Origin of the sequence: Acinetobacter sp. C15, assembly GCF_013420645.1 — a bacterium.
In the GTDB taxonomy this organism is placed as follows: domain Bacteria; phylum Pseudomonadota; class Gammaproteobacteria; order Pseudomonadales; family Moraxellaceae; genus Acinetobacter; species Acinetobacter indicus.
Genome location: NZ_VOXR01000009.1, coordinates 57,672 through 102,572, shown reverse-complemented (window position 1 = coordinate 102,572; position 44,901 = coordinate 57,672). Strand labels below are relative to the sequence as shown.

Below are 44,901 nucleotides of genomic sequence, written 5' to 3'. Positions count from 1 at the left end.
GAACTCAACCATTTTAGCTAAATCCTTGTTTATCAACAAGTTTTTATCAACATCACCGCCGATGGATGTGCATTATAGAGCAAATAAAACCTGACGCAACCCCTATTTTTAATTATTTTGGGAAATACGACACAACTGTTTATTTATTCAACAAAAATACACTTATTTTTCTTTTTTCACTAAAAATGGGACCGGATTGGCCAAATGATCACCTAATTTTTCTGCCTGATTTTTTTCCTGCCATTTTAAGGCGCGACAATCAATATATTCACAATAGCCGCCTTCGCCCTGTTCTTCGACATCATTTATTTTGACCTGATAATGAAAACTGCCGACATAACCTGCAGCCAAGCCAAATTTAAAATCCCCACGGCTTTGTGCCTGAATATGGATACGCGTGCCATCTGCACCGCTGTAACACCATTCAAATTCACGCGGCAGATACATGCTTTGCCGGTTTGGAGTCATCACCGCCGGATAAACCCGGTGCACTTTAAAATATACGCCTTCATCAAACAGCTGGCTTTGGCCACCGCTCAGGTCACGCAAATACATCCGCGACTGCAAAATCCGGTTAAAGCGGTCCCGCACTTGGGCCAGTAATAACTGCCGTTGTTGCTGCAGATTAATCACCTGATAGGTAAAAAAGGCTAAAGGTAGATAAGGAAAATTAATGGCTCGCGCATATTCAAAGCTGCCGAGTTGCTGGATCTGATAATGTTGCTGTTTATATTGAAGCTGTCCACTGCATTCACACAGCAAAGACCAGTGATCGGCCAGCCCCATGCGTAGCTTGGCAAAATAGGAAATCACCGGGGTAGTACGAATCTTCAGATCAAAACTGAGTTCAGAATCCAGACGTTGGACCCGAAACTCCGGAAAATGTCCTTCCAGCTGTTCCCGGCCACCAAACTGAAACAGTGCCGGCTTGAAATAACATTCTTTTTCCACTGAATAACTGCTGAGCTGCCCCACCATATGTGGACTGGAACTGACCAGTACCGTAGCAGTATCCAGCGGATGGGTTTGAATCGCGCTGTCATTACGCAGCATCGGGGCATTTGGCTGCCCAATCAGGCTCAGGAAATTAAGATAATGTAAGGGCGCGGGCAAATTGGGAATCATCAGCCCTTGATGAATGATTTTATATTTCTGGTTCGGGGCGTGAAAAGGCAGCTGCTCAAGCTTGAGTTGATGTGGAGCTTGATTCAGTTGTTTGGATCGATCGAGAAAATCTTGAAACATCTGCATAGCAAGCTCCTGGGTGTCATCTTGTTATGATTCGGCGGTTTTTCTCGCCATATAAGTGGTCACAAAACCTGATAATGCATAGATGATAGAAATCACCAGAATACCGACCGGAATATTATAGGTCATGGCCGCCAGTACAAAAACTGCTATCGGCAGCACAATAAACGGCACCCGCTTACGGTCCAATGTCTTAAAGGAATAATATTTAATATTGGAAATCATCAGCAAGCCAACCGCCACAATAATCACGGCGTTGATGATCTGAATACCAAAGTCCTGAATATTATAAATTTCAGGAAAATCGCGGCCGACCCAGACCAGCGACACCAGCATTAAAGCCGCCAATGGACTGGCTACACCAATAAAATAACGCTTATCAACCACGCCAATCTGCACGTTAAAACGCGCCAGACGGAAAGCCGCACAGGCGGTATAGACAAAACAGCAGGCCAAGCCAATCCGGCCCAGATCATTCAGGCTCCAGCTATACATTAAAATTGCCGGGGCCACACCAAAGGCCAGCATATCGGACAAGGAGTCAAACTGCTCACCAAACGGACTTTGCGCACCAATGGCACGCGCAACACGACCATCTAAACCATCAAATAAGGCCGCCAGGAAAATGGCATAAATGGCCTGGCTATATTCGCCATTCATGCTGGCAATAATTGAATAAAAGCCCGACAGTAAAGCCGCGGTGGTAATGAGATTAGGCCACAGGTAGATGCCACGGCGTTTGACCTTTTGCCCCTCGCGGGTACGTTCCTCTTCCACCACTTCAAATGTGATTCCATCGTAATCATGTTCACGCGTCACGGAATCACCCTCGGGCTTCGGTGTGTTTATCATTATTTTATTCCTAACTCTAACCTAATCTCTGTTGTGACTGCTTGGCTTATTCGCCAACCAGCCAGCGTACTGCTGCATGTCCACCATTGTCCTGCATGCGTAAATGCGGGAATAACCATTGTAAGGCTTCATCTGCATCTTCAGAGAATTTCCAAGGTGGATTGATCACCAGTAAACCACAGCCATTCAAGCCAACCGGGGTATCATCTGGCCAGACACAGATTTCGCAAACCAGCTGACGGCGAATGCCCGATTTGTACATTTTCTTTTCAAAACGTTCAATCATGGCGCGGTCTTTAATTGGATACCACACCGCAAACACGCCTGTTGGCCATTTTTTATAGGCCGCGACCAGCAGTTCTACCAGCTGCGGGAAGTCTTTACGTTCCAGCTCATAAGGCGGGTCAATCATGACCAGACCGCGTTTTTCTTTCGGTGGAATCACCCCAAGCAGACCTTCGTAAGCATCACGTTCATGCAAGCCAGCACGACGGTCACGGATATTGCTGCGCAATTGCTGAAAAACATCACGCTGCATTTCAAACACCGTGGCTTTATCCATCTCACGCATGCCTTGTAAGGCAAACCATGGTGAACCCGGATAAGCACCCTTGCCATCCGTCTCGCGCATCTGCTCGACCAGATTCAGATACTGCTTCACGCCTTCCGGTGCATTGCGGATAATCGAGTCATCCAGTTTGACCAGACGGTGAATACCATTTAAGAACTCACCCGACTTCTGTGCAGGTGCTAAAGATAAGTCGTATTTGCCTGCACCGCCATGTGTATCAATATAGCGATAAGGTTTATCTTTGGCATTTAAACGTGTCAGTAACTGAAGCAAAAGCACATGCTTCATGACATCGGCAAAGTTGCCTGCATGGAAATGGTGACGGTAATTCATGTTTCTTTAATTCCTGAAATCAACCGGTATTTTAGCATGAAAAAAAGTTTCATTCAGAGGCTTATCTTGCTCTAAAATAGTTCCCCCGCTTTTTTATCCTTGTTCGAGTTTTGCCTATGCAAACACATTCTCTACCACCATCCTGGAATCTGGCACAGATATTCAATGATCTGGATCAATCCGGTTATGCCCTGATTGATGATGCCTATCCACAGGATTATGTACAAGCTTTGGTAGCAGAATGTACCGCACATTTGAATGAGTTTCGTAACGCAGCCATTCAAAACGGTGTGGTCAGCCAGATTCGCAGTGATCATATCTTATGGCTGGATTCAAGCCTGCCGGTTGCCGAGCAGCATACCCAAACCTTAATGGCGCTGGCCGAGCAATTAAATCGTGCCTTTTTTCTGAGCATTAAGGAAGTCGAAGTCCATTTTGCCTGTTATAACGCCGGCGAATTTTATGCCCTGCACCGCGATAATCCGCAAGGTAAAAATGGCCGGATGATTTCCTGCGTCTTTTATCTGCATGAACAGTGGCAGGCCGATTGGGGCGGTGAATTACGCTTGCAGGACAAACAGGGCGAATGGCAGATCATTGCGCCACAGCCCAACCGGATGGCCTTATTCCAAAGTGATTTGCTGCATGAAGTGCTGCTCTCCAAACAGCAGCGCCTTTCGATTACTGCCTGGCTGCGTAGTGATCCACAGTTGTGGTGATCCTTTAAATCCTGGCAAGTGGCCTCATATAAACCGTATTGTGAACTGAGGATTGTGCCGATGCGTGATACCACCCAACCGATTATTCAGCGTATCGGTGAAACTGACCAGCTCTATTTACAGGGCAACACCCCGGAACTGGCGCTGGAACGTGCTTCATTACGCCTAGAACTGGTGATGCTGAGTCAGGTCCGTCAGGAACAGACCTATTTCCTGCAAGAAGCGATTGTGCTGCTGGAGCAAGGCCGGGTTGAATTTGAGGAAATGCCGCTGTCCTTATATTTAAATCTGTCCTTAACCCTGGCCAAGGCCTATATGCTGTATTTTGAAATCAGCCAGGAAACCCGCTTTGCCTTAATTACCCAGCAGATTCTAAAACCGCTGACCAATTATAATCATGGCGATATTTACCTGTTCCTGGCCTATGCCAGCGCAGCGAAAAAAGAAAATGCACTGACTCAGCATTGGCTGACCAAATACCGTAAAACAGCCGAGTTTGATGCCGATGTACTACGTGAACATACTGCCTTTGAACACTGTCATGGTCAAAGCTGGTTTGTGCAGCTGATTCAGCCGCGTTTACACTAAAGCTCAGCACGAAAAAAATATTTAACAACAAAAATGCCTCATTGATTGAGGCATTTTTTATGGACTACAGAAACGCTTGAATCTTCAGGCAGGATTAAGCGGTTTGGGCTTTATAGGCATCCATATGTAATTGTTGATTCAATTCATCGACCCAGATCGCCCAGTCATCATCCTGGACCAGATGACTGATTAATAAAGCACGCTGGGATTTATTCCAGAACGGCGCATCATGCAAAGAAATATGGGAAGGCAGTTGATGGGTACGTACATAAAGTTCAATGGCCGCCGGACTATTGGCTAAACCAAGTTGAGAAAATAATAGAGCTAAGGATGGTGTGTTGTGATTGAGCATCTCGCCCTCCTTATATATCAGATAAATTGTAGTTATTTATCCATCTAACTTATAAGATAAAGCAAAAAAAACCTAGTCTTTGCGACCAGGTTTGTTGTTTCAATTTGTGATTAAAGTTCGCAAGAGCCAGAAAGCTTATGTTCGGTATGTAATTGCTCGTTTAAGACATCAATCACGATGGCCCATTCATCATCACTTTTCCAGTGACTGATAATGAAATCGTGCTGGGCCTTGCTCCAGAATGCGGCTTTATGTAGGGGAATATCGGAAGTTAATTGATGGCTTTCAATAAATTGATCAATGGCTTCTGAACTGGACTCTAGACCCAGCTGCTCAAATAACAGTTCTAATGTGGGTTGCTGATCAAACATGGCGCCCTCCTCAGCATTTTTTTACTGTATTGTAGCTTTACGTTATAAGAATTCTGCACAAAAGCACAGCCTTGTGACTGCGCTTGTTGTATTTTTTTGTACCAAAGCATGTAAGGCGGATGAGCCTGATTGAACTGGCTCCGGCTTATTGCGCCAGCTTGTCGCTTTCAACGTGTAGTAACTGGTTTAATTTGTCGATAATCACAATCCACTCATCATCCTGATGCCAGTGTTCGCGTAAAAAGGCGCTTTGTCCCTCACTCCAGAATCCAGCATCGGGCAAGGTCACTTCTGCCGGCAATTGATGGGCACGCACAAATTGCTCAATAGATGCTTCGTCTGCGGCTAAACCCAGTTGTTCAAATAATAATTCTAAGGTCGGCTGTTGTTCGAGTACCATGGAATGACTCCGTATTTTTCTAGGCGAAGTCCATAAACTAGCAAATCCGGAACAGCATTAGGGCTACAGGCCGATGTATTCTTGTTATGTTTTGTGAGGTTTGTCATGGCGCTGATCAATACAACAATCCATACAGCTGCATAAAAAAAGCACCCCAAATGGAGTGCTTTTTCTAACTTAGTTCAACACTAAATTATTTCACCATGTCAGCAATTGCTGCACGTTCTTCTTCAAGCTCGTTTAGCGTGAAGTTGATACGCTCACGGCTGAATTCGTCGATTTCAAGACCTTGAACGATCTTGTATTCGCCATTTTCGCAAGTTACAGGGAAACCGAACATTACGCCTTCAGGGATACCGTAAGAACCATCAGAAGGAATACCCATGGTTACCCATTCGCCGTTTGTGCCAAGCGCCCAGTCACGCATATGGTCGATTGCAGCGTTTGCAGCAGAAGCAGCAGAAGACAGACCACGCGCTTCGATGATTGCAGCACCACGTTTACCAACAGTTGGAAGGAATACGTCTTTGTTCCATTCAGCATCGTTGATTTTGTCTTTCAAGCTTTCGCCGTTTACGTTCGCAAAACGGTAGTCAGCATACATTGTTGGAGAGTGGTTACCCCAAACTGTCATGTTTTTGATGTCAGAAACTGCAACACCAGCTTTTTGAGCAAGTTGAGTCAACGCACGGTTGTGGTCAAGACGTAACATTGCTGTGAAGTTCTTCGCTGGAAGATCTGGAGCAGATTTCATTGCGATGTAAGCATTCGTGTTCGCAGGGTTACCTACAACAAGAACTTTAACGTCACGGCTCGCAACTTCGTTCAGCGCTTGACCTTGACCGATGAAGATTTCACCGTTGACTTTAAGAAGGTCAGCACGTTCCATACCTGGACCACGTGGACGTGAACCAACTAAAAGTGCATAGTCAGCATCTTTGAATGCAACTTTAGGATCATCAGTACCGATCATGCCAGCCAATAATGGGAAAGCACAGTCGTCAAGTTCCATCATTACGCCTTTCAGCGCTTGTTGAGCTTTCTCAACAGGAATTTCTAATAATTGAAGAATAACTGGTTGGTCTTTACCCAACATTTCACCGCTAGCGATACGGAATAATAGGCTGTAACCAATTTGACCAGCAGCGCCAGTAACGGCAACGCGAACAGGTTGCTTCATGTAATTATCTCCAGTTGAGAGGATAGTTAATGCGATTAAATAGCTGTTCTATCTAATCTTAATAATCATAAACGGCAAAGATTGTACTCCAATCCTTTGTCAGATGCATGTAAAAGGCTATGGATTTCAACAAAAGTCTGATAGGAAATATAAATAAAATGCCGAAAAACGTCGGGTTTTAGTATGAACCTTTAATAATAAAGGCCGATGGACACTGGGTTTCCACGCTACTGCTGCACTGTTTATAGCGCCCATTCGGGCTATAGCAGATTTTCAATTCAGTTAAATAACTTTTGGCCTGATGCGAAGTGCACTGAAAGTGAATGCTCTTGGAATGCATGCCCGGATTCAGGCGAATAAACAGCCGGTTCAGTTCATTCTGCTGCACCACGGTAGTTTCCTGACCGGTCAGCACCGCCGGGACTTTCAGCCGGTCGGCATAGTTAATGATGGTACGGAAATACTGGCTGGCATTCATCGGTACGCAGCCACCAATACCCTGCCACAATTGCACCCGGGCATGTTCATCGGGCATGACCCGTGCCACCACTTTGGCCTGAATGGGAGACAGTTTGGCTGAAGAGCTGGTTTCGCAGTCACGACGGGAGGTTTCCGGATACAGCCCGGTAATATTCAGCGAGTAGCCTTGCAGGCATTTCCGCTGCTTGGCGCGGTTGCTGTCAAACATGCACACGGCGGGTGTCATTTGTACATCCATGACATAGCCCTGCACCGTGGCAGCACATGCAGCACTACTGAGCAATACCCCCGCCCCACCCGAAATCAGGATGAGGATTCCCGCTGGCTGCCCCCCGGCTGTCAATTTCTTCATTCTCAAACTTAGCACCTTCTCGTGTCGTTTTGAGTCCCATCCTCCAGCATCCATGCAGGAGACACCCCATCTTGTTTACTGCGTATTGCGCATTGGAATCTGCTGCATACGTTTACTGATTGATTGCGCGCCCTGACCCAGCAATAATCCATAGTGCGTGGCATTGGTCATGACGTGTTTAACGTAATCGCGTGTTTCCAGCAACGGAATGGATTCGGTATATTGATCCGCTGCCATGTTTTGAAATTCAGGCTGCCAGCGACGGGCACGGTTTGGCCCGGCATTATAGCCCGCAGTTGCTAAAACCGAGTTATTACTAAGCTGACCCTGGATGGTCGACAGATAAAACGTGCCATAACGAATATTGGTATTCATATCGGTGAGTGCCGCCGGATTATAGGTTTCCCCCATTTGGCGGGCAATTAAACGCGCGGTATCCGGCATAATCTGCATTAAACCACCCGCCCCGACATGCGAACGCGCCGTAGTCACAAAACGGCTTTCCTGACGCATCAGGCCATAGGCCCAGGCCGGATCAATCCCGGCATTCTGGCTGTGGCTGACCACATAATTCTTGTACGGCATGGCATAACGGTACTGATAATTATGCTGCTTGGTGGTGCGGTCTGCCGCATAAATGGCCCGGTCATACCAACCCATATCGGTGGCGCGTTTGGCTGCAGCCAATAACAGACCATCATCATGTTTTAAATAGGCCTGACGCACAGCCCAGTTCCATTCACGGTTAATATAACTGGCCGGTGCATTAATCTGGCGCAAGGCAAAGGCGCGTCTAAAGTGAATATCCTGATTTAAACGCTGCATATCCTGCGAACTTGGCTCACGGCTCACAGGAATCGAAGAATAGCTGTATCCGAGCTGATCTTTGGCCAGCAAATTGTGGTAATCATCCCCCTGAGCCAAACGTTTATAAATCGCGTCAGCACTGCGTTTTGAAGTGGCATCGCCACGCTGCCCAGAGGCACGCGCCAGCCAGTACTGCCAGCGGTCTTCCTGCTTTTGCGACACGCTCATGACATCAATCGCGCGAATTACACTTTCCCAGGCACCAAAACGAATCGCCTGACGGGCATAAATTTCCGCTTCTTCCGGGCTAAATGGCAGTCCATAGCTGGCATCCAGCGCATTCAGTACTTCACGGTTAAAATTGTTCTTCATGACGGTGGTGCCGCCAATATAGCCCACAGCACGATACAAGGCGCGCTGCACCGACTGCGGGGTACCTTCTGCAGCACGTTTCACCGCAGATAGAGCCGAGTTCAGGTCGGTATCGGCCAGGCGGCCCAAGGCATAAATCAGATAAGCCTGATCTTCAGCACTGGCTTTTGGTGCAGACCATAAATAGTTAAGCGGATTGGCCTGAATGCTGTTCAGCTGCGACAGACTCAGGTTTAAACCTAGTCCCTGTGCAGTGGCAAGCGCCTGTCCGGATTGGCCGGCACGCAGCTGCACCCACAAACGCTGCTGTTTATCTTCCTGGGTCATCAGTGGGCTGGATAACATCATCCGGCCCAGACCGGTACAGGATTCCGGCTGCGAATTGGTGGTTAGCCAGACATCTTTAAATTCGGCAAAAACCAGCGGATCACCCGACTGGGCACGCACCTGCGCCACGGCACAGCTTTCGGCACGGTCGGCATTGGTCACATACGGCAGCACTGATACAGCATTGCTAAAATCAGCCTGTTTGACTTTTTCTTCGACATAGTCAGCGGCCAGTTTTTCTGCCATGGCCGACTGTGGATAACGCTGGGCAAACTGCACAATCGAGGCGGGTGACTGAGTGGCCAGATTGGTATTTAAAATCCAGTATTCCGGATAATAGCCGAGCACATCATTTTGCATGGCACTTTGATATTGCTGCAATAAAGAGAGGTTACTGGCATTGGCTGCCCGCAGCGCATCATTAAACTGCTCTTCGGCTGCGTACAAGGTTGGGAAAATGCTCAGTGATGCCAAACCTAACACAAGCTTTTTGCAAAAAATTCTTTTCTTTTCAGTCCATGTGCGCATGTGCCTATTTTCAGTCATTACTTCGCCTCTCCTCTCTTACCGCAATATACTAAAACAGTTTCATTATTCTCAAACACCTCAATTGTTGTGTTATGTAACCTCATGATTAAACAATATTAATTTTCGAACAATTTTAATTGATAAATCAATCTTCTGCTTCCCTCATTTAGGGCTATAAGTTTATACCCAGTTCCTGTTAAAATACGCGTTTTTCTATCACCTCTGCCGTTCAAACATTTCAGAACGGACGATCTCGATTTTATCCTTCAGGAGCCTACATGACGGTTCAAACCTTCATTCCAAATGGTGCCAAAGCTGCCTCAGAAAACACTGTTACCCAGCCACAGCACACCCCAGCCGACGGTTCAGTGAAAAAGCTGTACATCGAAACGCAAGGGTGTCAGATGAATGAGTATGACAGTCATCGTATGGCAGACCTTTTAGGCGATTCTCACGGCTATGTGCTGACCAGCAATCCGGCCGATGCCGATATCCTGCTGATGAACACCTGTTCCATCCGCGAAAAGGCACAGGAAAAAGTGTTCTCGGAACTGGGCCGCTGGCGCAAACTGAAAGAAAAAAATCCGGATCTGGTGATTGGCGTGGGTGGCTGTGTTGCTTCTCAGGAAGGTGACAATATTCAAAAACGTGCGCCGTATGTCGACATGGTGTTTGGCCCACAAACCTTGCACCGTTTGCCACAAATGCTGGATCAGCATAATGATCAGGTTGAAAAACCGAAAAAAGAAAAAATCAAGCTGGTGGATATTTCCTTCCCGGACATTGAAAAATTCGACTTCCTGCCAGAACCGCGCGTCGAAGGTTTTAAAGCCTTTGTGTCGATTATGGAAGGCTGTTCCAAATACTGTTCTTTCTGCGTGGTGCCCTATACCCGTGGTGAAGAAGTTTCACGTCCACTCGATGACGTCCTGGCGGAAATTGCTGGTCTGGCAGAAAAAGGCGTACGTGAGATTTCACTGCTCGGTCAGAACGTGAATGGTTATCGCGGTGAAACTTTTGACGGCAACATCTGTACCTTTGCTGACCTGTTGCGTTTGGTCGCCGAAATTCCGGGGATTGGCCGTTTACGTTATACCACTTCGCATCCACTAGAATTTAATGATGACCTGATTCAGTGCTACCGTGACTTGCCACAAATGGTGTCGCATTTGCACTTGCCAGTACAAAGTGGTTCCAATGATGTATTACAGGCCATGAAACGTAACCACACCATTGATGTTTACATCGAAAAAATTGCCAAGTTACGTAAAGTGCGTCCGGACATGCATTTATCTTCCGACTTTATTATTGGCTTCCCGGGCGAAACTGACGAGAATTTTGAAGAAACCTATCGGTTTATCCAGGATATGGACTTCGATCATTCGTACAGTTTTGTCTATTCAAAACGTCCGGGCACCCCGGCTTCTGAACTGCCGGACAACACTCCGGAAGATGTCAAAAAAGAACGTCTGGCCAAAGTGCAGCAATGGATTAAACAGTCCAGTATTGACAAAACTGATGCCATGCTCGGCACCGTGCAACGTGTGTTAATTGAGAGCGTGTCGAACAAAGATCCGAATGTACTGGTCGGCACGGCGGACAATACACGTTTGGTAACATTTATTGGTGATCCGGCTTGGGTCGGACGCTTTGCGGAGATTGAGATTACCGAGATTAAAACTTTAAATTTAGTTTATGGTGAACTCTTGAATCTTGAACCAGACGTGGCGTAATGTAAGGGAACAATACGACTACTTCTGAATAAGGAATTCTCTTGACTGCAGCAATTCGACGTACAGTAAATTTTCCTGGCATTTCAATGGAACGTCTCAAAAGCATGCTCGGTGCTTATAACGGCCACTTGAAACAGATTGGACAGCGTCTAGATGTGCAAATTTCTCATCGAGGTGATGCCTTTTTTATTGATGGTGAAATAGATGCAGTTGAGAGAGCCGAGCTCTTGCTTCAGCGTTTATATGAAGAATCGGAAAATTCCAGCCAGATTAGTGCCGACACCTTACACATGATGATTCAGGGCAGCCAGACTGACCGTGAATTGCAGATTGATGAAGAGCAGGAACATACCGGTTTAGATGCGGTCTGGTTACAGACCCGCAAAGGCCGGATTAACCCGCGCGGTGCCAACCAGAAACGTTATGTGCAGCGTATTTTACAAAGCGATATTTCGTTCGGGATTGGCCCAGCAGGAACCGGTAAAACCTACCTGGCCGTGGCTGCAGCCGTCGATATGCTGGAGCGCAATGAAATCCAGCGGATTTTACTGGTCCGCCCTGCGGTTGAAGCCGGTGAAAAACTCGGTTTCTTGCCGGGTGATTTAACCCAGAAAATTGACCCGTATTTGCGCCCGCTGTATGACGCGTTATATGAAATGCTCGGCTTTGAAAAAGTCGCCAAGCTGATTGAACGTCAGGTGATTGAAGTCGCGCCGCTGGCCTATATGCGTGGTCGTACCCTGAATCATTCTTTTGTGATTCTGGATGAAGCGCAGAACACCACACCAGAACAGATGAAAATGTTCCTGACCCGTTTGGGCTTTGGCTCACGTGCCGTAATTACCGGTGACGTGACTCAGGTCGATTTACCGCGTGGTCAGCAGTCTGGTCTGGCGCATGCCCTGCGCGTGCTGGAGCACGTCAAGGAAATTCATATTACCCGTTTCCATTCACGTGATGTGGTGCGTCATCAACTGGTGCAAAAAATTGTTGAAGCCTACGAAGGCTGGGACAGTGAGCAACAACGTCTGAGTGCAGAAGCCCATGCCGAACGCAAAGCCCGTCAGGAAGCGCTGATTGCAGAAAACGATGCCAAGGCCGATGCGCAGGACTAAACTGATCTAAGGATATATTTTGAAACTGAGTCTTTCTCTACAACAGGATGTTCAAGCCCCTGAACTGGTCTTGAAACGTAGCTATATCAAAAAAGTTGTAGAAACCACCTTGCGACATATTGGCACCCAAAGTGACTGTGAAATCGGGATCGCCTGTGTCGACAATGAAGAAAGCCATAAACTGAATCTGGAATATCGCCAGAAAGACAAACCGACCAACGTGCTGTCTTTCTCAAGTGAACTGCCCGATGAAATGGCCGAATTTCTTGATGCTTTCCCCATTGGAGATTTAGTGATCTGTATTCCGGTGGTGCTACGCGAAGCGAATGAGCAAGGCAAAGCACCGCTGACCCATTTCACCCATATGCTGGTGCATGGCACCTTGCATTTGATGGGTTATGATCATGAAACTTCAGATGAAGATGCTGAAGAAATGGAAGGCATTGAAATTGAAATTCTGGATAAGCTCGGTTTTGAAAACCCGTATCTAGAACGCGATTAAAGTTAAACAATGAAGAAGCGGGCTTAGGCTCGCTTTTTTTTATAGGGTTTATTTTATAATGAGATGAATAAAAATAGATAAGCCACAATCATGAAATACGTTGTTATTTTTAAAGCGAAAATTAAAACACTTGATCCTCTGTATTTTGCCACAGCACAGCAGTTACGTCAGAAAGCCTTAAGCCAATTCCGCTGCATTCATTTTGAAGCATTAACAGAAGGTTTATCTGAAATCGCCCTATCCTATTGGCATGATCTTTCAGATATACACGCTTGGCATTTAGATGCGGAACACCAAGTCGCACAACAACTCGGACATAACACTTGGTATGAAAATTTCAGTGTTGAAGTTTGTGAAGTATTACGTCACTACAAACGCTAGCGCACCTCAAACTCCGCCTCAGCCGGGTCAAAACGCCAGGTCCGGATAATGCGTAGCTCGGAAATATCTTTCATCTTGGCATCAAAGGCACCAAAAGGAGCAGCTTTACGCACAGAAGCCTTGGCAGCTTCATCCAGCATGGCATGCCCCGAGCTTTCAATTAAACGAATCGCACGAATCCCACCGTTGGCATTTAAAATCACCATTAAACGCACCTCACCGGCCAACTGTTGCTGCTTGGCCGCTTCCGGATAATAACGGTTACCATAAAATTCGACTTTCTGACGGAATTTTTCCAGATAACCGGCTGCGACATCCTGCTTGGCCTGAATTCCATCTACGGTTTTAATTTTCTGCTGACGGCTGAAATTTTGCTGACGCTGTAAATACTGCGCTTCTAGACTGGCCACCATCGCCGCTTTGGCCTGAAACTGGCTGTTCAATTCTTCTAGCGCTTTTTTACGCTGGTTTTCCGCCGCCTGCTTTTGCCAGCTTAAGGTAGTCATTAGCACTTTTTCTTCAAAGCTCAGTTCACGCTGCTGCTGCAAACGCTCCAGACTTTCCAGCTGCTGATCACCGGCACTCTGTTCAATCATTGGTGCGGGCATATCGCTGGACATGCGGTGCGCTTCCCGGAAGGTGCCAGAACCCTGCTGGTCGGCCTGTGCTAAAAAGTCGGCGTCCTTAATTTCGGTGGCACTTGGCCTTAAGCTGACCGCAATTTCCTTGACCGCGGCATCGCTTTGCTGTGGCATGACAAATTGCACCGTTAACACAGCCAGATGCGAAAGTGCCGCCAGCGTCAGTACGGTGCCAAATAGTGGATCTTTCCACCACTGCTGCGTCAAAGGTGCAAAATGAAATTTCTTTAACATCACATTAATCCGACAAAATCGCGGATTCCCCAAATCGTATAAAACGAGATAAAATAAGACTGGTTTTTACTTTTGAAAAAAAGCGAGACACCCGTCAACATGTCGTGTCACGATAAATAAAATCTTGAAAATGGTGCAGTTTATTTTGCTAAACTGCAAGCTTCAATTGGCGTATTTTTAATACAATTCGACAAGATCTCTGCAAAGTTAATAAAGATTAACCCATTGGAATGCCCTGTATGTCCCCTCTTATCTCTCTCATTTCAAAACGTTTACGTCAGATGTATCAGAAGGCTGAAGGATTTATTGAAGATGAGCGCGAATTTCCAATGTCTCAGGTTTTTCTGAATGCGACCTTTCAGCGCTTTGTCACCGACAATGTCAAAATGCTGAAAGACTTACATGCCGATTTACATGACGAGTGGCTGCGTCTGTACGCGACCCTGGACTATAACGGGCTGTATATTACCTTGTCGGTAGATTTGAAACTGGTGCAGATGGAACTGAATAAAAATGTCCAACTGATTGTATTTGAACAGATTAGTGATACCCAGGTGATTGAAGCCAAATATCCAAGTATCCTGCATAAGCTGGGTGTTCGGTTTGCGCTGTTCTTCTATCAGAAAGTGCTGAACAAAGATCCACTGGGCATGATTCTGCAAAAACTGAATGTAATTAAAGTTAAAGATGATCTATTACATTTAGACCTGAACCGCTGGCTGGGTAAGAACCGCTCGATCATTGACACTTTGGGCAAAGTGCATGTCAATCATGCGGTGTTGCGTGAAGCCGAACTGGTGGTCATGGGCAATGTTAACCTGACTGCGCTGTTTCGAAAAATTGCAGAAGATCGCGACCGTGAAGAAGCCGAAGAAGCACAAACGGCCACAGAAGTGACGCCCATCAAACAGAAAAAGAGCTAAAAGCTCAAACAGAGAGATTGCAGATGCCGATCAGGATTGCTACACAAGCGTTACATAAAGTGCATATTTGCAAATTTTCTCTTCATCATTCAAGCGCATAATAGAACAAAGCACAATGTGCGCTTATTTACAGCAATAGGAAACAATTTACTTATGGCTAAACACGTATTGAAAACGATGGGCATGGCAGCGGGAGTTTCGACTGCACTGTTATTTGCAGGGTTCTCAAACCAGACTTTTGCCATGAGTCCATTCCAAGCCAGTTATCAGTTCAGCTATAACGGCAAAAACCTTGGCTCTGCGACCCGAACCTTAAGCAAATCCGGCAATCAGTGGAACTATGTTTTTGCCGCCAAAGCCGGCGGGATTGCTTCGGCCACGGAAACCAGCCGCTTCACCTTTGAAAATGGCAAAATTGGTTCTTCCAGCTTTAGCCGCAGCAGCAAAATCCTGATTCATAACAACACCATGAGTATTCACTTTAATCCGGCTGCGAAAAAGATTAATACCAAAAAAGACAAAGAGTCGCGTTCATTTGCCTGGAAAGCCGGTGTACTCGATGAGCTAAATGCCGAATTGCAGATTCGTGAAGACTTAAAAAATGGTTCGCTCAAATCGACCTATTACCTGGCCGATGCCAAGGAGGTCGAAGCACGTAAATTTGTACGCCAAGGCAGTGAAAGCGTAAAAACCAATTATGGCACCTTTGACACCATTAAAGTGGCGATTAAGCATGACAAGCCGGGCCGTGAAACCATTTTCTGGTTAGCGCCAAAACTGGACTACTTACCGGTGAAAGTGACCCATCTGGACAAGAAGAACTCTTATGGCCTGCTGTTAACCGGCTATAAAGGCCCAACAAGTTAATCATTTTCTCGATTTTTGCTTGCATTTTTTCAGGTGCTTTTTAAAATACGCTTTTGCTTTAAAAAGCACCTGCTGTTGAGGATTCTCCCGTGCACGCACTAGAACAGAAAATCTTAGCTGAAGGTATCGTTCTGTCTGAAGAAGTTCTGAAAGTCGATTCTTTCCTAAACCATCAAATTGATCCGGTCATGATGCAGCAAATTGGTCAAGAATTTGCGCGTTTGTTTAAAGATGCCGGCATCACCAAAATTATTACCATTGAAGCGTCAGGTATTGCACCGGCAGTCATGGCAGGTTTAGAGCTGGGCGTTCCCGTGATTTTTGCACGTAAATATCAGTCTTTAACCCTAAAAGATGACCTGTATCGCTCTAAAGTGTTTTCATTCACTAAACAGGTCGAAAGCACCATTGCGATTTCAAACAAGCACATCAGCTCAAGCGACAAAGTACTGGTGATTGATGACTTCCTGGCCAATGGTCAGGCGGCTTTAGGTCTGGCTGACCTGATTCATCAGGCCCAAGCGGAAGTGGTCGGTATTGGTATTGTGATTGAAAAATCCTTCCAGCCAGGTCGTGACCTGCTCCTGGAAAAAGGCTACCGGGTTGAATCTCTGGCGCGTGTCAAGTCACTGGCCAATGGTACGGTTGAATTTGTTCGCGACTAAGACTTCGCCTGCAATTTATATCTAAAAGAGCACTCAGGTGCTCTTTTTTTATGGCGATGTGATTTACAAAATTCTCTACCACGCTCCAGACCGAATGGCTTAGCATAAGCCTAACGGCAAATTCTGAGCGTTTTGACCAAGGTCAGCTAACGCCTTTTGTCCTAAGCTATTGGCTCTTTGGATTGACCCAGCATTTTTAGAAGGCACTCTACACTCATGACACAAGACAATCCGTTGATGGAACACAGTATCGTCTGTCCGAAATGTGGCTCAAATCAGGTTGAAAAGCGCAACCATGAACAAAACTTACAAAAAATTGGCGGAGTATTGCTCGGGTCGGCCGGAACAGCAGCCGGAACTGTCGGCGGGGCCGCCTCCGGTGCCTCTTTAGGCGCTGCCATAGGCACCGTGGCCGGACCGTTAGGGGTGATTATGGGCGGCACCATTGGTACCTTTGTGGGTGCAATTAGTGTCGGCATTACCGGCGGTTTTCTGGGTCATCGCTTTGGTAAAAAAGCCGGGGTCATTGTGGACCAGAATATCTTCCTGGATTTTCAGTGCCTCAACTGCAAACACCGCTTTAAAGAAAAACTCTAACACCTTTGAGGTGAGGTCGATGGAGGGTGCGAGCTAACCAACGGAGCACCGCATACATTACTTCTGTGTCGGGGCGCCTTGTTCAGTCGCCGCTGGCTCTTTTGAGCTGGCCTGATCTTTGGCTTTGGTTTGTGCTTTTTTCTTCAGGATAATCCGGATGATGCACCACGCTTGCTACTGCAGGACAGCACCAGACTTAGACTCAGCACACTAAATCCCATAACGAACCACATTTTCATCTCGTATTCCTCAGTAGTTTGGATTTTTCTCAGCGTGCATGACGGCAAGGTGCTCTTTTCCTCCACAGGAAAGCACCCAACCGATCATGAATAGGGAGAGAACCGTCACAGCATAGGCTGTGTATAGAAAGACTATTAGATAGACGCCGAATTGGGGTGGTCGAAAATCACCAGAAGCAGTCATTTTCACATGAAATTCATTTAAATTAACAATCAAAAAACCAGCATCAACAGCAGAAAGCCATTAACGGATCTGAGCGCTATTTTGGCCTTGCTGCTGCTATTTTTTTTAAAGCTATTTTTTAAGCGCTGTGCAGTTTTTTCACCACGTCTGCTAAACGTAATCCTTGCGCTTCACAAAGTTTCTTTTCATCCTGACTTAAGCTCTGGTCATGACGCGGGCCGCTGACATGCGATGCACCATACGGTGTACCGCCGGTTTTGGTATTGGATAAAGCCGGATGAGCATTGCTGAGTCCCATAATCATCATGCCATGATGGAATAACGGCGGTAGCATGGTCAGCAAGGTACTTTCCTGGCCACCGTGCTGTGAACCCGATGAAGTAAATACACAGGCCGGTTTATCATGCAGGGCGCCGCTCAGCCACAGACTGGTGGTCTGATCCCAGAAGAATTTCATTTCCGAGGCCATATTGCCAAAACGGGTCGGCGAACCAAGCGCAAGACCAGCACAGTTGGCCAGGTCATCCAGGCTACAGTAAATATCACCTTCGGCCGGAATACTCGGCTCGGCAGTTTTGACCACCGCGGCAATATTCGGTACTGTACGTATTTTTACCGCTACGCCTGCTGCCTCTACCCCGTTGGCAATCAGATGGGCCATTTCACGGGTGCTGCCATATTTGCTGTAATACAGAACTAAAACATAGGGTTGCATAATGTTATCTGTAGAGTAAAAAAGAAAACTATACGGTATTTTGCTGTATTTTTGGTTAAGCTGGCACAGGAAAACACAGAAAGATCACTAAAAAAATCGAGACTTTAGCCGCATGATTGTTGAGTATTTAAAAAAGCTGCCCTTTTATGACCACCAGTGGTTCCAATTCGTGCTGTTTGTATTACGCCGTTTTGAAGCAGACCGCTGTCGTGAACAGGCCGGCTCGCTCACCTATACCACACTGTTTGCGGTGGTGCCAATGCTGACGGTTTTTCTGGTCATCATCTCCTCGATTAAAGCTTTAGAACCGGCGCGTCAGCAGTTACAGCAGCTGATTTACAGCAACTTTCTGCCCAAAACCACCATCGCCTTTGATAAGGCCCTGAATGCCTTTACCGATAAATCCAGCAATCTCACCATTATCGGGATTCTGTTCCTGTTCATTACCACTGTACTGATGCTGACCAGTATCGAAACTGCCTTTAACCGGATTTGGCGGGTAAAAGAAACCCGAGGCGGGATTATGGGCTTTATGCGCTACTGGACCATTATTTCGCTGGGGCCGATTTTACTTGGCAGCGCCTTTGTGCTGTCATCTACCGTTGCCTCGATGAATGTACTGAGCAATAACTTTGCCGGTTATGAGGTCAACGGTGCTTTTATTCTGTGGATCATTTCCTTTTCCCTGACCATTGTCGGCTTTTTTATTCTGTACTGGACCATTCCCAACCGCAATGTGCCGATTAAAGCCGCGCTGATTGCCGGCGTCTTTAGTGCGGTGGTGTTTGAGGCATTAAAAAACCTGTTCGGCTTTATCATGTCGAATTTCACCAGTTATGAAATTGTCTATGGCGCCTTTGCTGCCGTGCCGATTTTCCTGCTGTGGATTTTTCTGTCGTGGAATATTATTTTGCTGGGCGTGGAAATCAGCTTTGCCCTCACCGCTTTTAATTCCGGCAAAGACCAGAAACGCCATCCGATGATTATGCTGCTGGACCTGCTGGAGCTGTTTTATCAAAAACAGAAAAAAGGCGAAAGCGTGACCGAGCAGGAAGCACTGGAAGTACTGGGCCGCGATGAAATTGGCCGTTTACCGAATTATATCTGGATGCTGGAGCAGCAAAACCTGATTAAACGCACCGATAACGATGAACTGGTGCTGGTACGAAATTTATCGCAGGTCAATTTCTGGAGTTTTTATACCCAGCTGCCTTATCCGCTGCCGCAGCGCAAAGATGTCGGCAATATTCATCCGGATGATGAATGGATGCAGAAACTCGGACCGGCGCTGATTGAAGCCGATGACTATCTGGCAGCCAAGCTGTCGATTCCATTGTCGAAAATTTTTGAAGAAAAATAGAGGTAGCACCTGCTGATCTTTAAGGCCGGGAAATAAGCGCCAGCTAAGCGGAAATTTCGCTGGTGCTTTTCCAGCAGATCAGCGCACCCAGACTGACCAGACTACAGCCGAGCCAGAACACCCAGCCAGGCTGTAGCTGCAACAGCCACATCGAGATCAATGAAGACAGCACCGGAATAAAATAGGTGGCCAGAATTAGCAGCTGAATACGGCCAAACTGAATACTCTGGTTCCAGTTATGATAAGCCATTCCGATCAGGGCACCGGCCAACACAATCCATCCCCATAGCGAAAGGCTTGGCCATTGCCATGGTTCATCCAGCCCCACATGCAGCGCCCACAGCAAAGCCGCAGTCACCACAAAAAACAGCGACACTGCATTGCTGCCTTGGGCATAGGCCCGGGTCAGCACACCGTAGCAGGGCCATAACAAGGCCGCTAAAAATGCCAGACTATAAGCCAACGGATTTTCCGTCAGTACGCTCCAGAGCTGGGCCAAGTTCCAGATCTCCGGATTGACCACCAGCATCAAGCCCAGTACGGCCAGCAAAAAGCCTGGAATTACCGCCCAGTGATAACGCAGCTGTTTGGCCAGAATCGCCAGCACAATACTCAGCGGCGGCCACAGATAATTGATCATGGCAATCATCAGCACCTGTTCGCGCTGTGTCGATAAAGCAATCGACAGCAGGAACAGAATTTCATAGCTGACAAATAATGCCCCACTCCCCCAGAGATAGATTTTCGGCATCTGGCTAAGTTTGGGCCAACCTTGGTGCAGCAGAATCACCAGCGCACTGACACTATAAATAAGCGCAAGTGCCAGCACCGGACTGAGCTGCTCACTAATCAGCTTGACCACACCTACTAGGCTGGCCCAGATCAGCAGTGAGCTCAAGCCCAGTGCAGTAAAGCGTTGTGATTGGCTCAGCATCAGGCCACGCGCCGCTTGAACCAGCCCTGTGCGCTGACCATAACCACGCCCAGCATCACCAGGATAGCACCCATAATAAAGCTGTGTTCCAGTTGCTCACCCAGCAGCCACACGCCGAACAGCACCCCAAATAATGGGGTTAAAAAAGAAAATACCCCCAAGCGTGAGGCCAGATAGTTTTTCAGTAACCAGAACCAGATTAAATAACTGGCAAAAGAAATCAGAATGGCATGAAACAACAGGCTGCCAATAGCGACCGGACTCCAGTGCACCACCGCCTGTCCGGACCAGTAGGCCAAAGGGAATAGCACGATAAAACCGCCCAGCAGCTGATAGAACAAGGTTTGGGTGGCTGGTGCTTCGGCCAGCGGGGTTAAGCGCACCGCTATGGTAGTGGCCGCCCATAAAATACCGGCACATAAAGCCAGAAAGTCGCCATAGAGCATGGAACTGGTTGCGGCACTGAGCTGACTGTCACGCCCCAAAAAAGTCACCACAATGCCCAGAAAAGCCAGCAGAATACCGCTCCATTGCAGCAGGGAAAGCCGTTCACTGGGCAGCTTCCAGTGCAGGCCTAAAGCTACAAAAATTGGCGCGGTATACAGCAGCACCACGGTATGGGAGGCCGAGGTAAAGCGGATGGCTTCAGCCAGCATAAAAAATTCGGCGGCAAATAGCAGCCCGACCAGCAAGCCCGGATACAAATACGTCGGTGTCCATAAATGCACACCTTGAGCCAGCCGGATTAACGGCCAGACCAGCAGCGCAGAAATCCCGGAACGCAGCGCCATTTGCATTAGCGGTGAAATATCAGGCGCGGCAATTTTCAGCACCACCTGCTGCAGTCCCCAGAAAATACACAGCACAAACATTATGCTGGCTGCTCTGGCATCCAGTGCCTGTCGTTGTTTCACCAAAATTCCTTGAAAATTCTCGTTTTTCCCTAGCCTACCTTAATTGAATTGGCAGGCATTTAAAATATGTGCTGCACGCTTTTCCTGCAATTTACACATAAACAGCTGCCATAAAAAAACGACCCGTGATGGGTCGTCCTGAGTCTGGCCTGTCACGTTTAGTTATCGCTGACAAAGGCAATATCACTGAGTCCGGCTTCACTCGCACGTGACATTACCTGGGCAACGGTATCATAACGGGCATCTTTGTCGGCACGTAATTGTACTGTTGGCTTACGCTCCTGCTCGCCTGCCGCATTTAAACGGTTTTCCAGCTCATCCAGACTGATGATCTGATCATCCCAAGCCACTTCACCCGAAGCATTAATGCTGACGGTAATCGCCTGTGGCGGTGGATCAATAATTTCTGCCGTGGTTTCTGGCAAGGTTAATGGTATTGATGGGTTGGCAACGGTCGCTGTCACCAGGAAGATGATCATCAAGACCAGCATAATGTCGATGAGCGGAATGAGGTTCATCTCATTCATGCCGCTATCGTTGTCTTCACCCAATTGAAATGCCATTAAGCTTGACCTCCCACTAAACCTTGCTGTGCAGTTTTCACTTCAGCCTGAGCGGTCGCAGAATCCTGCTGTAGCATGGTGTCAATTAACAGGTTGTGTGCATGATCTTGCAGCTCATGTGACAAGGTCCGGTTAAAACGACTACAGATGTTATAGGCAATAACTGCTGGAATCGCGACAGCCAGACCAAAACCGGTCATGATCAGTGCTTCACCGACAGGCGTCGCCACTTGGGCAAGGCCAGCCTGACCGCTTTTACCCACCGCTACCAGCGCGTGGAAAATCCCCCATACGGTACCAAACAGACCGACAAACGGTGCCAGCGATGCAATAGTTCCGAGTACCGATACGCCTTTTTCTGCAGAGGCTTTTTCTGCCGAAATCTGGCGTAACAGCGCCTGCTCTGCCACGGCCTTGCGCTGTTCAAAACTTAAAGGCGCAAATTTGGCTTTCAGGCTGTTCAGCGCTTGAGCGAGTTGAGCATAGGCTTGCTGTTTAAGTTGGCGGGTGCCCATCAGACGCAGCACAAAAATTGTCCAGGTCGCAATCGACATTGCCAGTAACACGAAATACAGTGTTTTGCTGACTGCATCTGCATGTTGCCAATAAACTGAAAAGTTCATACTCGAACTCCTGATTAAAGTTAGCCGTTAGGATTCAATGTCAATTCAAAGGGTTGCTCGGCACGAATTGGATAAGCAACGCCATTTTCCTTGTACGGTTTGAATTTTGCACTACGCACAGCGCGTAAAATCTTTTCATCTAAAGCAGCAATGCCGCTTGAACGGGTAATCCGCGCACTGGTGATTGAGCCTTTTTCATTGGCTTCAATTAAGACCACCACGCTACGGGTTTCACCCTGTAAATCTCGGTTGGTATACGATGGTTTTGGTGAGCGGCTCCACTGCACGCCCGAACCCCCAATGGATACCGATTTGGTTGCTGGCACAGCCGGTGCAGGCGGCGCTACTGGCGCAGGCTGTACCACCGGTTGCGGTGCCGGTTTCACCACTTTGGTTTCAGAAACCGTGGTGGTAACCGTTGGGGTTGGCTGCGGCGTTGGCTCAACCGGTTTGACCACAGGTTTTGGCGCTTCGGCCTTTTTCACCTGCTGGACTTTTTCCACTTTTTTCGGTGGTGGTGGCAATGGTTTTTCAACCACTTTCACTTCTTTGACTTCTGGTGGCTTAGGCTGTGCCGGTTTTGGTTCTGCTTTTGGTTGTGGCGGTAAAGGTTTTGGTGGTTCCTGAATTTTGACAAAGCGGACTTTTAGCGGCTCCTTGTCAATCGGTTTCAGTTCCGGTGATTCCATCTGGCTAACCGCCCACAACACCCCGATATGGCCAATAACCACGGCCACCAGTGCAGACAGCACTTTCTTTTTCATGGGATGAGGAGATTGCATCATGGGAGTAGAAGATGGACTCATTAAACTCAGTTACCTTAAAGAGGTGATAGCCAGTTTCAGATTTGACCTATCAAGCTCATCGGTTAGCACAATTAAAGTACCGCAATGATAAATGAGAAGTGTTTTCATTTGCAACAATTAATTTGGCTATTTTAATGGCTTTTTCAAATAATCAATAAAAAAGGCATACTAAAAGTATGCCTTTAAATCTGGTGATTCACAACAACTTATTGGAATACCACTGTTTTATTGCCATCGACAATAATCCGGTCTTCCAGATGCCATTTCACTGCACGCGCCAGCACGTTACGCTCCACATCCTGACCCAGTTCACGCAGCTGCTCGACAGTAAAATCGTGGCTGACACGCTCCACATCCTGCTCGATAATCGGGCCCTGGTCTAAATCCGCGGTCACATAGTGCGCAGTTGCCCCAATCAGTTTCACGCCTTTGTCATAGGCTTGCTGATACGGGTTGGCGCCAACGAAAGCTGGCAGGAAGGAATGGTGAATATTGATCACTTTCATTTCCCATTTGCTGACAAATTCTTCATCCAGAATCTGCATATAACGTGCCAGCACCAGTACATCATTGCCCTGCATCAATTCATCAATTTTGGCATAGGCTTCGCGTTTATTTTCCTTGTTAACCGGCACCACTTCAAATGGAATACCAAAGTTTTCAACCGCTTCACGTAAAGTTTCGTGATTCGACACCACTTTGGTGATTTCACACGGCAGACCACCACGCGCATGACGCCATAACAGTTCCAGCAAGGCATGATCGACTTTAGACACTAAAATACCGACCTTTTTCACATCGGCCACCAAGGCCAGACGCCATTGCATTTCATAACGCTCGGCCACATTGCTGGCAAAGGTCTGGATCAGGCTTTCACGACGGCTTTGCAGATGATCCAGCTCGAATTCAACGCGCATGAAATAACGCCCGCCCTGAGCTTCAGTCGCGTATTGATCAAGTGCGGTAATATTTGCTCCCTGATGATACAAAAAGCTCGATACAGCCTGCACGATACCTGGCTTATCCTCACAAGTAATCAGTAAACGTGCAGTATTCGCAGTCGTCATATTCATGTTGGTTTATATCACTAATCAGTTAAATTGAAAAAATAAGCCGGCTATTCTAGCGCGTTTCCTTAACAGACTAAATAGGGGAATCAGTTTCTGTATTCTTGCTTGAAGATAAGCTGGCAAACAGTTCCGATGAACCCAGGGTCTGTAACAGGCCTTCATAGGTTTGACGGCTTTCACCACGCAAATACGCCCCTTCCAGGAATACCATCTGACGCAGCGCCTGCCAGACCCACTTCTCTTCCAGCGTATTCGAGTCGGTAATATGCCCCGACATATACAGGAAGTTGGTCCAGTTGGTCAGCACAATCCACAGGTTAATAATTAAGGCTTCAATTTCCGAGTCGGTCATTTCCATTAAACCGGCTTCCACGAAAGCTTTATAAATTTTTTGTCCCTGCTGCATCACCTGTCCGGCAAAACGCGGATACATTTTGCGGAAATCTTCGTTATTTTCCACCAGATGATAGACATCCCGATGCAAAAAGCGGTAGTTCCATAACTGGCTGCTAAGGACCTGAAAGTAATGAATCTTATCATTGGCATCCAGCGGACGGTCATCCGGCAAAGCCAGCATGCTCAGGGTTTCGGCCTGATACTGCTCCATCAGCTCTTTAATAATTTCGTTTTTATTGCGGAAATGATAGTACAAATTACCCGGACTCATACCCAATTCAGCTGCAATATGATTGGTCGTCACGACACGTTCGCCACGTTCATTAAAAAGTTGCAGGCTTAACTGCAAAATACGTTCTTTGGTTTTCACCGTTTTCGAGTGTGACATCCTAAAGTAACCATTCTTTCAAACTGTTAAGAAACTAACAGATAAAGTAACTTGACTATTTAGAGTAAATACTCTAAAAACTAAATTAATTGATTCAATCGAATGGTAACACGCCATGAACAGTCAAACAAAAACAACTTCGATGACCACTCCCGACAGCACGCCCCATAACCTTGATGCACAACGTTTACATGATGTTCTGGCCCTGCAGAAATACGCCTATCAGCGCTATCCGCTGCCAACCGCCAAAGAACGGATTGACCGCCTGGCACGGTTAAAACGGGTGCTGGTGAAATATCAGGATCAGTTTGCCGAAGCAATTAATGAAGACTATGGTAACCGTTCGATGGACGAGACCAAAATTGGCGAATTACTCACCTGCCTTGAACATATCAAATACTACAGCAAAAACCTTAGCGGCTGGATGAAACCGTCCAAGCGACACGTCGGAATTATTCATCAACCGGCCAAAGCCTGGGTGCAATATCAGCCTTTGGGTGTGGTCGGCATTATTGCACCGTGGAATTATCCGCTGTTACTGTCGGTCGGTCCGTTAATCTGCGCTTTAGCAGCCGGCAACCATGCCATGATTAAAATTTCCAGTGCCTCGATGCATTTTGGCCGCGTGCTGGAAAATGCCATTGCCGAAGCCTTCCCACAGGAACTGGTGGCGGTCATTACCGGTGGTGGTGCAATTTCCGATACCTTTAGTCATCTGGCCTTCGATAAAATGATTTTTACCGGTTCGACCAATGTCGGTAAAACCGTGATGGCGGCGGCAGCCGAAAATCTGGTGCCGGTGATTTTAGAGCTGGGCGGTAAATCGCCCGTGCTGGTGCATCCATCAAGTGATATGGCTGATGTTGCCGAGCGGATTGCGGTTGGTAAACTCTGGAATGCCGGACAGACCTGCGTGGCACCGGACTATATGTTCCTGCCTAAAGGCAAAACCGCCGAATTCCTGAATCATTATGAACAATATATTAAGCAGATGTATCCAAGTCTGCGCGACAATCAGGATTACACCTCCATTATTAATGACAAGCAGTACAACCGGCTGCAGGGCTATTTAGACAATGCCCGTGAACAGGGCGCCCAACTGATTGAAATCAATCCGCAAAATGAACTGCTGGACGATGTACGCAAAGTCGCTCCGACCGTACTGACCGGGGTCACCACCGAAATGCGCATCATGAAAGAGGAAATTTTCGGACCACTGCTGCCCATCATGGAATATGAACAAATTGATGATGTAATCGAGTTTATTAATAGCCGTCCGCGTCCACTTGCATTATACTACTTCGACTTTGATCAGGCGCGTGCCGACTATGTCGCACAGCGTACCCATTCAGGGCATTTCGGACAAAACATGGTACTGACCCATGTCGCACAGGATGACTTACCATTTGGTGGTGTCGGTGCGTCAGGGATGGGCAAATATCATGGTCCCGAAGGATTCTTCAGTTTGTCGCATGAACGCTCGGTGATGTCTAATCCGAAGCTGTATAGCTTGAAATACATCCTGCCGCCGTTCAATAAGCCGATTCACAGACTAATTTCAAAGATGCTTCTTCGCTAAATGATCAAGGCATGAGCTATTAGCATGGCTCGTGCTGCGTTTTCCTGAAAATCGCTTGTCTTTTAAGCGCATTTTTGGTATAAAACGCCCCTTGAATGAATTCATCCGTTTATTTTTGACTGGCCATACAGATTTGCTGTTGGCTAAATCAATGGAGTTACACCATGTCTAAGGTTTGCCAAGTTACCGGCAAGCGTCCAGTCGTTGGTAACAACGTCTCACACGCCAACAACAAAACTAAGCGCCGGTTCGAGCCGAACCTGCACCACCACCGTTTCTGGTTAGAAAGCGAAAAACGTTTTGTACGTCTTCGCTTAACCACTAAAGGTATGCGTATTATCGACAAATTGGGCATTGAAAAGGTTGTTGCTGACCTACGTGCTCAAGGTCAAAAGATCTAAGTAAGGAGTCAGGACAATGCGTGATAAGATTCGCTTAGTTTCTACAGCTGGTACAGGTTATTTCTATACCACGACTAAAAACAAACGTACTATGCCGGAAAAAATGGAAATCAAAAAATTTGATCCAAAAATCCGTCAACACGTAATCTTCAAAGAAGCTAAAATCAAATAATTTTGGCTTTTTGAAAAAAACGACCTCTCTGCAGGTCGTTTTTTTTGCACTTTTTTTCTTCCAGTTGTTAAAATTTTCTGATCTTTTCAATCTGGCACTCTCTGTGCTTGTCTTTTTTACACTTAACCTTGGCTTAAGGAGTTGTTAGTGCCGCATGATGTAGAACTTATTATCTTATTGGCTGTCGGCTTTGGACTGGCCTTACTGTTCGGCTATATTGCCGCCCGTTTACGTTTACCGCCCCTGATCGGTTATCTGGTGGCCGGTATCCTGATTAGTCCAAATACGCCCGGCGTGGTCGGTGATATTCACCTGGCCAACCAGCTGGCTGAACTGGGTGTGATGTTCCTGATGTTTGGCGTCGGGATGCATTTCTCGCTCAATGACCTGATGCAAGTCAAACGGATTGCCCTGCCCGGTGCCATCCTGCAGATTACCGTCGCCACCTTGCTGGGGATTGGGGTCTCGATGATGTGGGGCTGGAGTTTCGGCTCTGCACTGGTGTTCGGTCTTAGCCTGTCCTGTGCCAGTACGGTAGTTCTACTCAAAGCACTGGGAGATCGCGGCCTGCTAGACTCGGTCAACGGCAAGATTGCCGTGGGCTGGCTGCTGGTCGAGGACCTAGTAATGGTGCTGGTGCTGGTACTGTTGCCGGCTACCGCAGTCCTGTTGGGTGGACAGGCACTTGCCGGTAGTGCAGCTGATGAAAACATCTGGCTGACACTGGGCATTACCCTGTTAAAAGTCACCGGCTTTATTGCCTTTATGCTGATTGTCGGAAAACGATTGGTACCCTGGATTATGCAGGTGGTGGCGCGTCTGGGTTCCCGTGAACTGTTTACCCTGACTGTCGTCGCGGCGGCCGTGTCAATTGCCTTTGGTGCCTATAAAGTCTTTGGTGTGTCGATGGCACTGGGCGCCTTCTTTGCCGGTATGGTGGTGAAAGAGTCTGACTTTAGCCATCGTGCTGAAGAAGAAACCCTGCCGCTACGGGAGATTTTCTCAATCCTGTTCTTCGTGTCGGTGGGGATGCTGTTTGACCCGCGGATTCTGCTGGAAGAACCGCTGCATGTGCTGGCAGTGGTCGGCATTATCATGATTGGTAAAACCATTGCCGCCATGGCCCTGGTCCTGTTCTTCCGCTACCCGATTAACACTGCATTAACGGTAGGTGCTTCACTGGCGCAGATTGGTGAATTCTCCTTTATTCTGGCCACGCTCGGCGTATCGTTACAGCTGCTGTCTCTAGAAGGTCAAAACCTGATTCTGGCCGGTGCCCTGATTTCCATTACCTTAAACACCTTCCTGTTTTCGGCGATTGAACCGGTACAGCGCTGGATTCGCGAGCGCTCACATCTAGCCCGTTTGCTGGAACGCAGTGGCGACCCGCTGGCGATGTTACCCGATGAAGTTTCACAAGATTATCTGCGGGATCAGGTCGTGATTATTGGCCATGGTGAAGTCGGCCGCCGTATTACCAAAAACCTGATGGCGGAAAATATCAAGGTGGTGATTGCCGAAGAAAACCGTGAGATTGTTGAAAACCTGCGGGAAAAAGGCATTGCTGCGGTATCCGGTGTGGCTACTGAGCCCGGAGTACTGATTCAGGCACATATTCAGCATGCCCGTTTACTGGTGATTTCACCGATGGACATTATTGATATTCATAAAATTGTTGATATTGCGACTACTTTGAATCCGCAAATTCAGGTGCTGATCTGCGCGGAAAGCAAAGAAGAAGCCGAAGTCATTCGCCGTGACAATATCGGTGAGGTGTACTTTGCCAAAGAAGAAATGGCCAAGAACATGAGCAATCATATTTTAAACCAGATTGAAATTGCCCATCATCAACCACCCTCACATTAAGCCTCAGGCACAAAAAAGCGCACCTTCGGGTGCGCTTTTGCATTCCAGAGCATGAGCCGACTAGCTCAGATACTTCGGCTGCTCATCAACCACTTCGGCCTGCCATTCATTGACCTGCTTTTCCAGCAGCCCGAATAATGCGGCCTGAATCATGTGCTGGGCGACAATTGGCGTCTGATCTCCCAGCAGGGCTTTGACTTCATCATTAAACTGGATTTTGACCAGAGGTTCCTGTTCTGAACCAGCATTACGCAATGCCAACTCACCACCTTCAAGCTGAACCAATTCCAAAATCGCGTCCTGATTTCCAAATAAGGCTTTTAACTGTTCTATAGACATAATTCCTCCATGTTCAACATGGTGGCAAAGATGGACTCTTTGCATCGCTTAGATAGTTAATATGATGTCAGGTTTTCAGAATTCAAGGGACTCTGGTCGGGTTTAGAATTCCACCATTTCATTTCTGAAACCATCAATTAACTGCATCAGCTCACGATGCCATTCACGCAGGATTTTGGTATCTGGCAGCCATGCTTGCGGGGTTTGAGTGACTTTAATAATCAGATTCGATGAAGTCTCATCTTCCGGTTCAGGCGCGCTTGGCTCCGGCGTATACTGACAAAGACGATAAGCGCGTTTTAATTCGGCAATAAAGCCTTCTTTGGCCAGTTTTTGCAGAATCACCACTTCAGGCGATACCTGACCTTTGGCCGCCATCGCTTCTTCAATTGATTTTAAAGTCGGCTGCAGCTCATTCAGGCGGTAGTAACGCACCAGTTCCTGCAAAAAGGCCAGTACAGCACCATGCAGATGAAACACCGCTGCTTCGCGATGTGCCTGCGCCTGCTGGATATGTTCGGTTTGTTCGGCTTGCTGACATGAAAGACGGGCAAAATACAGTTTTTGATTGGTACGGTCGGCATGAAAGCGAGCAACACGGGACATGAATAGCGTTCCTAAATTTTGGCTTTTATTTCAACATTAAGCTTAATCGCTCTGCGTCCAAATGCCCAACAAAAAATACATATGAGCGCTATCATCAGCATCGATATTTTCTACGATAAGTTTAAATAGAGAAAAATGCAGCGTTAAAAAAGGAGCCACTAAGGACTCCTTTTGATGTTCAAGCTTTCGGCTTGTCTTCCGCAGCTTTAACGCGAATGCCAGCACCTTTGACTTTCAGGGTATTCAGGCCCTTAATCGCTTTGACGGCTTCACGACCATGCGGCATTTCCACAAAGCCAAACCCTTTGGACTTGCCACTGTCAGCCTCTTTAACAATCACCGCAGATTCGACTGTGCCAAACGGCTGAAACAGCGCCAGCAGTTCAGCATCGGTGATAGAACGCTCTAAATTACGTACAAGAATTTTCATTTACTTTTTCCAAATAGGCCAAATCATCCAAAAGCATGCGCCTACTCTACTCTGGAGATTGTGCATCAAGCTGCACAACACATGGCTCTAGTTTAATCGAGATCAATCCCAAAATCTAAACGAATCTTCTGGCGTTCGATCAGTGCACTTTTAACAGTTTGTTCACGGGTTTTATAATGGGTTTCACTTTGACACAGGTTACGGGTCAAATCGTTCAGAAAATAGCTTTCTACAGTACGTCCCTGTTCATCGACCGTATCTCTGGCCCACCAGCTGATGTTCTGCTTGGTCAGAATCAGCTCGTTTTGCGCCCGGGTTAAAGCCACATACAGCACCCGGCGTTCTTCTTCAACTTCGTCAAAATTCCCTTGCGCCCGTGCATGTGGATACTGCCCGGCAGTGACATTGGCCACATAGCAGACCTTCTGCTCGGTGCCTTTGGCCGAGTGGATGGTAATGAGCGTGACCACATCATCATCTGACTGGCGCTCAATTTCACTAATCGAAATCGGATCGAGTACATATTCTTCCAGAAACTCGCTGAGCTGACCGTGTTTGCTGGCCAGCTGCTTGACCAGATCAAAATCTTTAAGCCGTTTTGACCAGTCTTTTTTGGCGTAATTCTGTTCCAGCTGCTCCACCAGTGCCTCAATCGCCAGACTGACACAGACGTCGACTTCCTGTTTCAGTACCGCCATTTGCTTCATAATCAAAATGGTTTTATCCGGAATCCGGCCAAATTTCTCCAGCTTTTCCGCAATCTGCTCCATTTCCGGATTCAACAATAACTGCTGTGCCAATTTACTGGCACCGACATCTCCAACGCCATTCCACAGGGTCAGAAAACGCATCCAGGCAATATCATCCGCCGGATTGGCAATGACCCGCAGCAGACTGAGCAAATCCTTAACGTGTGCCGATTCCAGTAATTTCATGCCGCCAATAAAACGATACGGAACATTGGCCGCAATAAAGGCCGCTTCAATATGCCGCGCGGCAAAGCTGGAACGCACCAGCACCATATGCTCCTGCCATGCTGCCCCCTGGATAAAGTGACGCTCTTTGATATCAATCGCAATCCATTTGGCTTCATCAAACTCATTCGGGAAAATATGCATGCGCGGTTTTAAGCCACTGCCACGATACGCCTCCAGCCGTTTGTCATAGCCGATCGGACTTTGCTCCAGCAACCAGTTCGACAGATCCAAAATTTCCTGGGTTGAACGATAATTACGCTCCAGCTTATAAATCTGGGCACCCGGAACACGTTCTTTAAAGTGATGAATGTTTTCAAAGTCTGCACCACGGAAACCGTAAATCGACTGCGCATCATCACCAACACAGAACAGCTGCACCCGCTCTTTTAACGGCTCTAGTAAGGCCCATTGCAAAGGATTGGTGTCCTGCATTTCATCGACCAGCATGTGCTGGCACAACGACGCGACATAATCGACCAGCCCCTCTGATTGGGCCAGCGCCGAAGCGACAATTGCCAGAATATCGTCATAATCCAGAAAATGACGCGCCTGCTTGCGCGCTTCATATTCTTTCATGATCTCGGCAATCTGATCTTTATAATCCAGACATTCCGGCAGCTGCTTTTCCAGGGCAATACTCAGTTTTTGCCGGGTATTGCGGGCAAATGAATACAGATCACATAGCTGCTGCGGCTTGGGCAAGGCATTTGGATTTTTCTTGTCATCTTTACCACGCAGTAAACGGAACATCATGATCTGGTCATCACGATCAATAATCGAGAACTGTTCCAGCCCAAAGGCTTTTGGAATCCGGCGCAGCAGATACATACAGAAGGTATGGAAGGTCGAAGCACGCAAGCCCTTGGCCTGCTCGCCCAGCGCCAGTTCGACCCGCGCTACAATTTCGGCAGCGGCACGGCGGGTAAAGGTTAAAATCTGAATCTGGTTGGCCGGAACGCCCTGATCAATCAGATAAGCCGCACGCGCCACAATGGTTTTGGTTTTGCCACAGCCTGCCCCAGCCAAGACCAAACTGTGCTTTGCTTCAGTGGTGGCTGCATTTTTCTGTTGGGGATTTAACTCGTCGATGAGCTGTGCAAGTGACATACCAAATCATTTCTCGAAAATTCAAAGCGAGATCTTATCATAAGCATCCCATCAACATAAAAACTAGCCTATTTGTAAACCCGGATCGTTTTCGAATTGAGTACTTCGTATTGCAGCCCCAGCTGTCGGGTCGTTACGTCCAAAAATTCAAAAAAGTTCGAATTGCGTAAATGAAGGGGAAATTGATGATTCATGTCGACATCTGAATCCACAATCAGCGTGACCTTCTTTTCAATTGCCAGCAGATTTTAAAACACTCAGATGCATCTCATCAAAATTAAAGGACAGCTCTCTCGGCTGTGAGTACTGCTGTACAGGGTTTTTCTTGAGATAATTTTGCATATTTTCGCAGTAGGCCGGTTTTGCAAAACTGTGTACAGTGATGCAGCTTAATGTCAAAACCAAGATGATCTTTTTCATCATTTCCCCATTTAGCATTTTATTTTTAAACCCTATTGGCATCTGGGTTTGTCACGCTTTCTTTAGTGATTGCATGACATTTTCGACGCTGTCGGTTAAATTGTTTTCTGCATTTCGAATCGCATCTTCCACTGAAATATCAGGTGGATTAATACCAATAATCTGTGTAAATCCCGCCTCCAGCAGTGGCTCAATATCTTCACCAATCATTCCTGCAAACGCATAGACCGGTTTATTCAAGCTTTTCGCAACCTGTGCCACGCCAAATGGGGTTTTGCCCATGAAGGTCTGCCGATCAATTTTCCCTTCGCCGGTCAGGACCACATCGGCCTGTGTAATTTTTTCAGTCAACCCGGTTTGCTGAATCAGCAGTTCAACACCTGACTGAATTTTTGCGCGTGCAAAAGCAAGCAAGCCAAAGCCCAGTCCACCCGCTGCACCGGCCCCGGCCTGATGTTGCACATTAACCCCGAGCGTTGTTTCAACCAGATTGGCAAAATAACCCAAGTTCTGATCGAGAATTTTGACCAGCTCCGGTGTGGCACCTTTTTGCGGTCCAAAAATGGCCGAGGCACCATATTCCCCACAGAGCGGATTATTGACATCGCTGGCAATCAGCATCTCGGTGGTTGCCAAACGGGCATTCAAAGCACTAAGGTCAATCTCGCAGATCTGCTTTAAATTGCCGCCACAAGGTTGCACCTCCAGGCCAGCCTGATCTAAAAATTTCACCCCCAACGCTTGCGCCATTCCACTGCCGGCATCATTGGTGACACTGCCGCCCAGTCCAATCACGATTTTAGACACGCCCAGATCCAGCGCCTGGCGGATCATCTCGCCAGTGCCATAAGTAGAAGTAAGCGCCGGATTGCGCTGCGCCAACGGAATAAGATGAATACCATTGGCCTTGGCCATTTCAATGACTGCAGTTTTGCCGTCGTCAATCAGGGCAAAGTAGCTTTCAACCTGTTGCTGCGGCAAAGGGCCGCGTACCCGACACGAAACTTTCTGCCCGGCACATGCATTTAACAGGGCATCGACGGTGCCTTCACCGCCATCGGCCAGCGGTACCAAGCGACAGATTGCATCCGGAAACTGCCGCAAGATTCCGCGCTGCATGGCCTGGGCGGCCTGTACTGCGCTCAGGCTTTCTTTAAAGGAATCTGGTGCAATCACAAAACGAAGTGGCATGTGGTTTATCCCCAGCGTGGGTGTCCATTGTGGATAAGTGTTGACTTATCCGCATATTAGCGTAGCCAGCCAATTTCCGCAGCGGTCAGGTCATTAATGACGGTGTATTGCAGGCTGTCCGGCATTTTGCTGGTGCTGCTACTTAGCGGAATATGCCCGCCCATTAACTCAGCTTTCTGCTGTGGATAGCGTGGCTGTTGCTGCGGGTTGGCATAACCCAGCGGATAAATTGGTAGTCCGGTGGCCAGATCATATTTATCACGGGCGCCAAAAGCATGCAGTAATTCATGCACCAGCACCACATGGTTCTGCTGGGTCTGACGCTCGGCGGCAAACAGGTTAACCGAACCAATCCGGCCTTTTTCCAGCGCGGTAGAATGTTTTAAAGCTTTTTGATGGGCTGGATCATAATAGTTTAAATACAGGGTCACATGCGGTGCGCCATCAACTGACTGATGCTGACGCCAGGCATAAAACCGGAACTTGAGACTCCAGATGATGCTATCGAGTAAAGAAGCCTGTTCCGGTACCTGTGGCGGCAACTGTTTCAGTTCCCGGCCAAGCTGCAGATAAAAATATACCGGTTGCTGGCGATACTGTGCTGCGGCCTGCTGCAAATACTGCTGCACCGTTTGAAAACTGCTGTTAGACAGCTGCTGGATATAAAGCTGCGTGCTGTCCTGTCCATCAGCATTCACCGGATGCAAGAGCACCCGCACCGGTTTAGTCCAGTCCTGATTCTGGTCACGATAGGCATTTACAGCCACAATGAAAAGAATCAGCAACAAGATCAGGATACGAATCTTTTTCCACATCGGCTTAAGCGCTCTGTTTTTTGAGTTTTCTCAGATACATCTGACTCATTTCAATTTTGGTTTCAAACAGATTCAGGGTTTTAATGAGTCCGGAGAGCTTGGCCCGACCATAGTTTCTGGAATCAAAATCCGGTTTTACCGCGCTGATATATTGCCCAACCATACCCAGATTGGCCCAGCCATTTTCATCGGCATTGTCTTTGACTGCTTTATAAATCAGATTCAGTGTGGCGCGATCCATCATCTCTGCAGCCGGGTTTTCTTTCGGCGCAGTGCTGGATTTTAGCTCGGAATTTTTTGCACTTTCTATGTTCTTTTTGTCCTGAACCGGGCTTATTTCATCTTCTTCGGCATTTTTCAGTTCATTTTCAGAGATCAGGTTTTCAATATAAATAAATTTATCACAGGCTTTTTTAAATGCTTCCGGGGTCGATTTTTTGCCAAAACCATAAACACTCAGGCCATTTTCACGAATCCGCGAGGCCAGCGGAGTAAAGTCACTGTCACTGGACACAATACAGAAACCATCCAGCGCTCCGGCATAGAGCAAATCCATGGCATCAATAATCAGGATCATGTCGGTGGCATCTTTGCCTTTGGTATAGGCAAACTGCTGTACCGGGGTAATGGCATGTGGTAACAGCACATCACGCCACTTTTTCAGGGTTTCACTGCTCCAGTCTCCATAGACCCGTTTCACACTGGCAATACCATATTTGGCCACTTCTTCAAGCACCGAAGCAATAGCGTGAATCGAAGAGTTATCGGCATCAATTAACACCGCAAATTTTTTTGTTTGGATATCCACCGGTTCCCCAAGCGCTTATTATTCAAATTTATTGTGGAAGTAATTTTGACATAAAAAATGCCGACTTCCGTCAGCATTTTTTCAGTTTTTCACGATCAGGCTTCGACCCATTTACCATCCTGATATACCAGACTCCATTTGGTCTGTTTGCCTTCAGGGGTTTCAGAGCCAATATATTGCGCCTGATTTTTACGGCTGAATTTCACCAGAGTCGGGTTGCCTTCTGGGTCTACATCGGGTGCCTGCAAAATGAATTGATATTTTGGATCAAGCTGGTCAGCAACCGTACGCAGTTCCGCCACCTTCGGTGCACGGGTTTCACGCACTTTCGGGAACTTGCTGGCCGCCAGGAATAAACCGGCAGCGCCATCACGCAGGACAAAAAAGTCATCATGCTTGGTCGAGCGTAAATGTTCCATCTTGATTGGGTCGACACGCGGCGGCGCAGGCTGACCGTTTTTCAAGACTTTACGGGTATTGTCACAGCTGGTGCAGGCAAAATACGGACCAAAACGGCCAGTTTTCAGCTGCATTTCGCCATCACATTTATCGCATGGAATGGTCGGGCCATCATAGCCTTTAATCTTGAACTCGCCTTCTTCCAGCTCAAAACCGGCACAGTCCGGGTTATTACCGCAAATATGCAATTTACGGCCCCCATCAATCACGTAGCTATCCATGGCAGTTTCACAGATCGGGCAGCGTTTTTTCGACATCAGGTCGGCGGTTTCAGCACTGTCATCATCTGACAGGGCCGCCAGAGATTCAACTGGCGTTAAATTCAAAGTGCCTTTACAGCGTTCTTTTGGCGGCAGGTTATAACCGGAACAGCCCAGGAATACCCCGGTGGTACCGGTACGAATCTGCATTGGACGTTCGCATTCCGGACAATGCACGGCATCCACTTCCACCGGCAGATTACGGCGCATGCCCTGTTCGCCCTGTGCATTGGTCAAACGGGTTTTAAAATCACCATAGAAGCTGTCGAGCAGATCTTTCCAGTTGCGTTCACCATCGGCCACTTTATCCAGCTGACCTTCTAAGTCCGCGGTAAAGTCGTAGTTCATCAGGTTGTTAAAGCTTTCATCCAGACGGTCGGTGACAATTTCACCCATCTTTTCCGCAAACAGGCGGCGGTTTTCCAGCTTGACATAACCACGGTCCTGAATGGTAGAAATAATCGCCGCATAGGTCGATGGGCGGCCAATGCCACGTTTTTCCAGTTCTTTCACCAGCGAGGCTTCGGTAAAACGTGCAGGCGGCTTGGTAAAGTGTTGTGATGGGTCCAGCTTTTGCAGTTTCAGCACTTCGCCGACTTTCACTGCAGGCAGCAATACATCATCATCAGACTTGTTCTGACCACGCACTTTGGTAAAGCCATCAAAGACCAGGGTACGGCCCTTGGCTTTCAGTTCCACACCATTGGCATTGACCAGAATGGTCGATGATAAATACTCGGCCGGAGTCATCTGACAGGCCACAAACTGACGCCAGATTAAATCGTATAAACGCTGGGCATCACGCTCGACACCAGCCAGGCTGTCGCCTTTCAGACCGACATTGGATGGACGAATCGCTTCGTGAGCCTCTTGCGCGCCGGCTTTGTTGCCGTAGCGGTTTGGCTTGGCCGGTAAATATTTTTGGCCATACTCGGATTCAATATGCGTACGCACCATATTCACGGCGTCATCACTCAGGAACGTTGAGTCGGTACGCATATAGGTAATAAAACCGGCTTCATACAGACGCTGTGCCAACATCATGGTTTTCTTGACCGAGAAACCTAGACGGGTACTGGCCGCCTGTTGCAGCGTTGAGGTGATATACGGCGCACTCGGATTCACCTTGGTCGGCTTGTCTTCACGTGCAGCCACCGTATAGTCTGCATCTTTAATCAGGTTCAGCAAGGCATCGGTTTCAGCCTTGTTACGCAGCTTTAGGGTCTTGCCATTTTGCTTGACTGCTTCCAGACGAATATCATCTTGTGCAGATTTGGTATCGGCAAATACCTGCCAGTATTCTTCCGGAATGAAGGCACGAATTTCACGTTCACGCTCTACCACCAGTTTGACGGCTACTGACTGGACACGACCGGCTGACAGACCACGGGCAATTTTTTCCCACAGCAATGGCGAAATCATAAAGCCAACCACACGGTCCAGGAAACGGCGCGCCTGCTGCGCATTGACTTTATTGGTGTCTAGACGTGCCGGATGCTTAAAGGCTTCCTGAATGGCATTTTTGGTAATTTCGTTAAATACCACACGCTGATAACGCGCATCATCACCGCCAATGACTTCTTTTAAATGCCAGGCAATGGCTTCCCCTTCACGGTCCAAATCCGTTGCCAGATAGACTTCATCGACCTGCGATGCCAGTTTTTTCAATTCAGCAACAACATTTTCCTTGCCCGGTAGCACTTCATACTGGGCTTTCCAGCCATGCTCCGGGTCTACCCCCATGCGGTTGACCAAGGCCTGCTGAGCTTTTTCTGCTTTTTGTGCTTCGGTCAGTTTGGCACGTGTGGTGGTTTTCTTTTCTGTACTTTTACTGGCGCCTGTAGGCAAATCACGCACGTGACCGACCGACGACTTTACAATGTAATTCGAACCGAGGTATTTGTTGATTGTTTTCGCTTTTGCAGGCGACTCCACAATCACCAAGGCACGCTTAGCGCCATCGGCAGATTTTGCTGTAGTGCTTTTCGATGTGGAGCGAGGAGCGTTCGCCATAGTTAACCGTAGTTCCTGTGAAAATGTTTTAAATTAAAGTTCAGCCAAAGAATGTAAATATGCCTTGATGTCATCCAGTTGGGTGGCTTTCAGATCAGCTTCTTCATCCCAATAGAGTCCTACACAGTTTGCCTGCATATCAATAGCATAAATGCCCTTTAATGCAACGGGTGTATGATTAAATTTTTCCTCACCATGCACCAGTTCAAGCTGCTGATCGACCACCCGGGCGCGCATTAACGGCAAGCGGGCCTCTGGAATCAGTACGCTATAATAGGCCACCATACTGGCACGGCTTTCTGTGGCCATCGGAATTTTGGTCCAGTCCGGCGCAGCCACCAGACGCGGATGCAGGCCCATCTTGCGGGCTTTTTCACGCATCAGGCCGAGGGCTTTTTCTCTTGGACTGACACGCAAACCAAAAATCGAGCCCAGCACAAAAATGATGATGGCCAGTGCCACCCAAATTCCAGTATTTTCCATAGCTCAACCTTTATGTTCTTTTATTAGAGTTGCATAAGCGCCATATAAAACGCAAGTTTGCACGATAAAATTAATTCAGGAACATTTCGTGGCTATAGACCACTTCATGCCCGTTCCAGTAGATATAGCCTTTTTCCAGCAGTTCCTTGAGCAATAACCGCACGTCGGACTGGGGAAACATCTGTTCTAACAGGTCACGCAAGGCATAAATATCTTTGGGTTTATCGGCTTTCAGTTCGCGCAGTTTACGCGCCACTTCCAGCTGTACCGGATCAATCTGGTCAAAATTTTTAAACAGCGGCTGCTGCGCACTTTGAATCGGCGCGGCGACAGAGTCCTGTTCAATAACAGGAGCAGCTCCGCTTTCTGTCGACTGTAACTGTTTTAAGGCCTGATCCAGACTGCTGGCCACCGGTGTTTTTTCAGCAGAGGCATTTAAATCCAGCTGAATCCACTGTTTCAGCACCTTCTTGCGAAAGGCAATTTGCTCATCATAACGCTTGATAATTTTCAGATTAATTAACAAACCGACCAGACGCTGGGCTTTTTCCGGCACCACCTGCAAAATATTGCTGAGAGAGTTTTTCAGCTTCTCGACCGTATTCGGTTTACCGCTCATTTTTGCCAGAGCATCACAGTATTTTTTGACCAGTTGCAAATACGGTTTTTGCTGGATGGTGGCAATACTCGGCAAGCTGTATTTTGGCGTATGAAGTGGCTGCGCCGCATCTTCTGGCTGAATTAGAATCAGATGGGCACTGATATTCGAGGCCTGTAGCATCTGCACCAGTATATCGCTGCTGTCCTGGGCCGAAATAATTTCGACATGGCTATCCGGCTCAAGTAATGCCATTAACTGCCCGACCACCACGGCATATTCAAACTCTTTATGGGGCGCTTCCGGAGTGTCCAGCACCACCACCTGAGCGCTGTTCATCCAGCTGGCCAGTTCAGTCAGGTCATCCAGCGCGTACTCAAAGCGTCCGGCACAGTTAAACAGGTAGAGCGTTGAATAATGCTGCAGAATATCGCGCAGCAGTTGTGCTGTAGGCATATTCTGTTCAAGATCTAAAAGTACAACTTTTTGGGTCATGACAAAAAATAAAGGATCTGAGAGCCGAAAGTGGGCATTAGAGCCGGAAGTGAGATAAAGGTCAAATTTTTTTATTGCGGCGCTGTGATCGCTGCCTCAAAAGCGACTGGAGCTAAACCGCCCCACTAGCCCCCCGCTTTATATAGATACCTCAACATAAAACCCGCATTCAGGCTGCGGGTGTATTCATAGATTGTGCGGGATGCTCTAGCAATTGACAGATTAATAATGCGGCGGAATATTGGTCAGCGGATCGAAGGGAGCAATGCCTTCTGACAGGTCAGCCGACTCAACCCGTTGATAAAGCAGCTGCATTTGTTTCTTGAGGTCGGCAATTTCCAGATTCTGTTTAGTCACCTGCTCATTCAGCTGTTCAACTAAATCATCTAAAAATGCAATTCGGACTTGCAAATCTTCAATGGGTGCGGAAAATGACGCCTGATCATTTAGATTTTGTTGTTTAGTCATTTTAAATCCTCATTTGAGATTTTTCAGGAAACACTATGGCCTATATTACCCTAAGGGATGTCCAGCTCGCGTTTGGTGGACCCGCCCTGCTCGACGGCGCGAACTTTACTCTTGAACGTGGCGAACGAGTGTGTTTGATCGGCCGTAATGGTGAAGGTAAGTCTACCTTACTTAAACTGATTGAAGGAAGCTTACTGCCCGATGCCGGCGAAGTCTCGATTCAAAATGGCTTAACCGTGTCCATGCTCACCCAGGATGTCCCGATGGATTCGGGCAAGGTTGCCGATATTGTCGCCGATGGTGCCGGTGAAGCAGCAGAAGTCTTGCGTGCCTATCATGCCGCCAATGATGCCTGCGTACTGGGCGATATGGCCGCCTGCGAGCGCATGGGTGAACTGCAACACAAACTGGATCAGCTTGATGGCTGGGCACTGGAAAACAAGGTCAACTCTATTTTAAGCAAAATGGGGCTGGACCCGAATGCCGATCTGGCAGATCTTTCCGGTGGCCGTAAACGCCGCGTGCTGCTGGCCCGTGCCCTGCTGACCCAACCGGACATCCTGTTACTGGATGAGCCGACTAACCATCTCGATGTTGAAAGTATCGAATGGCTGGAAAAATTCCTGCTCGATCAGAACAACCTGACCTTATTGTTTATTTCGCACGACCGGACCTTTGTCGACAGTCTGGCAACCCGTATTGTCGAACTGGATCGCGGGATTCTGCGCAGTTATGAAGGCAACTATTCGCGCTATCTGGATCTCAAAGCCCAGCAGCTGGAAGCAGAAGAAAAACAGAATGCTCTGTTTGAGAAAAAACTGGCCGAAGAAGAAGCCTGGATCCGTCAGGGCATTAAAGCGCGTCGTACCCGCAACGAAGGTCGTGTTCGTGCCCTGAAAGCCTTACGCGAAGAATCCAAAGCGCGTCGCTTCCAGCAAGGCAAAGTCAACATGGGGGTACAGGAAGCTGCGCGTTCAGGTAAACTGGTCTTTGATATTGAGCATCTGGGCGTCAGCTATGATGGCAAGCCGCTAATCAAAGACTTCTCGGCCATTGTCATGCGTGGCGACCGGATTGGTCTGGTTGGAGATAACGGGGTCGGTAAAACCACCCTGATTAAAGCCATTTTGGATGAAGTGGAACACAGCGGTACCGTTAAAATTGGCACCCAACTGGAAATTGCCTATTTTGATCAGCTGCGTAACCAGCTGGATTTGGAAAAATCGGTCAAGGACAACGTTTCTGAAGGTTCTGACTTTGTTGATGTCAATGGACAGCGCCGTCATATCTACAGCTATCTGCAAGACTTCCTGTTTAACCCGGAACGTGCGCGTACCCCGGTCAAAGCCTTGTCCGGCGGTGAACGTAACCGCGTGCTACTGGCCAAACTCTTGCTGAAACCATCCAATTTAATTGTGATGGATGAGCCGACCAACGATCTGGATATGGTCACGCTGGAACTGCTGGAAGAAATGCTGGCTGAATACAAAGGCACCTTGCTGCTAATTTCGCATGACCGTGCCTTTATGGACAACGTGGTTACCTCGACCTGGGTGTTTGATGGCAAAGGCCATATTGAAGAATATGTCGGCGGCTATCAGGACTATTTACAGCAGCGTCCGGATCAAACCGTGGTTGACCAGAAAATGGCGGTGAAAAAAGCCCAGGCCAAGGCAGAAGCAGCAAAAGTAGAAGCTGCTCCGGCGCCTGTGAAAAAGAAACTCAGCTATAAAGATCAGCGTGAGCTGGACCAGCTACCGGCTGAAATTGAAGCGCTGGAAGCAGAACAGGCTGCACTGTCAGAAAAACTGGCTGATGGTTCCTGGTTTGTATCCGATGCCGAAGCTGCAACCCAAGCCTCGCAGCGTCTGGCAGAAATTGAAGAGATTCTGCTGGAAAAACTGGAACGCTGGGATGAGCTGGAAAATATGAGCAAAGGCAGTTAATTCACCCGCTTCACAGCATCTGCCGGACAGCGGCAGATGCTTTTCATCTTCAAAATCGTTCATGCTACACTGCATTTAACCTTCATTTTAAAACGTCACTATGCCGCAACCGCAAGATTATCAACCTGGTGAATTTCAATGGTCCTTTCTGCTACCGAAATACTGGAGCATCTGGATCGGTATTATCTTCCTGATGATTTTGGCAATCTTGCCGTGGGCCATTCAGTACCGTTTAGGCCAGTGGCTGGGCCAGCTGGCGTTTCGCTATCTGCATTCACGCCGTAAAACCACTGTCCGCAATCTGGAGCTGTGCTTTCCAGAATGGTCTGCGCAAGAGGTGCAGGACAACGCGCGCCAGGTTTTTGTTGACCAGATGATTGGCGTATTTGAAACCCTAAATGCCTGGTATAGCCCGAAATGGTTCCAGGGCCGGGTCAGTATTGAAGGTCTGGAATATATTCAGCAGGCGCAAGCGGAAGGCAAAGGCGTCTTGTTGCTGGGCACCCACTCGACCCTGCTTGATGCCGGCGGCTATTTATGTGCCCAGTATTTTGAACCCGATGTGGTCTATCGTCCGCAGAACAATCCGCTGTTAGATATGCTGATTTACCGCTGCCGGGCCACCATTTATGCCCATCAGATTGACCATGATGATATGCGTGGTCTGGTACGTAACCTGAAAAATGGCCATGCCATCTGGTACAGTCCGGATCAGGATTTTGGTCTGAAACAAGGCGTAATGGCGCCATTCTTTGGCGTGCCGGCAGCCACCGTGACTGCGCATCGTCGTTTACTGAAAATGACCAAAGCCGCCGCAATTCCGCTGTATTTCTACCGCCATGGTGATCTTAAAAATCCGAAATATCATGTCTTGATTGAGCCACCGGTTGAGCGTTTACCAAGTGAGGATGAAGTCGATGATGCGACGCGTGTTAATTTGATTATTGAACGTCAGCTGCGCATCGCGCCGACTCAATATATGTGGTTTCATCGCCGTTTTAAGACCCGTCCACAAGGCTATGAGCAGCTGTACTAAGCAATACAGCTGTATTAAGCCAATCTTTCTGCGAGTCAAATACCATATGCTGATCAAAATACCAGGACACGACAGCCCATAAAGTTAAACCCGAGTTCTGCATCCTGCAAAACTCGGGCTTATGAGGTTGTGCTTTCAAAACTTTTTTGTTGTTATCTCTGGCTTTCCATTCCTGCATCATCTCCATGATGACAATCCACCGGCTTCAACTTCCTTAACGGGACTCTCCTTTCCCAACTCCATCTGCCGATATGCTTAGAATACGCAGCTTGCTCGGTTTCAGCTATTGGCCATCGGCCTAAATCTGTGTAAGCCATTTCTTACACTTTTCCTCAAATTTCATGGCGTCTTACTGCCCTGCTTATAATCCTGAGCCAAATCATCGGTCACGATTTTTTCTTCCCGCTCGGCTTTTTCAATGCCTTCCTGAATCGCCTCCTGCGCTTCTTCGTCATCGGCTTCAGTCTGTTCCAGCTCTTCCTGAATGTGCTCAAACACCCGACCGGTCTGTAATACCACATAGACCGGAAAATGATCTGAGCCCATATGTGGCAGCCGCTTCATCTCCACCAGGGCAAAATCGGTACTGTGAAACACATGGTCCAGCGACCAGCGCAATAAGGGATAATCGGCATGGAAAGTATTGACATAATGCCGGCCGACGCGCGGGTCCAGCAGGCCACTGATGCGCTGAAACAGGCGGGTGGTACGTGACCAGGCCACATCATTCAGGTCGCCCATCACAATACAGCTTTCATCCAGATCTTTAATCTGATCGCCGACAATTAATAGCTCGGCATCACGCAGGGTCGAATCTTTGGCTTCAGTCGGACTCGGCGGTTTTGGATGCAGACAGTACAGCTGCACCGGCTGGCCTGAACGCAGGATGACCGTGGTATGAATTGACGGAATTTCATCACTAAGGATAAATTTCACTTCGGTTTCTTTTAAGGGCAGGCGGCTATAGAGATGCATACCATATAAATTGTCCAGCGGCACCGGCACGCGATAAGGATAATCCGGTTCAATCACCGCCAGCTGCTGCTGCCAGACCGTATCGGTTTCCAGTGTCAGTACCAAATCGGGCTGGTATTTCCGGATT

The 44,901-nt window shown here is 47.8% G+C and carries 47 protein-coding genes (1 of these 47 cut by a window edge); 17 read left to right on the top strand and 30 right to left on the bottom strand.

What is annotated here, in order from left to right; translation table 11 throughout:
* Positions 1-162 precede the first annotated feature (162 nt).
* The 3 genes from FTT63_RS05765 to FTT63_RS05755 are packed head-to-tail and all read right to left on the bottom strand — an operon-like array spanning position 163 to position 3,004.
* Entirely contained in the window at positions 163-1,251 is a 1,089-nt protein-coding gene (locus FTT63_RS05765) for a DUF6670 family protein (protein ID WP_005182214.1), read from the bottom strand.
* Positions 1,252-1,275: 24 nt separating this feature from the next.
* A complete protein-coding gene (pssA, locus tag FTT63_RS05760; protein ID WP_075168287.1) occupies positions 1,276-2,100 on the bottom strand; it encodes a CDP-diacylglycerol--serine O-phosphatidyltransferase in 825 nt (274 codons plus the stop codon).
* Positions 2,101-2,146: 46 nt separating this feature from the next.
* Complete coding sequence (locus FTT63_RS05755) at positions 2,147-3,004, bottom strand: 23S rRNA (adenine(2030)-N(6))-methyltransferase RlmJ (protein WP_005182209.1); 858 nt, start codon at positions 3,002-3,004, stop codon at positions 2,147-2,149.
* A gap of 116 nt (positions 3,005-3,120) precedes the next feature.
* Here FTT63_RS05755 and FTT63_RS05750 point away from each other — a divergent pair, with 116 nt between their 5' ends.
* Together FTT63_RS05750 and FTT63_RS05745 are read left to right on the top strand one after the other, a co-directional pair.
* Positions 3,121-3,723, top strand: a complete 603-nt coding sequence (locus FTT63_RS05750) for a 2OG-Fe(II) oxygenase (protein WP_127801751.1) — start codon at positions 3,121-3,123, stop codon at positions 3,721-3,723.
* A 60-nt stretch (positions 3,724-3,783) separates the two neighbouring features.
* A complete protein-coding gene (locus FTT63_RS05745) occupies positions 3,784-4,311 on the top strand; it encodes a hypothetical protein (RefSeq protein WP_005182203.1) in 528 nt (175 codons plus the stop codon).
* A 94-nt stretch (positions 4,312-4,405) separates the two neighbouring features.
* On the opposite strand, the gene FTT63_RS05740 is transcribed toward FTT63_RS05745, so the two are convergent.
* From FTT63_RS05740 to FTT63_RS05715, 6 genes are all read right to left on the bottom strand, one after another.
* Positions 4,406-4,663, bottom strand: coding sequence for a DUF2789 family protein (locus FTT63_RS05740; protein ID WP_005182199.1), 258 nt, complete (start codon positions 4,661-4,663; stop codon positions 4,406-4,408).
* Between the two features lie 110 nt (positions 4,664-4,773).
* The gene (locus FTT63_RS05735) at positions 4,774-5,034 is read right to left on the bottom strand and encodes a DUF2789 family protein (RefSeq protein ID WP_005182196.1); all 261 of its coding nucleotides are present in this window, start codon (positions 5,032-5,034) and stop codon (positions 4,774-4,776) included.
* Between the two features lie 145 nt (positions 5,035-5,179).
* On the bottom strand, positions 5,180-5,434 hold the full coding sequence (locus tag FTT63_RS05730) for a DUF2789 family protein (protein ID WP_005182193.1): 255 nt from the start codon (positions 5,432-5,434) through the stop codon (positions 5,180-5,182).
* A gap of 193 nt (positions 5,435-5,627) precedes the next feature.
* Entirely contained in the window at positions 5,628-6,614 is a 987-nt protein-coding gene (locus FTT63_RS05725) for a malate dehydrogenase (RefSeq protein ID WP_005182191.1), read from the bottom strand.
* A gap of 178 nt (positions 6,615-6,792) precedes the next feature.
* On the bottom strand, positions 6,793-7,446 hold the full coding sequence (locus tag FTT63_RS05720; protein WP_045796419.1) for a ribonuclease I: 654 nt from the start codon (positions 7,444-7,446) through the stop codon (positions 6,793-6,795).
* 75 nt (positions 7,447-7,521) lie between these two features.
* Entirely contained in the window at positions 7,522-9,498 is a 1,977-nt protein-coding gene (locus tag FTT63_RS05715; protein WP_163169946.1) for a lytic transglycosylase domain-containing protein, read from the bottom strand.
* Positions 9,499-9,758: 260 nt separating this feature from the next.
* Between FTT63_RS05715 and miaB the strand changes: the two genes are divergently transcribed.
* The 4 genes from miaB (at position 9,759) to FTT63_RS05695 (ending at position 13,211) form a co-directional block, all read left to right on the top strand.
* Entirely contained in the window at positions 9,759-11,213 is a 1,455-nt protein-coding gene (miaB, locus tag FTT63_RS05710; RefSeq protein ID WP_104472822.1) for a tRNA (N6-isopentenyl adenosine(37)-C2)-methylthiotransferase MiaB, read from the top strand.
* 41 nt (positions 11,214-11,254) lie between these two features.
* Positions 11,255-12,328 (top strand): PhoH family protein, encoded by a 1,074-nt coding sequence (locus FTT63_RS05705; protein WP_180192068.1) that lies wholly within the window; start codon positions 11,255-11,257, stop codon positions 12,326-12,328.
* A 19-nt stretch (positions 12,329-12,347) separates the two neighbouring features.
* Positions 12,348-12,830, top strand: a complete 483-nt coding sequence (gene ybeY / locus FTT63_RS05700) for an rRNA maturation RNase YbeY (RefSeq protein ID WP_163169944.1) — start codon at positions 12,348-12,350, stop codon at positions 12,828-12,830.
* A 90-nt stretch (positions 12,831-12,920) separates the two neighbouring features.
* Positions 12,921-13,211, top strand: a complete 291-nt coding sequence (locus tag FTT63_RS05695) for an antibiotic biosynthesis monooxygenase (protein WP_163169943.1) — start codon at positions 12,921-12,923, stop codon at positions 13,209-13,211.
* Here FTT63_RS05695 and FTT63_RS05690 read toward each other — a convergent pair.
* On the bottom strand, positions 13,208-14,086 hold the full coding sequence (locus FTT63_RS05690) for an energy transducer TonB (RefSeq protein ID WP_005182159.1): 879 nt from the start codon (positions 14,084-14,086) through the stop codon (positions 13,208-13,210). The genes FTT63_RS05695 and FTT63_RS05690 overlap by 4 nt on opposite strands.
* A gap of 239 nt (positions 14,087-14,325) precedes the next feature.
* On the opposite strand from FTT63_RS05690, the gene FTT63_RS05685 reads away from it, so the two are divergent.
* The 4 genes from FTT63_RS05685 to FTT63_RS05670 all read left to right on the top strand — a co-directional run bounded on the left by FTT63_RS05685 (position 14,326) and on the right by FTT63_RS05670 (position 17,138).
* Complete coding sequence (locus FTT63_RS05685) at positions 14,326-15,009, top strand: hypothetical protein (RefSeq protein ID WP_160255734.1); 684 nt, start codon at positions 14,326-14,328, stop codon at positions 15,007-15,009.
* 153 nt (positions 15,010-15,162) lie between these two features.
* Positions 15,163-15,876, top strand: a complete 714-nt coding sequence (locus FTT63_RS05680; protein ID WP_005182145.1) for a DUF3108 domain-containing protein — start codon at positions 15,163-15,165, stop codon at positions 15,874-15,876.
* Between the two features lie 89 nt (positions 15,877-15,965).
* Complete coding sequence (locus FTT63_RS05675) at positions 15,966-16,541, top strand: xanthine phosphoribosyltransferase (RefSeq protein WP_005182137.1); 576 nt, start codon at positions 15,966-15,968, stop codon at positions 16,539-16,541.
* A gap of 216 nt (positions 16,542-16,757) precedes the next feature.
* Complete coding sequence (locus FTT63_RS05670) at positions 16,758-17,138, top strand: hypothetical protein (protein ID WP_005182135.1); 381 nt, start codon at positions 16,758-16,760, stop codon at positions 17,136-17,138.
* Positions 17,139-17,679: 541 nt separating this feature from the next.
* On the opposite strand, the gene wrbA is transcribed toward FTT63_RS05670, so the two are convergent.
* A complete protein-coding gene (wrbA, locus tag FTT63_RS05665) occupies positions 17,680-18,276 on the bottom strand; it encodes an NAD(P)H:quinone oxidoreductase (protein ID WP_104470746.1) in 597 nt (198 codons plus the stop codon).
* Between the two features lie 112 nt (positions 18,277-18,388).
* Here wrbA and FTT63_RS05660 point away from each other — a divergent pair, with 112 nt between their 5' ends.
* Positions 18,389-19,636, top strand: a complete 1,248-nt coding sequence (locus FTT63_RS05660) for a YihY family inner membrane protein (protein ID WP_005182132.1) — start codon at positions 18,389-18,391, stop codon at positions 19,634-19,636.
* Between the two features lie 43 nt (positions 19,637-19,679).
* Here FTT63_RS05660 and yddG read toward each other — a convergent pair whose 3' ends face one another.
* The 7 genes from yddG to FTT63_RS05625 form a co-directional block, all read right to left on the bottom strand.
* Positions 19,680-20,570, bottom strand: coding sequence for an aromatic amino acid DMT transporter YddG (gene yddG / locus FTT63_RS05655; RefSeq protein WP_163146149.1), 891 nt, complete (start codon positions 20,568-20,570; stop codon positions 19,680-19,682).
* On the bottom strand, positions 20,570-21,484 hold the full coding sequence (locus FTT63_RS05650; protein WP_127799009.1) for a DMT family transporter: 915 nt from the start codon (positions 21,482-21,484) through the stop codon (positions 20,570-20,572). Before FTT63_RS05650 ends, yddG begins: the two co-directional genes overlap by 1 nt.
* Positions 21,485-21,642: 158 nt before the next feature.
* On the bottom strand, positions 21,643-22,047 hold the full coding sequence (locus FTT63_RS05645) for a biopolymer transporter ExbD (protein ID WP_005182129.1): 405 nt from the start codon (positions 22,045-22,047) through the stop codon (positions 21,643-21,645).
* Positions 22,047-22,670, bottom strand: a complete 624-nt coding sequence (locus FTT63_RS05640; RefSeq protein ID WP_005182127.1) for a MotA/TolQ/ExbB proton channel family protein — start codon at positions 22,668-22,670, stop codon at positions 22,047-22,049. The genes FTT63_RS05645 and FTT63_RS05640 overlap by 1 nt, the downstream gene beginning before the upstream one ends.
* Positions 22,671-22,690: 20 nt before the next feature.
* Positions 22,691-23,476: an energy transducer TonB gene (locus FTT63_RS05635; protein WP_016659573.1), complete on the bottom strand. Its 786-nt coding sequence runs from the start codon at positions 23,474-23,476 to the stop codon at positions 22,691-22,693.
* Positions 23,477-23,682: 206 nt separating this feature from the next.
* A complete protein-coding gene (gene purU, locus FTT63_RS05630) occupies positions 23,683-24,549 on the bottom strand; it encodes a formyltetrahydrofolate deformylase (RefSeq protein ID WP_005182122.1) in 867 nt (288 codons plus the stop codon).
* Positions 24,550-24,619: 70 nt separating this feature from the next.
* Positions 24,620-25,330 carry a TetR/AcrR family transcriptional regulator gene (locus FTT63_RS05625; RefSeq protein WP_005182118.1) on the bottom strand — a complete coding sequence of 237 codons (711 nt, stop codon included), beginning with the start codon at positions 25,328-25,330 and terminating at the stop codon, positions 24,620-24,622.
* 115 nt (positions 25,331-25,445) lie between these two features.
* Here FTT63_RS05625 and FTT63_RS05620 point away from each other — a divergent pair, with 115 nt between their 5' ends.
* The 4 genes from FTT63_RS05620 (at position 25,446) to FTT63_RS05605 (ending at position 29,348) form a co-directional block, all read left to right on the top strand.
* The gene (locus FTT63_RS05620) at positions 25,446-26,909 is read left to right on the top strand and encodes a coniferyl aldehyde dehydrogenase (RefSeq protein WP_163169942.1); all 1,464 of its coding nucleotides are present in this window, start codon (positions 25,446-25,448) and stop codon (positions 26,907-26,909) included.
* 164 nt (positions 26,910-27,073) lie between these two features.
* On the top strand, positions 27,074-27,310 hold the full coding sequence (gene rpmB / locus FTT63_RS05615; RefSeq protein WP_000048256.1) for a 50S ribosomal protein L28: 237 nt from the start codon (positions 27,074-27,076) through the stop codon (positions 27,308-27,310).
* 16 nt (positions 27,311-27,326) lie between these two features.
* On the top strand, positions 27,327-27,482 hold the full coding sequence (rpmG, locus tag FTT63_RS05610; RefSeq protein WP_003654787.1) for a 50S ribosomal protein L33: 156 nt from the start codon (positions 27,327-27,329) through the stop codon (positions 27,480-27,482).
* A gap of 147 nt (positions 27,483-27,629) precedes the next feature.
* On the top strand, positions 27,630-29,348 hold the full coding sequence (locus tag FTT63_RS05605) for a cation:proton antiporter (protein ID WP_075167257.1): 1,719 nt from the start codon (positions 27,630-27,632) through the stop codon (positions 29,346-29,348).
* Positions 29,349-29,408: 60 nt separating this feature from the next.
* Here the strand turns inward: FTT63_RS05605 and FTT63_RS05600 are convergent, their stop codons facing one another.
* The 11 genes from FTT63_RS05600 to FTT63_RS05550 form a co-directional block, all read right to left on the bottom strand.
* Entirely contained in the window at positions 29,409-29,687 is a 279-nt protein-coding gene (locus FTT63_RS05600) for a hypothetical protein (RefSeq protein WP_005182110.1), read from the bottom strand.
* A gap of 102 nt (positions 29,688-29,789) precedes the next feature.
* Positions 29,790-30,293, bottom strand: a complete 504-nt coding sequence (locus FTT63_RS05595; protein WP_005182107.1) for a DUF6586 family protein — start codon at positions 30,291-30,293, stop codon at positions 29,790-29,792.
* A 178-nt stretch (positions 30,294-30,471) separates the two neighbouring features.
* Positions 30,472-30,723: an RNA-binding protein gene (locus FTT63_RS05590; protein ID WP_005182105.1), complete on the bottom strand. Its 252-nt coding sequence runs from the start codon at positions 30,721-30,723 to the stop codon at positions 30,472-30,474.
* Between the two features lie 92 nt (positions 30,724-30,815).
* Complete coding sequence (locus FTT63_RS05585) at positions 30,816-32,807, bottom strand: ATP-dependent helicase (RefSeq protein WP_163169941.1); 1,992 nt, start codon at positions 32,805-32,807, stop codon at positions 30,816-30,818.
* 471 nt (positions 32,808-33,278) lie between these two features.
* Positions 33,279-34,418 carry a glycerate kinase gene (locus FTT63_RS05580; RefSeq protein WP_163169940.1) on the bottom strand — a complete coding sequence of 380 codons (1,140 nt, stop codon included), beginning with the start codon at positions 34,416-34,418 and terminating at the stop codon, positions 33,279-33,281.
* A gap of 56 nt (positions 34,419-34,474) precedes the next feature.
* Positions 34,475-35,233 carry a hypothetical protein gene (locus FTT63_RS05575; RefSeq protein WP_163169939.1) on the bottom strand — a complete coding sequence of 253 codons (759 nt, stop codon included), beginning with the start codon at positions 35,231-35,233 and terminating at the stop codon, positions 34,475-34,477.
* Between the two features lie 4 nt (positions 35,234-35,237).
* Positions 35,238-36,041, bottom strand: a complete 804-nt coding sequence (locus FTT63_RS05570) for an NYN domain-containing protein (RefSeq protein WP_163142891.1) — start codon at positions 36,039-36,041, stop codon at positions 35,238-35,240.
* Between the two features lie 95 nt (positions 36,042-36,136).
* Positions 36,137-38,773, bottom strand: a complete 2,637-nt coding sequence (topA, locus tag FTT63_RS05565) for a type I DNA topoisomerase (RefSeq protein WP_005182090.1) — start codon at positions 38,771-38,773, stop codon at positions 36,137-36,139.
* Positions 38,774-38,806: 33 nt separating this feature from the next.
* A complete protein-coding gene (locus tag FTT63_RS05560) occupies positions 38,807-39,256 on the bottom strand; it encodes an ammonium transporter (RefSeq protein WP_005182089.1) in 450 nt (149 codons plus the stop codon).
* 70 nt (positions 39,257-39,326) lie between these two features.
* Positions 39,327-40,349 carry a hypothetical protein gene (locus FTT63_RS05555; protein ID WP_005182088.1) on the bottom strand — a complete coding sequence of 341 codons (1,023 nt, stop codon included), beginning with the start codon at positions 40,347-40,349 and terminating at the stop codon, positions 39,327-39,329.
* 222 nt (positions 40,350-40,571) lie between these two features.
* A complete protein-coding gene (locus FTT63_RS05550; protein WP_005182087.1) occupies positions 40,572-40,817 on the bottom strand; it encodes a SlyX family protein in 246 nt (81 codons plus the stop codon).
* A 35-nt stretch (positions 40,818-40,852) separates the two neighbouring features.
* Here FTT63_RS05550 and FTT63_RS05545 point away from each other — a divergent pair, with 35 nt between their 5' ends.
* Complete coding sequence (locus FTT63_RS05545; RefSeq protein WP_163169938.1) at positions 40,853-42,763, top strand: ATP-binding cassette domain-containing protein; 1,911 nt, start codon at positions 40,853-40,855, stop codon at positions 42,761-42,763.
* Between the two features lie 100 nt (positions 42,764-42,863).
* Positions 42,864-43,799 (top strand): LpxL/LpxP family Kdo(2)-lipid IV(A) lauroyl/palmitoleoyl acyltransferase, encoded by a 936-nt coding sequence (gene lpxL, locus FTT63_RS05540; protein WP_016659582.1) that lies wholly within the window; start codon positions 42,864-42,866, stop codon positions 43,797-43,799.
* A gap of 339 nt (positions 43,800-44,138) precedes the next feature.
* Here lpxL and FTT63_RS05535 read toward each other — a convergent pair whose 3' ends face one another.
* A protein-coding gene (locus tag FTT63_RS05535) for an endonuclease/exonuclease/phosphatase family protein (protein WP_127799025.1) crosses the window boundary here: on the bottom strand, positions 44,139-44,901 show its 3' portion. 365 nt of this gene lie beyond the right edge of the window; the window shows 763 of its 1,128 coding nt (coding positions 366-1,128); the start codon falls outside the window, past its right edge — the gene reads right to left on this strand; its stop codon occupies positions 44,139-44,141.

Bases quoted from the DNA above. Each gene is read 5' to 3' on its own strand.
- FTT63_RS05545 (WP_163169938.1), top strand. From the start codon at position 40,853: ATGGCCTATATTACCCTAAGGGATGTCCAGCTCGCGTTTGGTGGACCC.
- purU (WP_005182122.1), bottom strand. From the start codon at position 24,549: ATGAATATGACGACTGCGAATACTGCACGTTTACTGATTACTTGTGAG.
- FTT63_RS05600 (WP_005182110.1), bottom strand. From the start codon at position 29,687: ATGTCTATAGAACAGTTAAAAGCCTTATTTGGAAATCAGGACGCGATT.
- FTT63_RS05685 (WP_160255734.1), top strand. From the start codon at position 14,326: ATGTCCCCTCTTATCTCTCTCATTTCAAAACGTTTACGTCAGATGTAT.
- rpmB (WP_000048256.1), top strand. From the start codon at position 27,074: ATGTCTAAGGTTTGCCAAGTTACCGGCAAGCGTCCAGTCGTTGGTAAC.
- FTT63_RS05765 (WP_005182214.1), bottom strand. From the start codon at position 1,251: ATGCAGATGTTTCAAGATTTTCTCGATCGATCCAAACAACTGAATCAA.
- topA (WP_005182090.1), bottom strand. From the start codon at position 38,773: ATGGCGAACGCTCCTCGCTCCACATCGAAAAGCACTACAGCAAAATCT.
- FTT63_RS05735 (WP_005182196.1), bottom strand. From the start codon at position 5,034: ATGTTTGATCAGCAACCCACATTAGAACTGTTATTTGAGCAGCTGGGT.
- FTT63_RS05640 (WP_005182127.1), bottom strand. From the start codon at position 22,670: ATGAACTTTTCAGTTTATTGGCAACATGCAGATGCAGTCAGCAAAACA.
- FTT63_RS05720 (WP_045796419.1), bottom strand. From the start codon at position 7,446: ATGAAGAAATTGACAGCCGGGGGGCAGCCAGCGGGAATCCTCATCCTG.
- FTT63_RS05740 (WP_005182199.1), bottom strand. From the start codon at position 4,663: ATGCTCAATCACAACACACCATCCTTAGCTCTATTATTTTCTCAACTT.
- FTT63_RS05585 (WP_163169941.1), bottom strand. From the start codon at position 32,807: ATGTCACTTGCACAGCTCATCGACGAGTTAAATCCCCAACAGAAAAAT.
- FTT63_RS05680 (WP_005182145.1), top strand. From the start codon at position 15,163: ATGGCTAAACACGTATTGAAAACGATGGGCATGGCAGCGGGAGTTTCG.
- FTT63_RS05690 (WP_005182159.1), bottom strand. From the start codon at position 14,086: ATGTTAAAGAAATTTCATTTTGCACCTTTGACGCAGCAGTGGTGGAAA.
- FTT63_RS05755 (WP_005182209.1), bottom strand. From the start codon at position 3,004: ATGAATTACCGTCACCATTTCCATGCAGGCAACTTTGCCGATGTCATG.
- wrbA (WP_104470746.1), bottom strand. From the start codon at position 18,276: ATGCAACCCTATGTTTTAGTTCTGTATTACAGCAAATATGGCAGCACC.
- FTT63_RS05715 (WP_163169946.1), bottom strand. From the start codon at position 9,498: ATGACTGAAAATAGGCACATGCGCACATGGACTGAAAAGAAAAGAATT.
- FTT63_RS05555 (WP_005182088.1), bottom strand. From the start codon at position 40,349: ATGACCCAAAAAGTTGTACTTTTAGATCTTGAACAGAATATGCCTACA.
- FTT63_RS05580 (WP_163169940.1), bottom strand. From the start codon at position 34,418: ATGCCACTTCGTTTTGTGATTGCACCAGATTCCTTTAAAGAAAGCCTG.
- FTT63_RS05620 (WP_163169942.1), top strand. From the start codon at position 25,446: ATGAACAGTCAAACAAAAACAACTTCGATGACCACTCCCGACAGCACG.
- FTT63_RS05635 (WP_016659573.1), bottom strand. From the start codon at position 23,476: ATGAGTCCATCTTCTACTCCCATGATGCAATCTCCTCATCCCATGAAA.
- FTT63_RS05595 (WP_005182107.1), bottom strand. From the start codon at position 30,293: ATGTCCCGTGTTGCTCGCTTTCATGCCGACCGTACCAATCAAAAACTG.
- FTT63_RS05560 (WP_005182089.1), bottom strand. From the start codon at position 39,256: ATGGAAAATACTGGAATTTGGGTGGCACTGGCCATCATCATTTTTGTG.
- yddG (WP_163146149.1), bottom strand. From the start codon at position 20,570: ATGCTGAGCCAATCACAACGCTTTACTGCACTGGGCTTGAGCTCACTG.
- FTT63_RS05730 (WP_005182193.1), bottom strand. From the start codon at position 5,434: ATGGTACTCGAACAACAGCCGACCTTAGAATTATTATTTGAACAACTG.
- FTT63_RS05750 (WP_127801751.1), top strand. From the start codon at position 3,121: ATGCAAACACATTCTCTACCACCATCCTGGAATCTGGCACAGATATTC.
- lpxL (WP_016659582.1), top strand. From the start codon at position 42,864: ATGCCGCAACCGCAAGATTATCAACCTGGTGAATTTCAATGGTCCTTT.
- FTT63_RS05660 (WP_005182132.1), top strand. From the start codon at position 18,389: ATGATTGTTGAGTATTTAAAAAAGCTGCCCTTTTATGACCACCAGTGG.
- pssA (WP_075168287.1), bottom strand. From the start codon at position 2,100: ATGATAAACACACCGAAGCCCGAGGGTGATTCCGTGACGCGTGAACAT.
- FTT63_RS05725 (WP_005182191.1), bottom strand. From the start codon at position 6,614: ATGAAGCAACCTGTTCGCGTTGCCGTTACTGGCGCTGCTGGTCAAATT.
- FTT63_RS05575 (WP_163169939.1), bottom strand. From the start codon at position 35,233: ATGTGGAAAAAGATTCGTATCCTGATCTTGTTGCTGATTCTTTTCATT.
- FTT63_RS05625 (WP_005182118.1), bottom strand. From the start codon at position 25,330: ATGTCACACTCGAAAACGGTGAAAACCAAAGAACGTATTTTGCAGTTA.
- FTT63_RS05695 (WP_163169943.1), top strand. From the start codon at position 12,921: ATGAAATACGTTGTTATTTTTAAAGCGAAAATTAAAACACTTGATCCT.
- FTT63_RS05745 (WP_005182203.1), top strand. From the start codon at position 3,784: ATGCGTGATACCACCCAACCGATTATTCAGCGTATCGGTGAAACTGAC.
- miaB (WP_104472822.1), top strand. From the start codon at position 9,759: ATGACGGTTCAAACCTTCATTCCAAATGGTGCCAAAGCTGCCTCAGAA.
- FTT63_RS05670 (WP_005182135.1), top strand. From the start codon at position 16,758: ATGACACAAGACAATCCGTTGATGGAACACAGTATCGTCTGTCCGAAA.
- FTT63_RS05645 (WP_005182129.1), bottom strand. From the start codon at position 22,047: ATGGCATTTCAATTGGGTGAAGACAACGATAGCGGCATGAATGAGATG.
- rpmG (WP_003654787.1), top strand. From the start codon at position 27,327: ATGCGTGATAAGATTCGCTTAGTTTCTACAGCTGGTACAGGTTATTTC.
- FTT63_RS05590 (WP_005182105.1), bottom strand. From the start codon at position 30,723: ATGAAAATTCTTGTACGTAATTTAGAGCGTTCTATCACCGATGCTGAA.
- FTT63_RS05550 (WP_005182087.1), bottom strand. From the start codon at position 40,817: ATGACTAAACAACAAAATCTAAATGATCAGGCGTCATTTTCCGCACCC.